The sequence below is a fragment of the Mesorhizobium sp. M6A.T.Ce.TU.016.01.1.1 genome (genome assembly GCF_003997065.1).
Taxonomy (GTDB): Bacteria; Pseudomonadota; Alphaproteobacteria; order Rhizobiales; family Rhizobiaceae; genus Mesorhizobium; species Mesorhizobium mediterraneum.
Window position 1 is genome coordinate 1 of sequence record NZ_RZTJ01000019.1, and the last position, 56,588, is coordinate 56,588.

At 62.5% G+C, this 56,588-nt stretch carries 52 protein-coding genes; 25 read left to right on the plus strand and 27 right to left on the minus strand.

What is annotated here, in order from left to right; all coding sequences use genetic code 11:
* On the minus strand, positions 1-531 hold a 531-nt coding region (locus tag EOC94_RS26180; protein ID WP_148128438.1), incomplete at its 3' end, for a cobalamin biosynthesis protein.
* On the opposite strand from EOC94_RS26180, the gene cobD reads away from it, so the two are divergent.
* On the plus strand, positions 530-1,570 hold the full coding sequence (cobD, locus tag EOC94_RS26185) for a threonine-phosphate decarboxylase CobD (RefSeq protein ID WP_127294332.1): 1,041 nt from the start codon (positions 530-532) through the stop codon (positions 1,568-1,570). The two genes, EOC94_RS26180 and cobD, sit on opposite strands and share 2 nt — an antisense overlap.
* Positions 1,571-1,686: 116 nt before the next feature.
* Complete coding sequence (locus EOC94_RS26190) at positions 1,687-2,196, plus strand: tyrosine phosphatase family protein (protein ID WP_127294334.1); 510 nt, start codon at positions 1,687-1,689, stop codon at positions 2,194-2,196.
* Between the two features lie 58 nt (positions 2,197-2,254).
* Here EOC94_RS26190 and EOC94_RS26195 read toward each other — a convergent pair whose 3' ends face one another.
* From EOC94_RS26195 to EOC94_RS26205, 3 genes are all read right to left on the minus strand, one after another.
* Positions 2,255-2,758, minus strand: coding sequence for a GNAT family N-acetyltransferase (locus EOC94_RS26195; RefSeq protein WP_127294336.1), 504 nt, complete (start codon positions 2,756-2,758; stop codon positions 2,255-2,257).
* A gap of 158 nt (positions 2,759-2,916) precedes the next feature.
* Positions 2,917-3,720, minus strand: coding sequence for a creatininase family protein (locus tag EOC94_RS26200; protein WP_127294338.1), 804 nt, complete (start codon positions 3,718-3,720; stop codon positions 2,917-2,919).
* Positions 3,721-3,803: 83 nt separating this feature from the next.
* Entirely contained in the window at positions 3,804-4,187 is a 384-nt protein-coding gene (locus EOC94_RS26205; protein WP_127294340.1) for a RidA family protein, read from the minus strand.
* A gap of 255 nt (positions 4,188-4,442) precedes the next feature.
* Here EOC94_RS26205 and EOC94_RS26210 point away from each other — a divergent pair, with 255 nt between their 5' ends.
* The 7 genes from EOC94_RS26210 (at position 4,443) to EOC94_RS26245 (ending at position 11,374) form a co-directional block, all read left to right on the plus strand.
* Positions 4,443-5,447 (plus strand): ABC transporter substrate-binding protein, encoded by a 1,005-nt coding sequence (locus tag EOC94_RS26210; protein WP_127294342.1) that lies wholly within the window; start codon positions 4,443-4,445, stop codon positions 5,445-5,447.
* 9 nt (positions 5,448-5,456) lie between these two features.
* Positions 5,457-6,287, plus strand: coding sequence for an ABC transporter ATP-binding protein (locus tag EOC94_RS26215; RefSeq protein ID WP_127294344.1), 831 nt, complete (start codon positions 5,457-5,459; stop codon positions 6,285-6,287).
* Positions 6,274-7,125 carry an ABC transporter permease gene (locus tag EOC94_RS26220; protein WP_095486735.1) on the plus strand — a complete coding sequence of 284 codons (852 nt, stop codon included), beginning with the start codon at positions 6,274-6,276 and terminating at the stop codon, positions 7,123-7,125. Before EOC94_RS26215 ends, EOC94_RS26220 begins: the two co-directional genes overlap by 14 nt.
* Before the next feature lie 175 nt (positions 7,126-7,300).
* Positions 7,301-8,602: a cytosine deaminase gene (locus EOC94_RS26230; protein ID WP_127294348.1), complete on the plus strand. Its 1,302-nt coding sequence runs from the start codon at positions 7,301-7,303 to the stop codon at positions 8,600-8,602.
* Positions 8,602-9,999, plus strand: coding sequence for an FAD-binding oxidoreductase (locus EOC94_RS26235; RefSeq protein ID WP_127294454.1), 1,398 nt, complete (start codon positions 8,602-8,604; stop codon positions 9,997-9,999). The genes EOC94_RS26230 and EOC94_RS26235 overlap by 1 nt, the downstream gene beginning before the upstream one ends.
* A gap of 206 nt (positions 10,000-10,205) precedes the next feature.
* Entirely contained in the window at positions 10,206-10,787 is a 582-nt protein-coding gene (locus EOC94_RS26240) for an NAD(P)H-dependent oxidoreductase (protein ID WP_127294350.1), read from the plus strand.
* Positions 10,787-11,374: an NAD(P)H-dependent oxidoreductase gene (locus EOC94_RS26245; protein ID WP_127294352.1), complete on the plus strand. Its 588-nt coding sequence runs from the start codon at positions 10,787-10,789 to the stop codon at positions 11,372-11,374. Before EOC94_RS26240 ends, EOC94_RS26245 begins: the two co-directional genes overlap by 1 nt.
* A gap of 1 nt (position 11,375) precedes the next feature.
* Here EOC94_RS26245 and EOC94_RS26250 read toward each other — a convergent pair whose 3' ends face one another.
* Genes EOC94_RS26250 through EOC94_RS26265 form a run of 4 tightly spaced genes read right to left on the minus strand, consistent with a single transcriptional unit; the run spans position 11,376 to position 18,074 of the window.
* Positions 11,376-13,835, minus strand: a complete 2,460-nt coding sequence (locus EOC94_RS26250; protein ID WP_164547178.1) for an FAD-dependent oxidoreductase — start codon at positions 13,833-13,835, stop codon at positions 11,376-11,378.
* Positions 13,832-15,013, minus strand: a complete 1,182-nt coding sequence (locus EOC94_RS26255; RefSeq protein WP_127294354.1) for a pyridoxal phosphate-dependent aminotransferase — start codon at positions 15,011-15,013, stop codon at positions 13,832-13,834. Before EOC94_RS26255 ends, EOC94_RS26250 begins: the two co-directional genes overlap by 4 nt.
* Entirely contained in the window at positions 15,013-17,466 is a 2,454-nt protein-coding gene (locus EOC94_RS26260) for an FAD-dependent oxidoreductase (RefSeq protein WP_127294356.1), read from the minus strand. Before EOC94_RS26260 ends, EOC94_RS26255 begins: the two co-directional genes overlap by 1 nt.
* A gap of 20 nt (positions 17,467-17,486) precedes the next feature.
* A complete protein-coding gene (locus EOC94_RS26265) occupies positions 17,487-18,074 on the minus strand; it encodes an XRE family transcriptional regulator (protein WP_245465658.1) in 588 nt (195 codons plus the stop codon).
* 300 nt (positions 18,075-18,374) lie between these two features.
* On the opposite strand from EOC94_RS26265, the gene EOC94_RS26270 reads away from it, so the two are divergent.
* Positions 18,375-19,079: a nitroreductase gene (locus EOC94_RS26270; RefSeq protein ID WP_095486727.1), complete on the plus strand. Its 705-nt coding sequence runs from the start codon at positions 18,375-18,377 to the stop codon at positions 19,077-19,079.
* 52 nt (positions 19,080-19,131) lie between these two features.
* On the opposite strand, the gene soxG is transcribed toward EOC94_RS26270, so the two are convergent.
* The 4 genes from soxG to EOC94_RS26290 are packed head-to-tail and all read right to left on the minus strand — an operon-like array spanning position 19,132 to position 24,284.
* A complete protein-coding gene (gene soxG, locus EOC94_RS26275; RefSeq protein ID WP_127294358.1) occupies positions 19,132-19,734 on the minus strand; it encodes a sarcosine oxidase subunit gamma family protein in 603 nt (200 codons plus the stop codon).
* On the minus strand, positions 19,727-22,720 hold the full coding sequence (locus EOC94_RS26280; protein ID WP_127294360.1) for a sarcosine oxidase subunit alpha: 2,994 nt from the start codon (positions 22,718-22,720) through the stop codon (positions 19,727-19,729). The genes soxG and EOC94_RS26280 overlap by 8 nt, the downstream gene beginning before the upstream one ends.
* On the minus strand, positions 22,717-23,013 hold the full coding sequence (locus EOC94_RS26285) for a sarcosine oxidase subunit delta (RefSeq protein ID WP_095486724.1): 297 nt from the start codon (positions 23,011-23,013) through the stop codon (positions 22,717-22,719). The genes EOC94_RS26280 and EOC94_RS26285 overlap by 4 nt, the downstream gene beginning before the upstream one ends.
* An 11-nt stretch (positions 23,014-23,024) precedes the next feature.
* Complete coding sequence (locus EOC94_RS26290; protein ID WP_095486723.1) at positions 23,025-24,284, minus strand: sarcosine oxidase subunit beta; 1,260 nt, start codon at positions 24,282-24,284, stop codon at positions 23,025-23,027.
* 221 nt (positions 24,285-24,505) lie between these two features.
* On the opposite strand from EOC94_RS26290, the gene EOC94_RS26295 reads away from it, so the two are divergent.
* The 10 genes from EOC94_RS26295 to EOC94_RS26340 all read left to right on the plus strand — a co-directional run bounded on the left by EOC94_RS26295 (position 24,506) and on the right by EOC94_RS26340 (position 38,607).
* Positions 24,506-26,995 carry a mechanosensitive ion channel family protein gene (locus EOC94_RS26295; RefSeq protein WP_127294362.1) on the plus strand — a complete coding sequence of 830 codons (2,490 nt, stop codon included), beginning with the start codon at positions 24,506-24,508 and terminating at the stop codon, positions 26,993-26,995.
* A gap of 168 nt (positions 26,996-27,163) precedes the next feature.
* The gene (locus EOC94_RS26300; RefSeq protein WP_095486721.1) at positions 27,164-27,427 is read left to right on the plus strand and encodes a hypothetical protein; all 264 of its coding nucleotides are present in this window, start codon (positions 27,164-27,166) and stop codon (positions 27,425-27,427) included.
* A 268-nt stretch (positions 27,428-27,695) separates the two neighbouring features.
* Positions 27,696-29,129, plus strand: coding sequence for a UbiA family prenyltransferase (locus tag EOC94_RS26305; protein WP_127294458.1), 1,434 nt, complete (start codon positions 27,696-27,698; stop codon positions 29,127-29,129).
* Between the two features lie 2 nt (positions 29,130-29,131).
* On the plus strand, positions 29,132-30,499 hold the full coding sequence (locus tag EOC94_RS26310; protein ID WP_127294364.1) for an FAD-binding oxidoreductase: 1,368 nt from the start codon (positions 29,132-29,134) through the stop codon (positions 30,497-30,499).
* Positions 30,500-30,605: 106 nt separating this feature from the next.
* Positions 30,606-31,052, plus strand: a complete 447-nt coding sequence (locus EOC94_RS26315) for an EamA family transporter (protein WP_095486719.1) — start codon at positions 30,606-30,608, stop codon at positions 31,050-31,052.
* A complete protein-coding gene (locus tag EOC94_RS26320) occupies positions 31,049-32,056 on the plus strand; it encodes an NAD(P)-dependent oxidoreductase (protein ID WP_127294366.1) in 1,008 nt (335 codons plus the stop codon). The genes EOC94_RS26315 and EOC94_RS26320 overlap by 4 nt, the downstream gene beginning before the upstream one ends.
* A gap of 23 nt (positions 32,057-32,079) precedes the next feature.
* Positions 32,080-33,552, plus strand: coding sequence for an aspartate aminotransferase family protein (locus EOC94_RS26325; RefSeq protein ID WP_127294368.1), 1,473 nt, complete (start codon positions 32,080-32,082; stop codon positions 33,550-33,552).
* Positions 33,553-33,568: 16 nt separating this feature from the next.
* A complete protein-coding gene (locus EOC94_RS26330; RefSeq protein ID WP_127294370.1) occupies positions 33,569-34,798 on the plus strand; it encodes a DUF2029 domain-containing protein in 1,230 nt (409 codons plus the stop codon).
* Between the two features lie 279 nt (positions 34,799-35,077).
* Complete coding sequence (locus EOC94_RS26335; RefSeq protein ID WP_127294372.1) at positions 35,078-37,639, plus strand: FAD-dependent oxidoreductase; 2,562 nt, start codon at positions 35,078-35,080, stop codon at positions 37,637-37,639.
* 119 nt (positions 37,640-37,758) lie between these two features.
* Positions 37,759-38,607 carry a DUF1194 domain-containing protein gene (locus tag EOC94_RS26340; protein WP_127294374.1) on the plus strand — a complete coding sequence of 283 codons (849 nt, stop codon included), beginning with the start codon at positions 37,759-37,761 and terminating at the stop codon, positions 38,605-38,607.
* A 48-nt stretch (positions 38,608-38,655) separates the two neighbouring features.
* On the opposite strand, the gene EOC94_RS26345 is transcribed toward EOC94_RS26340, so the two are convergent.
* From EOC94_RS26345 to EOC94_RS26355, 3 genes are all read right to left on the minus strand, one after another.
* Positions 38,656-39,594: a GlxA family transcriptional regulator gene (locus EOC94_RS26345; protein ID WP_348627380.1), complete on the minus strand. Its 939-nt coding sequence runs from the start codon at positions 39,592-39,594 to the stop codon at positions 38,656-38,658.
* Positions 39,595-39,937: 343 nt separating this feature from the next.
* The gene (locus EOC94_RS35170; RefSeq protein ID WP_013894968.1) at positions 39,938-40,072 is read right to left on the minus strand and encodes a hypothetical protein; all 135 of its coding nucleotides are present in this window, start codon (positions 40,070-40,072) and stop codon (positions 39,938-39,940) included.
* Between the two features lie 335 nt (positions 40,073-40,407).
* Positions 40,408-40,596, minus strand: a complete 189-nt coding sequence (locus tag EOC94_RS26355) for a hypothetical protein (RefSeq protein ID WP_127294378.1) — start codon at positions 40,594-40,596, stop codon at positions 40,408-40,410.
* A gap of 221 nt (positions 40,597-40,817) precedes the next feature.
* On the opposite strand from EOC94_RS26355, the gene EOC94_RS26360 reads away from it, so the two are divergent.
* Complete coding sequence (locus tag EOC94_RS26360; protein ID WP_095486712.1) at positions 40,818-41,717, plus strand: LysR substrate-binding domain-containing protein; 900 nt, start codon at positions 40,818-40,820, stop codon at positions 41,715-41,717.
* A gap of 107 nt (positions 41,718-41,824) precedes the next feature.
* On the opposite strand, the gene EOC94_RS26365 is transcribed toward EOC94_RS26360, so the two are convergent.
* From EOC94_RS26365 to EOC94_RS26410, 10 genes are all read right to left on the minus strand, one after another.
* Positions 41,825-42,808, minus strand: coding sequence for an alpha/beta hydrolase (locus EOC94_RS26365; RefSeq protein ID WP_127294380.1), 984 nt, complete (start codon positions 42,806-42,808; stop codon positions 41,825-41,827).
* A 263-nt stretch (positions 42,809-43,071) separates the two neighbouring features.
* Positions 43,072-43,257, minus strand: a complete 186-nt coding sequence (locus tag EOC94_RS26370) for a hypothetical protein (RefSeq protein ID WP_095486758.1) — start codon at positions 43,255-43,257, stop codon at positions 43,072-43,074.
* 190 nt (positions 43,258-43,447) lie between these two features.
* On the minus strand, positions 43,448-45,577 hold the full coding sequence (locus EOC94_RS26375; protein ID WP_127294460.1) for an ASKHA domain-containing protein: 2,130 nt from the start codon (positions 45,575-45,577) through the stop codon (positions 43,448-43,450).
* Complete coding sequence (locus EOC94_RS26380) at positions 45,528-46,502, minus strand: methyltetrahydrofolate cobalamin methyltransferase (RefSeq protein WP_077383680.1); 975 nt, start codon at positions 46,500-46,502, stop codon at positions 45,528-45,530. Before EOC94_RS26380 ends, EOC94_RS26375 begins: the two co-directional genes overlap by 50 nt.
* 79 nt (positions 46,503-46,581) lie before the next feature.
* Positions 46,582-47,673 (minus strand): methylenetetrahydrofolate reductase, encoded by a 1,092-nt coding sequence (locus tag EOC94_RS26385; protein ID WP_095486708.1) that lies wholly within the window; start codon positions 47,671-47,673, stop codon positions 46,582-46,584.
* The gene (locus EOC94_RS26390; RefSeq protein WP_127294382.1) at positions 47,670-48,269 is read right to left on the minus strand and encodes a methylenetetrahydrofolate reductase C-terminal domain-containing protein; all 600 of its coding nucleotides are present in this window, start codon (positions 48,267-48,269) and stop codon (positions 47,670-47,672) included. The genes EOC94_RS26385 and EOC94_RS26390 overlap by 4 nt, the downstream gene beginning before the upstream one ends.
* Positions 48,262-48,564 carry a virulence factor gene (locus EOC94_RS26395; RefSeq protein ID WP_127294384.1) on the minus strand — a complete coding sequence of 101 codons (303 nt, stop codon included), beginning with the start codon at positions 48,562-48,564 and terminating at the stop codon, positions 48,262-48,264. The genes EOC94_RS26390 and EOC94_RS26395 overlap by 8 nt, the downstream gene beginning before the upstream one ends.
* A 145-nt stretch (positions 48,565-48,709) precedes the next feature.
* Positions 48,710-49,621, minus strand: a complete 912-nt coding sequence (locus EOC94_RS26400) for a fatty acid desaturase family protein (RefSeq protein ID WP_245465659.1) — start codon at positions 49,619-49,621, stop codon at positions 48,710-48,712.
* Positions 49,622-49,667: 46 nt separating this feature from the next.
* Positions 49,668-50,450: a formyl transferase gene (locus tag EOC94_RS26405; RefSeq protein WP_126106106.1), complete on the minus strand. Its 783-nt coding sequence runs from the start codon at positions 50,448-50,450 to the stop codon at positions 49,668-49,670.
* 91 nt (positions 50,451-50,541) lie between these two features.
* On the minus strand, positions 50,542-51,117 hold the full coding sequence (locus EOC94_RS26410; RefSeq protein WP_127294386.1) for a DUF4893 domain-containing protein: 576 nt from the start codon (positions 51,115-51,117) through the stop codon (positions 50,542-50,544).
* Between the two features lie 123 nt (positions 51,118-51,240).
* Here EOC94_RS26410 and EOC94_RS26415 point away from each other — a divergent pair, with 123 nt between their 5' ends.
* The gene (locus EOC94_RS26415; RefSeq protein ID WP_127294388.1) at positions 51,241-52,164 is read left to right on the plus strand and encodes an NAD(P)-dependent oxidoreductase; all 924 of its coding nucleotides are present in this window, start codon (positions 51,241-51,243) and stop codon (positions 52,162-52,164) included.
* Positions 52,165-52,171: 7 nt separating this feature from the next.
* Here the strand turns inward: EOC94_RS26415 and EOC94_RS26420 are convergent, their stop codons facing one another.
* Positions 52,172-52,801, minus strand: coding sequence for a DUF1638 domain-containing protein (locus EOC94_RS26420; RefSeq protein ID WP_126106108.1), 630 nt, complete (start codon positions 52,799-52,801; stop codon positions 52,172-52,174).
* 64 nt (positions 52,802-52,865) lie between these two features.
* Here EOC94_RS26420 and EOC94_RS26425 point away from each other — a divergent pair, with 64 nt between their 5' ends.
* Both EOC94_RS26425 and EOC94_RS26430 read left to right on the plus strand, forming a co-directional pair.
* The gene (locus EOC94_RS26425) at positions 52,866-53,006 is read left to right on the plus strand and encodes an entericidin A/B family lipoprotein (protein ID WP_127294390.1); all 141 of its coding nucleotides are present in this window, start codon (positions 52,866-52,868) and stop codon (positions 53,004-53,006) included.
* A 272-nt stretch (positions 53,007-53,278) separates the two neighbouring features.
* Positions 53,279-53,494 carry a hypothetical protein gene (locus EOC94_RS26430; RefSeq protein WP_127294392.1) on the plus strand — a complete coding sequence of 72 codons (216 nt, stop codon included), beginning with the start codon at positions 53,279-53,281 and terminating at the stop codon, positions 53,492-53,494.
* Between the two features lie 198 nt (positions 53,495-53,692).
* On the opposite strand, the gene EOC94_RS26435 is transcribed toward EOC94_RS26430, so the two are convergent.
* Positions 53,693-54,391 (minus strand): B12-binding domain-containing protein, encoded by a 699-nt coding sequence (locus EOC94_RS26435; protein ID WP_095486700.1) that lies wholly within the window; start codon positions 54,389-54,391, stop codon positions 53,693-53,695.
* Positions 54,392-54,662: 271 nt separating this feature from the next.
* On the opposite strand from EOC94_RS26435, the gene EOC94_RS26440 reads away from it, so the two are divergent.
* Positions 54,663-56,237, plus strand: coding sequence for a trimethylamine methyltransferase family protein (locus EOC94_RS26440; RefSeq protein WP_127294394.1), 1,575 nt, complete (start codon positions 54,663-54,665; stop codon positions 56,235-56,237).
* Positions 56,238-56,588: the final 351 nt, after the last annotated feature.

Consider the following 56,588-nt stretch of genomic DNA (forward strand, 5'->3'; position numbering starts at 1 on the left):
CTTGTAGGCGACGCCGCCGGCCAAGCCGCCGACGCCGACCCAGAAGACGGGCGCGACGACGCCGTCGGAAAAATTCTCGGCCAGGCTTTCGATCGCCGCGCGGCAGACACCTGATCTGTCGAGCTTTTCCGGATCGCGGCCGACGATCCGCGAGACGGCAACACGGCCGATATCGAGTCCGCCATTGTCCAACCCGTCGGCCACCGCCTCGACATGCTCGGCCAGGCTCTTCTGCGACAGCAGCGACGTCGCCAGAATCGCCGTGAGGATCAATCCGGCTGGAATGCCCGAAAGCATGGTTTCAACTGCGAAAGCGATGGCGGCCGGCACCAGCACGATGATCAGCAGCGCATGAACACCGCGCCGGCGACGCAGGGCGTCGGAATCAGTATCGCGGTTGAGCCTGCGGTCGAGAAAGGATATCAGCCTGCCGAACCAGGTGACGGGATGGCCGATGGCGCCGAACAGCCAGGCCGGGTAGCCGACAGCGAATTCAACAACCAGTGACAGGAAAGCGATCAGGATCGACATGAAGTCTCTTGATGGAGCGGCGACAGTGGTGGATCACGGCGGAAGCCTTGGCCGGGCGAGGGCGCTTTTCCCGCACGCGCCACAACCCTTCGTCGACCTCTCGACCGGTATCAATCCGCACTCCTATCCGTTTTTCGAGTTGCCCGCCACCGCCCTGTCGAGATTGCCGGAAGCCGCGCGCGCCCGCGAGTTGGCCGACGTCGCGGCAAGCGCCTATGGCTCGCCATCGGCAGCGAATGTGATGTCAGCGCCGGGCACCCAGATCCTGTTGCCGCGCGTCGCCTCGCTGGTGCGCCCCGGCAAGGCGCTGGTGCTCGGGCCGACCTACGCCGAACATCAGCGGGCGGCGGCGATCGCCGGCCATGCTGTGATGGAGGTCGATGATTTCGAAGCCCTGGCAGGAGCCGACCTTGCCATCGTCGTTAACCCCAACAATCCAGACGGGCGCATCATCGAACGCAAGAAGCTGCTTGCGCTTGCGGGAAAATTGCGCGCCAGAGGCGGGTTGCTGGTCGTCGACGAGGCGTTCATGGATGTCGGCCCACGCGCGGAAAGCCTGGCCGGCGATGTCGAGCAAGGCGGCATCGTCGTATTGCGATCCTTCGGCAAGTTCTTTGGCCTCGCCGGGCTGCGGCTTGGCTTTGCACTGGCCGATACGCTGACGGTCGAGCGGCTGGAAGCGCAGTTCGGGCCATGGGCGGTTGCCGGACCGGCGCTCGAGTATGGTATCCGCGCACTTGCCGATACCGGTTGGCAGGCCGAGATGCGCCGCCGTCTGGCCGAGGATGCGGCGCGGCTCGATGCGCTGTTCGGCCGCTTCGGCGTGCCTGTCGCCGGCGGCACCACGCTGTTCCGCTATATCGGGCTGACGGGCGCCGCCGGCCTGTTTTCGGCACTTGGCGAGCGCGGCATCCTGCTTCGGCATTTCTCCGGCCGGCCGGAGGTGCTGCGCGCCGGGCTGCCGGGTCCGGACGAAGAATGGCAGCGGCTCGAATCGGCTCTTGCCGACTGGGCGCAACAGCGCGACGATAACGCCTAAAGCGCGTCGCATTTGAACGGATTCATGCGACGCGCTTTAAGTTCTTGTTTTTATGCATGTCGTTGTCGCAAAACCGCTGCGCACTTTTGCGCGACATGCATTAGGAGATCCAAGCAATGATCCATGTCTGTTCGCTGTCGAAGGTCGAGGAAACGGTCGCGAAAACCGGCGCCGAGCGGCTGCTTTCCCTGCTGGCTGCCGGTACCGAGGTGACGCGCCCGACCTCGATCATCAGGGAAAACCATCTGCATCTGGTCATGCACGACATTGCGGTGGCGCAGGACGGCATGACCATGCCGGGCGAAATCCATGTCCGTGACTTGCTCGATTTTGCGCGCCGATGGGATCGTGCGAGGCCGCTGGTCGTACATTGCTATGCCGGCATCAGCCGTTCGACGGCCTCGGCCTACATCATCGCGGCCGCATTGGCGCCGAAGCGCGACGAGGTCGAGTTGGCGCAGACGCTGCGTGCGCTATCGCCCTCGGCGACGCCCAATCCGCGGCTGATTGCGGTCGCCGACGCGCTGCTTGATCGCAACGGCCGGATGATCGAAGCAATCCAAGCGATCGGGCGCGGCGCGGAGGCCTTCGAAGGCACGCCGTTCGCGCTGAAGATCGACGGCTGATTCTGGTCAGAACCTGATCCATCCCGATCTGGATGGGCTGCGCTTGTTTTCATCCAAGCTATTTGATGACCCTTTCCATGTACCGCGTAGCTTCCTCCAAGCCCTTCGGTGCCGGTTCGAACGGTTCGCACTCTTGAAAGCCGAACTGGCGGTAAAGGGTGATCGCATTCGTCATGAATGAAACTGTCACTAGGTTCACCTTTTGGCACCTGGACTGCTCGATAGCATCGAGCGCCGTCGCAAGTAGGCGGGCGCCTACGCCTTTTCCTCGTCCTTCCGGACGCACGAAGAGCTTAACGATCTCGGCAACATCTCCATGACTGACGTAGCCGACGCAACCTAAGGCGACAGAGCCAGCCCGAGCGAGGTACATGCCTGTGCTGGGCGAGGTGCATTTTTCCAACAAGCTCGCGGCATCGTCAGAATAGTAGGCGGAAATCACATCTTCGGACGGAAGTCCATGCACGCCGCATTGTGCAACGTCCCATTGGCCCATCTCCGCGATGAGTGCGCCGGCTTCATGGAAGTCAGCAAGGGTCAGTGCCTTTGTGACGACAACCATCGCGCACCCATGGATGTGAGACTAGAAGCAACCGGCGATACTTTACTTTACGCACGGTCTGGAAACTAGCGCCATCAAAAGTGGCTGTCTGCCTTGAACCTCAAGCGCGGCGTGTGCAGAAATCCGCATTTTGGCTCACCTTGACCTGAAACAGACCCCTAGGCCAGCCAATCGACCAGCTTGGCCTTGCGAACGTCCTTCAACAGGCTGATGAAACCGTCGGCCTGATGGATGGCGGTAAGCCTGCCCTTTTCGGCCGTTGCAATGCTGGCATCGCCGACCACGCCGTTCGGGTTGAGATCGGTAGCGATCCAGGCGAAGGCGTGCGTTCCGGTGTGGCGCAGCAGCGAAAATTCCTTTTCGGCGCGGGCGACGTTGGACACGAAATTGTCGGCCTTTGCCATGTCGACCAGATCCGGCCGGAAATGCAGCATCAGCGAGGTCTCGACATCGCCGCCATGAATGCCCTGGCGGTCCTCAAGCGCGGTATACATGCCGGCCGGCCGACCAAAGCGCTGCCAACTCGTCTTCACCGCCAGCATCTTTGCACGCACGCGCAATTCGCGCGTGATGATGCCCATGATCTCCTCGTTGCCGCCATGCGAGTTGACGACGATCAGTTTCCTGATGCCGGCGCGCGCTATCGACAGGCCAAGCTCGGTCCACGCCTCGATCAAGGTCGCCGCCGGCAGAGTGAGGGTCCCCGGCGCATGCAGGTGCTCGTTCGACTTGCCCACGGCCTGGACGGGCAGGATGCGGATGTCGAGATCACCCGGCAGGCGGGCGATCATCGTGTCGAGCATGCCGGTCATGATCGAAGTGTCGGTCGAAACCGGCAGATGCGGCCCGTGCTGTTCGATCGCTGCCACCGGCAGAACGGCGATCGTCGCCTCCGGGTCGATGGTGGCGTATTCGGTGGTCCGGTAATCGCCCCACCACACGCGTTTATTTGGAACGGTCATGTCATGCCTTTTTCGATAGACTGGCCTTTTCGATAGGCTGGCCTCTTCGGTGCAGACCTAGCGCGGGAAGGATCGCCTGTCGATCACCCTGCCGCGATGACCTCGATCTCGACCTTGAATTCCGGCCGCGCGAAACCGGACACGATCATCAGCGTCGAGGCGGGTGCCGGGCTGGCGAACAGGCGGTCGCGGACGTCCATATAGGGCCTGAGGAAAGCGCGGTCGGTGACATAGGCATTGATGCGAACGATGTCGGAGAGTCCAAGCCCGGCCTCGCCGAGAATCGCGGCGATATTCCCGAAACAGAGTTCCGCCTGTGCGCCGGCATCCTCCGGGATCTGATCGTCCGCAGTGATGGCAACCTGGCCAGAACACAGCACCAGCCTCTTGCCGGGCGGCACCTCGACGCCATGGCTGTAGCGGGCGAAAGGCGGCTTGATCGACTTCGGCGTGAGGAATTTGAACATGGCAATCTCCGTTTCGCAACCAGCCTAAGGCCGGATTAGCCGTGTCTTCAAGTTGGTGGTGCATGTTATCAGGGCGATTGTGGACAGGCGTTCAAAAAATAGGCACCATGCCTTCGGTACAGCATGACCAGTCCGGCCTTCGCGCACGACTGTTGCGCAAGCGGGCGGTCCCGGCGATGGCATGTGTCTTGCTTCTTGAATCGATGGTGTCGAGCCCGGCGCGTGACGCGCCCGAGCCAACAAAGGGTGGTGTGGATGGACGGAAAACTTAAGATCTCGGTTGGCGCGATCGTGCTGCTTGCCGCGAGCACGCTGAGCGCGGCAGCAAATGAGAAGGTCACCTTCGGCACCAACTGGCTCGCCCAGGCCGAGCACGGCGGCTACTATCAGGCCGCGGTGGATGGCACCTATGCCGCTTGCGGGCTCGACGTAACGATCATGCAAGGTGGCCCGCAGGTCAGCGGGCGGCCGCTGTTGCTCGCCGGCAAGATCGACTTCTATATGGGCGGCAACATGCTACAGGCCTTCGACGCCGTCCAGCAGGAGATTCCGCTGCGCGTGGTCGCTGCCTCCTTCCAGAAAGAGCCGCAGGTGATCATGGCCCATCCAGGTCAAGGGCTCGATAAATGGGAGGATCTGAAAAACGCGGATCAGTACATCATCGCTGACGAAGGTGCACAGAGCTTCTTCCAATGGATGGTAACGGAATTCGGCTTCGATCCGGCCAAGCGCGTGCCCTACACCTTCAACCCCGCACCTTTCATCGCCAATCCAAAATCGATCCAGCAAGGCTACGTGACCTCGGAACCCCATGCGGTCGCCAAGGAAGGCGGCTTCCAGCCCAATTTGTTCCTGCTCGCAGACTACGGTTTCGACACCTATGCGACGACGATCGAGACCATGCAGGCCACGATCGACAAGCGGCCGGAGGTTGTTCAGTGCTTCGTCGATGGCTCGGCCAAGGGCTGGTACAACTATCTCTACGGCGACAACGCTGCCGCCAATGCGGCGATCAAGAAGGACAATCCCGACATCAGTGACGAACAGATCGCGTTTTCGATCGAGCAGATGAAGAAATTCGGCATCGTCGATTCCGGCGACACGGAAAAACTCGGTATCGGCGCGATGACCGACGCGCGCATCCAGAGCTTCTACGACAAGATGGTCAAGGCCAAGGTCGTGCCGGCCGGTGTCGACATCAAGAAGTCCTACACGCTGGCCTTCGTCAACAAGGGCGTCGGGATCGAGCTGAAGAAATAGCGCCCAGGCATGATGCAGGAAAAAGTGGCGGAAGCGCCGGCGAGCGCATCGGGCAAGGGTCCGATGCTGCTGGCGCTGCGCGGCGTCGACAAGGTATTTTCCAATGGCGTGACAGCGCTCAGCGATGTCGACCTGACGATCCGGGAAGGCGATTTCCTCAGCCTTCTCGGCCCATCTGGCTGCGGCAAGTCGACGGCGTTGCGGCTGATTGCTGGCCTGTCGACGCCGACCTCCGGCGTGCTCGACTGGCGCGGCAGCAGCTCTGTCGACCGTTCGAATATCGGCTTCGTCTTCCAGGAGCCGACGCTGCTGCCCTGGGCCGATGTCTTTGACAATGTCTGGCTGCCGCTGCGGCTGAAGGGCGTGTCGCGGGCCAAGGCTGCGCCTGTCGTGATGGAGATGCTGGCGCGAGTTCACCTGACCGGCTTCGAGAATGCCGTGCCGCGCGAGCTGTCCGGCGGCATGAAGATGCGCGTCTCGATCGCCCGCGCCATGGTGACCAAGCCGCGCGTTCTGCTGATGGACGAGCCGTTCGCGGCACTGGACGAGATCACCCGCTTCAAGCTCAACAACGATCTTCTGGAACTATGGCAGGACGAGCGTTTCACCGTCGTCTTCGTTACCCACAGCGTCTTCGAAAGCGTTTTCCTCTCCAACCGCGTCGTCGTCATGGCGGCGCGACCGGGCCGGGTGTTCAAAGAACTCGCCATCGATGCGCCCTATCCGCGCAACGAAGCTTTCCGTACCTCGCCCGACTATGCCGCGCTCTGCCGCCAGGCATCCGACGTGCTGATCGGCGCCATCAACTCAACTGCCGGACCGCATCATGACGGCCATTGAAGAACACGCGCTGACGCTCGATCCAGAGGAGGCGCGTCGCGTACGCCAGGAGCGGCTCGAGCAGATCGGCCGATGGGTGCTGCCGCTGGCGATCATGATCCTGGCGATCTGGCTGTGGGATCGAATCTGCGTCTGGAACGACATTCCGAAATATATCCTGCCGCGCCCCGGTGTGGTGCTGCAAACGCTGTTCGACGATGCCGGGCTGCTGTTCTCCTCGCTGCTGGTGACGCTCAAGATCACCTTCCTCAGCCTGCTTCTGGCCGTCATCGGCGGTGTCGGGTTGGCGGTGCTGTTCGCGCAATCGAAATGGGTGGAGATGTCGTTCTTCCCGTTCGCCATCGTCCTGCAGGTGACGCCGATCGTCGCGATCTTCCCGCTGATCAACATCTATGTCGACAACCAGACGACGAAGCTTCTGCTGTGTGCCTGGATCGTCGCCTTCTTCCCGATCCTGTCCAACACCACACTCGGCCTCAATTCCGTCGACCGCAATCTGCGCGACATGTTCAAGCTCAACGGCGCGACCCGCTGGCAGCAATTGCGTTATCTCAGGCTGCCGGCGGCGATGCCCTATTTTCTCGGTGGGCTGAAGATCGCCGGTGGCCTGTCGCTGATCGGCGCGGTGGTGGCGGAGTTCGTCGCCGGAGCCACCGGCCAGTCGTCGGGGCTTGCCTCGCGCATCATCGAGGCCGGCTACCGGCTCAACGCACCGCGGCTGTTCGCGGCGCTGATCCTGATCTCGTTCACCGGCATTCTGATCTTCCTGGTGCTGTCGCTGATCTCGCATCTGATCCTGCGGCGCTGGCATGAAAGCGCGCTGAGGCAGGAGCGATGATGGTTGGCGCCGTTACCCCCCTCTGTCCTGCCGGACATCTCCCCCTCAAGGGGGGAGATTGGATGCCATCTAGGATTTCGCCAATCACCAACGTTGCAAGACGAACGCCATGGGCGAAGCTGCTAATCTCCCCCCTTGAGGGGGAGATGTCCGGCAGGACAGAGGGGGGTAAGGCTTGATACCAGCTTCTGGTTCTTACCATCTTGCGAACGTCCGGCTTCATTCATCCCTAACCCCGGGCCTTGCCGCAGCCTTCGACGCCGACGGGTTTGCGCTCGCCAATATCGCCGTCGCCGACGGCAGGATTTCCAGCGTCGTCGCGCATCGCCAGTCCAATACACCGGCAGGCACGATCGACCTCGGCGGCCGCATCGTCATGCCGTGCTTTGTCGACTGCCACACCCATATCGACAAGGGCCATATCTGGCCTCGAAAACCCAATCCCGACGGCACGTTCATGGGCGCGCTGAATGCCACCGGCGCTGACCGCGCTGCCCGTTGGAGCGCGGACGATGTTGCCCGCCGCATGGATTTTTCGCTGCGCTCAGCGTACGCGCACGGCACCAAAGGCCTGCGCACCCATCTCGACAGCGTCGCGCCGCAGGAGGAGATCTCCTGGCCGGTGTTCGAGACGATGCGGGAGCAATGGCGCGGCCGCATCGAGCTGCAGGCGGCCTGTCTGCTCGGCATCGAAGGCGTGCGCGACGGGAAATGGTTCGAAGGATTGGCCAAACGCGTCGCCGCGGCCAAGGGCGTGCTCGGCGTCGTCACCTACATGCTGCCGGACCTGGAAGAGCTTCTCGACCAGGTGTTTGCGCAGGCGATCAAGCATGGCCTCGACCTCGATTTCCATGCCGACGAGACCGACGCCGCCTCGGCGATCTCGCTGAAGAAGATCGCCGAGGCGGCACTATGGAACGGTTTTGAGGGAAACATCCTTGTCGGCCATTGCTGCTCGCTGGCACGCCAGCCCGATCTCGATGTGCTGGACACGCTGGACAAGGTGGCGAAGGCGCGGCTCGCCGTGGTGTCGCTGCCGATGTGCAATCTCTATCTGCAGGACCGGCGGGCTGATAACACCACGCCGCGCTGGCGCGGCGTGACGCTGCTGCACGAGATGAAGGCGCGCGGCATTCCAGTGGCCGTCGCCTCCGACAACACCCGGGACCCGTTCTACGCCTATGGCGATCTCGACATGCTGGAGGTCTACCGCATGGCGACGCGTATCCTGCATTTCGATCACCCGGTCGGCGATTGGCCGCAAGCGGTGACTTCGACGCCGGCCAAGGTGATGCGGCTCGATGGTTTCGGCATGCTTGCCGCAGGCAGCGCGGCCGACTTCGTCGTCTTTAGGGGGCGGAGCTGGACGGAATTGCTGTCGCGGCCCGAATCGGATCGCATCGTGGTGCGCGATGGCCGCGCCATCGAGCGCCACTTGCCCGACTATGCCGAACTCGACGAGCTGATGGTGAAATGATGGACATTTCGGCACTGAAGCGCGACCTCGACGGTCTGAAGATCGACGACCATCCGGCGATCGTCCAGCAGAAGAGCCGCGATTTCTACTGGTACAGCCCGGTGCTGAAGCAGCAGCTCGACCATGTGACCGGCGACCTGATCGTGACGCCGAAGACGGAAGACGAGGTGATCCGCGTGCTCGCCGCCTGTCACCGGCATGGCATTCCGGTGACGCCGCGCGGCAGCGGCACCGGCAATTATGGGCAGGCTATGCCGCTGTCCGGCGGCGTCGTGCTCAACCTTGCCGAGATGAATACGATCAAGACGATTGCGCCGGGCCGCGTCGTGACCGGGCCGGGTGCCGTGCTTGCCGACATCGACAGAGCGACGCGGGCGCATTCCGGACAGGAGCTTCGGATGTCGCCGTCAACCTACAACACGGCGAGTATAGGCGGCTTTGTCGCCGGCGGTTCAGGCGGCATTGGCTCGATCCGCTGGGGCGGGCTGCGCGACCTCGGCAATGTCATCAGGCTCAGGACCGTGACGATGGAGGCGGAGCCTCGCATCATGGATCTTATCGGCGAGGAGGTGCTGAAGGTCATGCATGCCTACGGCACCAACGGCATCATCACCGAGGTCGAGATGCCGCTGACCGCAAGCTACGACTGGATCGATGTCATAGTCGGCTTCGACGATTTCATGGATGCAGCCGGTTTCGGCAATGGTCTTGCCATCCAGGATGGCATTCTGGCGAAACTGATCACGCCGATCGCCGCTCCGATCCCCTATGACTATTTCAAGCGGCACCAGAAATTCTTCCGGCGCGAGCAAAGCATCGTCGTCTGCATGATCGCGTCGCATGCGATGGATGCCTTTGTCGCCCTCACCGCACGCAGCAAGGGCGAGATCGTCTTCCGCGCCGACAAGGAGGCCGATCTCAAAGGCCTGCCGCCGGCCTATGAGCTGACCTGGAACCACACGACGCTGCGTGCCATCAGGGTCGACTCGACGATTACTTATCTGCAGACCCGCTATCCCTCGCCGGATCACCTCGCTTACGTCAAGGCGATGATCGATCGCTTCGGCGACGAGGTGCCGACGCATCTCGAATTCATCCGCTTCGATGGCGCGATCGGCGTGGCCGGACTGCCGCTGGTCCGCTTCACGACAGCGGAGCGGCTCGACGAGATCATCCGCATCCATGAAGACAATGGCTGCTGGGTCTTCAATCCGCACCGCTACACGCTGGAAGAGGGCGGCATGAAGCAGACGGACGAGGTGCAGCTCGCCTTCAAGCGCGAGACCGATCCGCAAGGGCTGCTCAATCCCGGCAAGATGATCGCCTGGGAAAACCCGGACTACGACTATCGCTCGGGCAAGTCGTTCCTGTTCAAGGGGTTGGAGAAGGCGGGTTGAACGATGACGAGCGTGTGGCGCTGTACCCCCCTCTGGCCTGCCGGCCATCTCCCCCTCAAGGGGGGAGATTGGCAGTTTCTACGCCTCGATCCCCTTGCCGCGTTGGTGTTTGGCAAAACCGATGGTGACGGCCAATCTCCCCCCTTGAGGGGGAGATGCCCGGCAGGGCAGAGGGGGGTGCCTCGCGCCAACCTGCGAGCACTTCAATGAAAATCCTCGTGCTCTACGCCCATCCGGTCGAGGCCAGCTTCAATGCCGGTTTGCACAAGGTGATCGTCGAGCGGCTGACGGCCGCTGGCCATGCCGTCGACGATTGCGACCTCTATGCCGAGAATTTCGATCCCAGGCTGACGCGCGCCGAACGGGTCAGATATCACGACGAGCGCGGCGCCGCTGATCCGGCGGCCGCTTATATCGAGAGGCTGCAAAAGGCCGAGGCGCTGGTGCTGTCATTCCCGGTGTGGAACTACGGCTATCCGGCGATCCTGAAGGGGTTCTTCGACCGCGTTTTCCTGCCTGGCGTGTCGTTCAAGCTGGTCGACGGCAAGGTGAAGCCGTCGCTGCACAACATCCGCAAGCTGGCGGCGGTCACCACCTATGGCGGCAGCCGGCTCCATGCAATGCTGATGAGCGACCCGCCGCGAAAGCTGGTCAAGCGTGTGTTGCGCGCCACGGTCAAGCCAGGCGCCTCCGTTTCCTATCTCGCGCATTACTCGATGAACCTGTCGACCGATGAAACGCGGAAAAGATTCATGGCGAAGGTCGCCGCCAGCATGGATGCCTTCTGATGCGGGTCCTGGTGGTTTACTGCCATCCTGTGCCCGAAAGCTTTTGCGCCGCGATCCGGGATAGTGCCATCGAGGTGCTGAAGGCGAGGGGCTGGGAGGTGCGGCTGCTCGACCTCTATGCGGAGAATTTCAATCCGGTCATGGGCTGCGGCGAGCGACGCTCCTACAATGAGCATGCCCCGCAGGACCCGGCGCTCAAGCCGCACATCGACCACCTAAACTGGGCCCAGGCAATCCTCTTCATCTATCCGACATGGTGGTACGGGCTGCCGGCAATGCTGAAGGGGTGGCTAGACCGGGTCTGGGCGACCGACGTCGCCTTTAAGCTACCAGCGGGCAAAGGACGGATTCAGTCGCTGATGAGGCATGTGACGAAGATCGGGGTGATCACGACCTGCGGCGCGCCGACCTGGTGGAGCGTCGTCGTCGGACAGCCGGGACGCAAGACAATCCTGCGCGGCATGCGGGCGCTCTGCGCCACCCGCTGCAAGACGTTCTTTCTGGCCCACTACCTGATGGACGCGTCGACGCCAAAGCCGAGGGCGGCATTTCTGGAGAAAGGAAGAAAGAAGCTGGAGCGCTTCTGAGCTACATCCGCACTCGTTCCGCTTTCGGATCGTACATCGGCTTCAGCGACACTTCGGCGGCGAAGCGCTCGCCGGCGATCTCGATCTCGTAGGACGACGACAGCACATCCGCCTCGCTCTCGCCCTGGCAAGGCACGTAGCCGAGCCCAACGGCGCCGCCGAGATGGTGGCCGTAATTTCCCGAGGTGACCGGGCCGACAATCTTGCCGTCGCGCAGGATCGCCTCATTGTGGAAGAGCAGCGGCTCAGGGTCTCTCAGGCGGAACTGCACCAGGCGCCGGTTCAATCCGGTCTCTTTCTTCCTCAGCACGGCATCGCGGCCGAGAAAATCTCCTTTGCCGGCCTTCACCGCGAAGCCGAGGCCCGCCTCCAGCACATTGTCTTCGTCGGTGATGTCGTGGCCGAAATGCCGGAAGGCCTTTTCGATGCGGCAGGAATCCAGGGTGTGCAGACCGCAGAGTTTTAGGCCGACGTCGGCGCCAGCCTCAGCTATTGCCTCGAAGACATGGGCGGCCTGGTCGGTCGAGACATAAAGCTCCCAGCCGAGCTCGCCGACATAGGTGACGCGGTGAGCACGGGCCAGTCCCATGCCGATTTCAATCTCCTGAAACGTGCCGAATGGATTGGTTTCGTTGGAGAAATCGTTCGGGCTCAGCTTTTGAATCAATTTTCGCGAGTCCGGCCCCATCAGGCAGAGAACGGCTTCTGCAGCGGTCACATCGGTGATGACGACGAATTCATCGGTGAGGTGCTTGCGCAGCCAGGCCAGGTCGCGCTGCAGCGTCGCGCCGGGCACGACGAGGAAGTACGCCGTTTCCGACAGCCGCGAGACGGTGAGGTCGCTCTCGATGCCGCCGCGCTGGTTGAGCATCTGGGTGTAGATGATCTTGCCCGGCGCCACGTCCATGTCGTTGGCGCAAAGCTTCTGCAGCAATGCACAGGCGTCGCGGCCCTCGACACGGATCTTGCCGAACGAGGTCATGTCGAACAGGCCGACGCCGTTTCGGACCGCCAGATGTTCCTCGCGCTGGTTGTCGAACCAGTTCTGCCGCTTCCAGGAATAGCGGTATTCGTGCTCCTGGCCTTCGCGGGCGAACCAGTTGGCGCGTTCCCAGCCGGCGACTTCGCCGAACACCGCGCCGCGCGCCTTCAGATGTTCGTGTAGGGGAGAGCGTCTCACGTTCCGTGAAGTCGCCATCTGGCGGTACGGGAAATGGTCGGCGTAGAGCAGGCCGAGCGTCTCGGAGACGCGCTCTCTGAGGTAACGGCGGTTCTTCTGGAACGGCTGGGCGCGGCGGATATCGACCTCCCACAGATCGAAGGGTGCCTCGCCATCGTTGATCCATTGCGCCAGGGCCATGCCGGCGCCGCCGGAGGAGACGATGCCGATGGAATTATAGCCGGTCGCCATCCAATAGCCGGAAAGCTCCGGCGCCTCGCCGAGATAGTAGCGATCGTCGGGCGTAAAACTCTCGGGACCGTTGAAGAAGGTGTGGATGCCGGCGCTGGCCAGCATCGGCATGCGGTTGACGCCCATTTCGAGGATCGGCTCGAAATGCTCGAAATCCTCGGGCAACTGGTCGAAGCAGAAATCCTCACGGATGCCATCCATGCCCCAAGGCTTGGCTACCGGCTCGAAGGCACCGAGCATCATCTTGCCGGCATCTTCCTTGTAGTAGGCGCATTCGTCCGGCACGCGCAGCACCGGCAGCCGGGTGAGGCCGGGGATCGGCTCGGTGACGAGATAAAAATGCTCGCAGGCATGCAGCGGGATGGTGACGCCGTTCTGGCGCCCGAGCTCGCGCGCCCACATGCCGGCGCAGTTGACGACGACATCGGCCTCGATCATGCCTTGCTCGTCGCCTTGCGCCCAGGAAACGCCGGTGACGCGGCCGGCCCTAGTGTGGACCTTGGTGACCTTCACGTTCTCGACGATGGTCGCACCGCGCTGGCGCGCGCCCTTGGCCAGCGCCATGGCGATGTTGGCGGGATCGCACTGGCCGTCGAGCGGCAGATGCACGGCGCCGACCACGTCGGAAATGTTGAGATGCGGATACATCTCCTTGACTTCACCAGGCGAAATCTCGCGCACGTCGACGTCGAAGGCGCGGGCGAGAGACGCCTGCCTATAGATCTCGTGCTTGCGCTCCTCGGTCAGCGCCACGGTGATCGAGCCGACCTGGCGCATGCCGGTGCCGACATCGGTCTCGGCTTCCAGCTTGACGTAGAGGTCGGCCGAATATTTAGCCAGCCGCGTCATGTTCTGCGAGCCGCGCAACTGGCCGATCAGGCCGGCGGCGTGCCATGTCGTGCCCGATGTCAGCTGCTTTCGTTCGAGCAGCACGATATCGGTCCAGCCGAGCTTGGCCAGATGGTAGGCGACCGAGCAGCCGGAGACACCGCCGCCGATAATGACAGCCCTTGCTTTGGGAGGAATGGTTTTGGCGGGCAGGGCGCTCATGCAGCCTCACGGCGATAGCTGGAAGCAAAACGGCGCAAGCGAAGGGCTGCTTCCAAAAGCACCGCCTCGGGCTGGCAGAGGCTGACGCGAATATGGCCGGCGGCCGCCTCGCCGAAGCTTGAGCCGGGCATCACGCCGACCTTTTCCTTGTCGAGGAGAGCCCAGGCGAACTTCTCGTCGTCGGGCTCGAGAGCCGATATGTCGAGCATGACATACATGCCGCCTTCGGAACCGCGCACGGTGACGTTGTTCATGCCGCGCATGGCATCGAGGACGACGCTGCGCCTTGCAGCATAGCGTTCGGCAATCTCCGTGACGCCGTAGCCGTTTTCCAGCGCCTCGGCGCACGCGAGGCTGATGAAGGCCGGCAGGCCGTAGGTCGTCACCAGATTGAGGCTGGTCAGCAGCGAGATCATCTCTTCGGGTCCGGTCAGCCAGCCCATGCGCCAGCCGGTCATGCCGTGGCTCTTCGACATGGAATTGATGACCAGTGTGCGGTCCGCCATGCCGGGCAGAGAGCGCGGCGAGATGTGCTCGCCGCCGCCCAGCGTCCAGTAGACCTCGTCCGACAGCAGCCAGAGGTCATGTTCCCGGCATATCTGCGCCAGCTCTTCCAGCCGCTGGCGCGAATAGACAGCACCCGTGGGGTTGTTGGGCGTGTTGATGAGGATGGCCCGCGTGTTCGGCCGAAGCGCTGCACGAATGTCGGCAGCCCGCGGTTGAAAACCATCCTCGGCGGGTGTCTCGACCACGGTGAAATCGGCGCCCGCCGCGCTGAAGGTGTTGGGATAGGTCGCGTAATAGGGCGCGACCACAATGGCATGGTCGCCCTGGTCGAGAACGGCCTGCACTGCCGCATACAGCGCTGCCTGCCCACCCGGCGTGGCGATGACCTGGTCGGGGTTGGTCGCAACGCCGGTGCAGAGGGTCGAGGCCGCCGCCATTGCCTTGCGCAGGCGCGGAATGCCGGGAAGCGGGGTGTAGTGGTGGTTGCTGGCGCGAACCGCTGTCACGCAGGCTTCGATGGTTTGGCCCGGCGCATCGAAATCATGGTCGCCGACCGACAGCATGATGATGTCCTCGCCGGCCTCCTTGCGTGCCCAGGCAGCGGAATGAACCTCCCAGCCATCCTTGCCCGAAGGCACGATGCCGGAAATACGCGATGATGGTCTGGGCATTATGCTCTTAGCCTCTCGTTCTTCGGATCCCACAGCGGCTCGTCGTTCTGTATGACCGCCTTGAAGCGCTCGCCAAAGATTTCAACCTCGACCGTGGTTCCCGGCTCGGTGAGGTCGGCGCGCAGCATGCCGAGCGCGATCGATTTGTGGATGCGATGACCCCAGCCGCCGGATGTTGTCTCGCCGACGATCTCGCCGTCATGCCACAGCGTCGACATGGTGGGCGCATCGCAGTCGCCGGGGTTTTCGACGACCAGCGTGACGAAGCGTTTCTTCACGCCCTGCTGCTTCTCGTTCTGCAACGCCGCCTTGCCGCGAAAATCCGGCTTGTCCCATTTGACGAAGCGCTCCAGCCCGCCCTGCAGGATCGAGTAGTCGGTCGACAGATCGCCCTTCCAGGCGCGGTAGCCTTTTTCGAGCCGAAGCGAATCCAGCGCGTACATGCCGAACGGCTTCAGGCCATGCTTCTGCCCGGCCGCCCAGACGGCATCGAAGATCGCGGCGGTGTCGTCGATCTTGGTGTGGATTTCCCAGCCGAGTTCGCCGGCGAAGGACACACGCACCAGCCTCGCCCAGCGGCCTGCGATTGTCGTTTCCTGATGCGTCAGCCAGGGCAGAGCAAGGTCGGCGGCGCAGATATCGGCGAGGATTTTTCGCGAGTTGGGTCCGGCGAGGATCTGCGTGAAATATTCCTCTGTGCGATCGATCAGCTTGAATGTCGCATGCTTCGGCATGCGTGATTTCAGCCACTCGAAATCGTGCCACTGCGCCACCGCGGCGGTTATCAGCGTCATCAGATTCTCGTCGTGGCGCACCACCGACATTTCGGTGACGATGCGGCCCTTGTCGTCGGCAAAATAGACAAGGCCGATGCGGCCGGGTTTCGGCACGATGCCGGTGACCTGCTGGCTCAGCCATTCGGCAGCGCCTGGACCGTCGAGGTTGAAGCGGGAAAAACCAGGCAGGTCCAAAATGCCGGCGGCGTCGCGCACAGCGAGGCATTCTTCGCGGACGCGATGCTGCCAAGGCCCGTCGCGGCGGAAGGTCAGCGTCGCGGCTTCCGAGACGTCGTCGCCGGCTTGCGCGTACCAAGTGGCGCGCTCCCAGCCATTATAGGCGTCAAAGCAGGCGCCGAGCGCCTTGATGCGATCGTGGATCGGCGACAGTTTACGGTCGCGTCCAGCCGGCCAGGCATGGCGCGGGAATTGGATGGCGTATTCGTTGCCGTAGATCTCCATGCCCTTGGCGATGCAGTAATCCGGGGCCGAGGCAAAGCTGGTGAAGCGGCGCGGATCGCAGGACCACATGTCCCATTCGGTCTGACCCTCCGTCACCCATTCGGCCAGCACCTTGCCGGCGCCGCCGCCCTGAGCGATGCCGAAGGTGAAGACGCAGGCCTCGAAGGCGTTGGGCACGCCGGGCATCGGGCCGATCAGCGGGTTGCCGTCCGGCGCGTAAGGGATCGGGCCGTTGATGACTTTTGACAGGCCGGCGGTGCCGAGGATAGGCACGCGGGCGACGGCATCGGCCAGATAGTCCTCCAGCCGGTCGAGATCGTCGGGGAACAGCTGGAACGAAAAATCATCGGGCATGGGGTCGTTGTGGCCGACCCAATGCGCACGGCAATTGCGCTCATAGGGGCCGAGATTCATGCCGTTCTTTTCCTGGCGCAGATAATAGGAGGTGTCGACATCGCGCAGCAGCGGCAGTTTCTTGCCTTGCTCCTTCGACCATGCGGCCAGTTCGGGGATTTCCTCGAACAGGATATATTGATGGCTCATCACCATCATCGGCACGTCGCGGCCGAACATCCTGCCGACTTCGGCCGCGCGGTAGCCGGCGGCGTTGACGACGATCTCGCAGCGGATCTCGCCCTGCGCTGTTACAACCACCCACTCGTCCTTCTCGCGGCGCACGCCGGTGACCGGACAGAAGCGGAAGATCTTCGCTCCCATGTCGCGGGCGCCCTTGGCCAGCGCCTGGGTCAGCTGCGCCGGATCGATGTCGCCGTCGCTCGGATCGTAGAGCGCGCCCTTCAGCTCATGCGTTTCGATGAATGGATAGCGGCGCTTGATTTCGTCGAGCCCGACCACGTCGATGTCCATGCCCTGATAGCGGCCCATGCCCTTGGCGCGCTGGAACTCCTGCATGCGTTCGACCGTATGAGCCAGCCTGAGCGAGCCGGTGACGTGGTAGTTCATGGGATAGCCGACCGCATCGGCCAGCCCGCGATAAAGCTCCGTCGAATAGCGCTGCATGTTCATCAGCGACCACGACGAGGAGAAGGTCGGCACATTGCCGGCCGCATGCCAGGTCGAGCCGGAGGTGAGCTCGTTCTTCTCCAGGAGCACGCAGTCGGTCCAGCCCGCCTTGGCGAGATGGTAGAGCGAGGAGGCGCCGACGACACCGCCTCCGATGATCACCACACGTGCCGTGGTCGGCAAACCCGCCATGTTTTTCTCCAGACCTATATTCAGTAGACAGGTGGCGAAACCACCCAGATGACGACAGCCGGCTCCGCTCCAGGATTGCGCCAGCGGAACGGCTTGCCGTCGAAGCGAAAGGAGTCGCCCTCACCAAGCCGGTGCCAGACGCCTGATATCTCGATGTCGAAGCTGCCGGAAGCGACATATCCGGCTTCCTCCGTCGGCCGGCGCGCCTCGGTCTTCAGCTCCGCACCCGGCGCGAAGACCGAACGCAGCATCTCGAAGCTACCGCCGAGATCGGGCGACAGAAGCTCCTCCACAAGGCCGGAATCGCTTGTGCCAAGCGTGCGGCGGCTGCCGGCGCGCACGATGACACCGCGCTCGTTCTCGACAGGCACGTCGTGGCTGAAGAACAGGCTGACCGGCACCCCGAAAACTTCCGCGAAGGCCCTGAGATCGCCGAGCGACGGGATCGACAGGCCGCGCTCGACCTGACTGACCCAGCCGACGGAGCGGCCGAGCTTCAGACCGATCTCGGCAAGTGTCAGCCTGCGCGCCTTACGCAGCGCCCTGATATCGCCGGCCAGCAGCCGTTCGCGGTTTTCCTGCTCCGATCTGATGGCGGTTGAGGTCAAGCCATTTCTCTTACGGAAAAATTCCCCATGATGAAAAATTGGGGGCAAATTTCATGAGAGGTCAAGTTCGTGAAAAAATCAATAGGATTTTCATGAGGCCACAAGATTTGCTTGCGCCATTTTGACGGTTCAGGCAAAGGCTCGGCCACGAACGGCGAGTGAGGGCGTCCGGTCGAGACCCACGATAGCGCGCCGCGCGTCCAATTGGACGCGCAAAGGACGCTCTATCATTTTCTAGACTGCGCATGATTCTTCCGGACACCGATTCCGATTTCCGGGGTCATGCGCTAAGGACGGCCCATGCTGGAAAACAACACCCGGATCGCTAAGGATGCGGCGATCGTCGACGAGGCGATCACGTCACGCCGTTCTGTGCGGGCCTTCCTGCCCGAGATGGTCGATGACGAGACGATCCGCGCCATTCTCTCTGTCGCCGCGCGTGCACCTTCGGGCACCAACATGCAGCCCTGGCGGGTCTACGTCACCAAGGGCGAGGTCAAGCAGCGGATCACCGACGCCATCCTCAATTCCGGCATCCGCGCCGAAAAGGCCGACTGGGACGAATATCGCTATTACCCCGACCAGTTCTTCGAACCGTATCTCACCCGGCGGCGCGCGAATGGCTTCGGCCTCTACGGCGCGCTCGGCATCGGCCGGCGCGAGGTGGACAGGATGCGTGCGCAGCACGACCGCAACTTCGTCTTCTTCGACGCACCGGTCGGCATGATTTTCACGGTCGACCGGCGGCTGAACAAGGGCTCGTGGATCGATTACGGCATGTTCCTGCAGAACATCATGGTGGCGGCGCGGGGCAGGGGCCTGCACACCTGTCCGCAGGCGGCCTTTGCACCGTATCACAAGCAGATCAGGCCGGTGCTTAATATCCCCGACGAGGAGATCGTCGTCTGCGGCATGGCGCTCGGCCATGAGGACAGATCCAAGCCCGAAAACGAGTTCCGCACCGACCGCGCGCCGCTGGAAGAGTGGGTGACATTCGCCAAATGAGGTGGCGCCAAATGAGGTGGCGCCAAGTGAGGTGACGACGCGCCGCCTCGGTCTACTGCACTTCGTAACCGACTTCCTCGCTGGCGTGGCAGAGCGCCTTCCAGAACGAGCGCGCAAACGAGCGGAACACATAGATGTCGAACTGGTCGGCGCCAGTGCGCTGGATCTGCGCGAACACGTCATGATGCATGGTCGAGCGGCCGGCACCGACCGGGAAGGCCGGCAGCGCGAAGTCGATGGCGAAGAGTTTTGCCAGCACCCATTCGGCCTTTGGTCCGGCGATGCGGATCGCGGTGCGGCCGTGCGACAGGTCGGTCACCGTGCCGATCGCCGGGGTGACGACATTGGCAAAGGCTGATGCCAGGCCTTCGGCCTCGTCGACCACTGTGAATTTTCCCGGCGCGAAGCCGAACACCGACCTCACGCCGTCGGTGCTGCCGGCGCCGGCGCCATCGGGCAGAGCAAGGCCGGTAACGGTGCGGATGCCTGATATCAACTTCTTCTCCTGGCCCGGCCAGGCAGCGAGCTGCAGGATCGATCCCGACCTGGTTTCGGAGAGGATGACATCGATGCCGTGTTCGAAATCGCCGTGCGAGCCGGTGCGCAGTTCCGGCTCAAGCGGTGCCAGCTCAAGCGGTGATTGGCGCTCAACCATGCATGCGGCTCCCGTCCGGATCAAAGAAGTGGTTGGAGACGATCTCGACCGGGCCGAACCGGTTGCGCAGGGGATCGGAGATATGGGCGCGCGTGCCGCGCCGTGCTTTGCCGTCCTTGACCAAAGCGAGCGCGATGTATTTGCCGAGCGCCGGCGAATAACAGCAAGCGGTGATGTGGCCGATGGAATCGTGCGGATTGGCTTCGTCAAGCGCCTCGACGATGTGCGCGCCGCCGTTGAGCGGCTGGTTGTCCAGCGAAATCAGACCGACGAGTTCCAGCCGGCCGGGAGCGATCAGCCCCTCGCGATCCATCATCGCCGAGCCGATGAAGGGCTTTTTCTTGGACAGCATCCAGTCGAGATGCAGGTCGCGCGCCGTGGTTCGGCCGTCGATCTCGGCGCCGGTGACGTGGCCTTTCTCGATGCGCATCGTGCCCAGCGCCTCGAGCCCGTAAGTCACCAGTCCGAACGGCTTGCCGGCTTCGATCAACGCTTCCCAGACATGGGTGCCGTACCCCGCGCCGGAGTAAACTTCGAAGGCCATTTCGCCGGAGAAAGACAGCCGGCAGATCATCACCGGCACGCCTGATATCTTGCCGTGCACGATGCCCATGAAAGGCAGCGTGGCGTTGTCGACGGCGGTGCCAGTGATGCAAGCGGCAAGAATGGCTCGCGCCTTTGGTCCGCCGATGGCGGCACCCGCCCATTCGTCGGTCACCGAGGTGACGTGGACCTTCAGCTCCGGCCAGATAACGTCAAGGAAATACTCCAGATGCTGCATCACCTTGCCGGCATTGGCCGTGGTGGTGGTCATCAGGAAGTCCTGATCGCCGAGCCGCCACGTCGTGCCGTCGTCGAAAGCGAGGCCGTCCTCGCGCAGCATCAGCCCGTAGCGGGCCTTGCCGACAGCCAGCGTCGAGAACATGTTGGTGTAGACCCGATCGAGGAATTCCGCTGCGTCCGGACCCTGCACGGCGATCTTGCCCAGTGTCGAGACATCGACGATGCCGGCGCTCTCGCGCGTCGCCCTGGCTTCGCGCACATAGGCCTGCTCGATCGTCTCGCCGGGATGGCCATAAATCATCGGGCGATACCAGAGGCCGGCCGAATACATGGTTGCGCCATTGGCGACGTGCCAGTCATGCATCGGCGTCAGCCGCTCTGGCCTCAGGTCGCCGAAGCGTTCTGCGGCGAGCGAGCCGATAGACACCGCGGAAAAGGGCGGGCGGAAGCGTGTCGTGCCGACTTCGGGGATCGGCTTGCCCAGCGCTTCGGCCATGATGGCGAGGCCGGGTATGTTGGAGTTCTTGCCCTGGTCGGTCGCCATGCCGAGCGTGGTGTAGCGTTTCAGGTGCTCGACCGAGACAAAGCCTTCGCGATGCGCCAGCCGCACATCCTCCGCGGTCACGTCGTGCTGGAAATCGACGAAGCTTTTTCCATCGGCCTTGATCTCGAACACAGGCGCCGGGTCGGGATCGCCGGGTGCTGCTTCGACGACCGGCAAGGCCGTTGGTGCGCCGGTCCCGCCGGCCGCCGAAAGCCCGGCGGCGCGACCTTCGGCGATGGCCTCGGCGGTGGAGAAGCTGCCGGTGAAAGCGCCGGCGCCGATCCATTTTTGCGTCGGGCTGGGCGGCAGGAAGGCCTGTCGGGCGGCATTCCATTCCGCCTTGGCGCCGGCCTGGCTGGCCAGATGGATGGTCGGCGACCAGCCTCCCGACATCAGCAGGCAGTCGGCTTGAATGCTGCGCGGATCGCCGGCAAGCGCGCCGTTGACCATGTCGAAGCGCTGCACCTTGATGCCGGACAGCGCCTTGCCGCCTTCGGTGGCGACCACGGCGTGACCGGAAAGAATCTTGGCTTCCGCTTCATCGGCGATCTCGCGCATCTCGCTCGAAAGCTCCGGCCGCACGTCGACGATGGCGACGATGGCCGCGCCGGCATTCTTCAGCGCAAGAGCGGAGCGATAGGCGCTGTCATTGTTGGTGAAGAGCGCGATCCTGCTGCCCGGCAGCACGCCGTACTCGTTGGCGTAGCGCTCGGCGGCATGCGCCAGCATCACACCCGGCCGGTCGTTGCCCGGAAACACCAGCGGCCGCTCGAAGGAGCCGGTGGCCAGCACCACCGATTTGGCGCGAATGGTCCAGTAGCGATGGCGCGGTTCGCCCTTCCCGGGCCTCTCCTTATGGTCAGTGACCCGTTCGAGCGCAGCGAGCGTGTTGCCGTCGTAATAGCCCCAGACCGTGGTGCGCGGCAGCAGGCGGACATTGTCATAGCCTTCGAGCTGGCCGGCGGCTCGCGCTGCCCAGTCCGCCCCGGGCATGCCGTCGATCGTCTCGCCGGACCAGTTGGCCGAGCCGCCGAAATGCGGTTCGAGCTCGCTGAGGATGACACGCGCGCCCTGATCGGCGGCGGCCCTGGCGGCCATCAGCCCGGCCGGACCTGAGCCGACCACCAGCACATCGCAGAAAGCGTTCATGCGCTCGTAGCGCGCCGTGTCGGGAGCAGTCCCGGCGCGGCCGAGACCGGCGGCCCGGCGGATGAAATGCTCGCAGAACATCCAGAAACGCGTGCTCTTCAGCGGGCCGATCGCGGGTCCCATGAAGGTCTTGTAATAGAAGCCGGCGGACAGAAGCTTGCCGCCGAGCTGATTGACGGCGCTGACATCCCAGGACAGCGATGGAAAGCGGTTCTGGCTGACAGCGGTCAGCCCGTCATAGATCTCGACCATGGTCGAGGCAATATTGGGCTCGCGAACCTCGCCCCGCAGCACCGTCACCAGGGCGTTCGGCTCCTCGACGCCTGATGTCAGCACGCCGCGCGGGCGGTGATATTTGAACGAGCGCCCGAACAAGGTGACGCCGTTGGCCAGCAGCGCCGAGGCAAGCGTGTCGCCGGCATGGCCGGTGTAGGGCGCGCCATCGAAGGTGAACCGGATGGTTCGCAGCCGGTCGATCCGACCACCGGCATCCGTGCGGCGTGGGCTCATGCCTTGCCCTCCGCCTTGTGGCGCGCAGCGGCTTTGTGGTCGCCGCGCGCGAAGGCGACGCTGGAGATATCGTGTGTCAGCGTGTTGCGCACGACCTTGAGATGGGCGCGGCAGCCGCCGGAATGCTGCCAGATCTCGTTGTGGTCACCCGCCGGATTCAACCGATCGTAGACATAGGCGTTCCAGGCGTCGAGATTCTGCGACGCGGGCTGAGGGCGCTCGCGGTTACCGTCGCCCTGGTAGGTGAACTCGATGACATCGCGCGGGCCGCAATAGGGGCAAGTGATCAGCATTTTCGTCTTACCTAATGCAGCCGCGGCGTCGCGCCCTGGCCCTTGTCGTCGATCACCATGCCGCGATGGAAGCGGTCGAGCGTGAAGGGCGCGTTGAAGTCGTGCGGCTCGTCCTTGGCGATGGTCCAGGCAAAGCACCAGCCAGACGCCGGCGTCGCCTTGAAGCCGCCGTAGCACCAGCCGCAGTTGAGATACATGCCCGGCAGCGGGCCGGTGGTGATGATCGGCGAGCCGTCCATCGACATGTCGCAGACGCCGCCCCAGGAGCGCAGCATGCGCACGCGCGCAAGCCCCGGAAACAGCGCCAGCATCTCGCTCATCACCTCGTCGACAATAGGCAAACTGCCGCGCTGGGCATAGCTGTTGTAGCCGTCGAGATCGCCGCCATAGACAAGGCCGCCCTTGTCCGATTGGGACATGTAGAAATGGCCCATGCCGAAGGTGAGGACGGTATTGACGAATGGCTTCAGCGATTCCGTCACGAAGGCCTGCAGCACATGGCTCTCGATCGGCATCGTCTCGATGCCGGCAAGCTGCATGACCCGTCCGGTGCTGCCGGCCACCGCGACCGCCACCTTCTTGGCGCGGATCTCACCACGCGAGGTCGAGACGCCGGTGACGCGGTCGCCATCACGCAGGAAACCGGTGACCTCGCAATTTTCGATGATGTCGACGCCGCGACGGTCGGCGCCGCGCGCATAGCCCCAGGCGACGGCATCGTGGCGGGCGGTGCCGGCGCGCGGTTGCATCAGCCCGCCGACGACCGGGAAGCGAGCCGCGCCCGAGACGTCCAGCGCCGGTATCAGGCGTGCGATCTCCGCCGTGGTCATCAGTTCGGCGTCGACGCCGAGATGGCGCATGGCGTTGCCGCGGCGCGCAAGATCGTCAAGCTGGGCAGGCGTGTGCGCCAGGTTCAGGCAGCCGCGCTGCGAGAACATGACGTTGTAGTTGAGGTCATGCGAGAGGTTCTCCCACAGCTTCATCGAATGTTCGTAGAAGCGGGTGTTGGCAGGCAGCAAGTAGTTGGAGCGAACGGCCGTCGTGTTGCGGCCGACATTGCCGGATCCGAGCCAGCCCTTCTCCAGCACCGCGACATTGGTGATGCCGTGCTCCTTGGCGAGATAATAGGCGGTCGACAGGCCATGGCCGCCGCCGCCGATGACGATCACGTCATAAGATGCCTTCGGGTCCGGTTTGCGCCAGGCCGGCTTCCAGTCTTTGTTGCCGGTCAGCGCGTTTTTGAGAAGCGAGAAGGCCGAATATTCCGCCATTCTTTTTGTTTATCCGTTCTGGCTTTTCGTCATCCGTTTCGGGCGATGCGGCACACTATAGAGCAGGCCGCTGCCGCAAAGCCAATATTGCGCCATCGCTTTTCGACTGGCCGACTCCGAAAACGAGCCGCCCGCGACGGCTTGCTCCTTGATATGAGCGTCTTTATCAAGGACGGGCTTTTGAAACCGCCTTTTGCCGTCCGCGAGTCGCCGGAAACATCATGTTCTTTCGTTTGCTCCGCCTGGTTCTGATCCTTGCGCTTTTCGTCTTGGCGCCGCCGTCTTCCGACGCGATGGCGCAGGCCATCGGCCAAGGCGCCGCCGCGCTGATCGCAGAGCAGATGAAGGCGATCCAGGACCTGACCGCCAAAACCGACGATCTCGAGAAAAAGATACCGCAGGAGGCCCAGGAGGACGCGGGCCTCGTCGATATCCGGCTGCAACTGGAGGATATTTCGCGGGCAGCGTTGACCAGTGCGCTGGCATTTCGTTCGCGTCTTGCCGACATCAACAACCGTATCGAGGTGCTGGGCGCGCCGCCGGCCGAGGGTCAGCCACAGGAACCCGAGATCGTCACCAGCGAGCGCGGGGCACTGGCCGCCGAAAAGGCGGAGATCAATGCCGTCATCGCCAGCGCGCAGAACTTGTCGATCCGCATCAGCGGACTGATCGACAAGATTAGCACCATGCGCAGCGAGCTGTTTCGGAATGTGCTCACCAAACGTTATGTGGTGTCCGATGCACTGAGCCCGGAGGTCTTCTCCGATGCGCAGGACGAATACGCCAATTTTTACAAGGCGGTATCGTCCTGGCTGACCTTCGCCTTCAAGTTCAAATTCCAGGCCGTGCTGGCTGCGACCTTGATGGCGCTTTCGCTGGCTGCAGTGCTTTTTGTCGGTGGGCGGCGTCTGTTCGGGCGTATCTTCGAAGCGGACCCTTCCGTTGAGGACCCCTCCTATCTCAGCCGGCTGTCGGTGGCGTTCTGGTCGACATTGCTGCCGACGCTGGCGGTCGGCGTCTTCCTGGTCTCGACCGTGTTCTTTTTCAACTACTACAACGTGTTGCGCGGCGATATCGGTGTATTCCTGAATGCGCTGGTCGCCGTCATAGCGGTGGTGTTCTGCGTCAACCGGCTGACCAATGCGGCGCTGGAGCCGCGGCTGCCGAACTGGCGGCTCATACCCGTTGAAACCGGCCCGGCACGCTGGCTGGTGCGGCTGACGACGGCCATGGCGGTGGTGATCGGCATCAATAATTTCCTGTCGGTCGTCAATGACAAGATGGGCTCGCCGCTGTCGCTGACCATCGCCAGAAGTTTTGTCGCCACCATCATCGTTGGCGTCATCCTGATCCTGATGGGGCTGCTGAAACCGTTCAAGGCCACCGACGGACGCTGGCGGCCCTGGCCGGCGTGGCTGCGGTACACCGCCTTCGCGCTAGGCCTTTTCACCATCGCCGCGGCGCTGCTCGGCTATATCGGCCTTGCCATCTTCGTCTCGCTGCAGGTCGTGGTCACCGGCACCATACTGGTCACCGCCTATATCGGCTTCCTGTCGGCGCGGGCGATCAGCGAGGAAGGCGGCTTTGCCAACACGTCGATCGGGCGCTGGCTGTCGGTCAATTCCAGCTATGAGGAGTCCGCGCTCGACCAGCTCGGCCTGGTCGTCAGCGTCGCCATCAATGTCATGATCGTGCTGGTATTCCTGCCGCTGATCCTGCTGATGTGGGGCTTCCAGCCCGGCGACATCCAGGCCTGGGGCTACAAGCTGGCGACGGGCCTGACCATCGGCTCGGTGACGATCTCGTTGACCGGCATCCTGAGCGGCATCGTTGTCTTCATCATCGGCTATTTCCTGACGCGCTGGTTCCAGGGCTGGCTCGACGGCTCGGTGATGGCGCGCGGCAAGGTCGATACCGGCGTGCGCAACTCGATCCGGTTGGCGGTCGGCTATGCCGGCGTCGCGCTCGCAGCGCTCGTCGGCGTCTCGGCGGCTGGCATCGATCTCTCCAACCTGGCGCTTGTCGCCGGCGCCCTGTCCCTCGGTATCGGCTTTGGCCTGCAGAACGTCGTCTCCAACTTCGTCTCCGGCCTGATCCTTTTGGCGGAGCGGCCATTCAAGGTCGGTGACTGGATCGTCGCCGGTGACATCAGCGGCACGGTCAAGAAGATCAGCGTGCGCGCTACCGAGATCGAGACGTTCCAGCGGCAGTCGGTGATCCTGCCCAATTCAAACCTGATCAACAATGCCGTCGGCAACTGGACGCACCGGAACAAGCTCGGTCGCATCGACATCAAGGTCGGCGTCGCCTACGGCAGCGACGTAAAACAGGCCCATGCTGCGCTTTTGGAGATCGCGCGTGGCCATCCGCTGGTGCTGAAGAATCCCGAACCCTTCGTGCTGTTCACCAATTTCGGGCCGGCCGCTCTCGAATTCGAAATCCGCGTGTTCCTGGCGGACGTGATGAACGGCAACGTCGTGCAGAACGACATCCGGTTTGCCGTCCTCGATGTGTTCGCCGACCAACATATCGAAATTCCATCGGCGCCGCGCGCCGTCGTCGAGACCAAGAAGCATGAGGCGTGGCCGATCGACGACGACAAGATCGAAGTCGATTTTGCCGAACAGGAGCAAGCGAAGGCGGAAGCCGTGGCCGAGGCGAAACGCCTGGCCAAATCCGGGCGCAAGATCCGCAAGCCGGATCCCGACTAGGATCTATCAAGATTCAGCTGATGCCAGCTCTCGGCGCAGCGAGAACCAAATGCGGCATGAATGCGGCATTCAGTTGCCGTTCAGCTTGCATCTCATATAAGCTCACATGCAAAGGGCGAGAATGCCTTGCGAAATGCAACAGAGGCGGTGGAAACACCGATATTGCAAATGTGGAAGTCTCTCGTCGCCGCCATCGCTTTTCTTGCCGTGGGCGGTTCAGCCTTCGCCGCCAGCGCGACCAACAAGGACGCCGAGACCCGCACGCTGGTCGTGACCGAAGGCGGTGGCAAAACGGAGCTGGCGCTGGCCGCCGGCGAAACCGCGGAATTCTGCCCGAGCGGGTGTTTCGTTACCATGCCGAATGGCGACCTCGAGGCGCTGACCGGCTCGGAAACGATCGAAATCTCAGGCGGGGTCGCCCGTATCAAGTAACCCGCATGAAGTAACGTTGACTGCTTGCTTTCGAAGGCCGGGAAAATGCCCGGCCTTTTTATCGTTTCGGGTCATCGATGCTTAACGATGAAGAGCGAAATTCCGTCATGCAAGCCAAGCCAGGCTGGGCGTTTTAACGTTCGCTGCGCTGTTCCCCGCTATATCGAGCCGAAGACGCCGAAGCACGGCGCTGGTTTTGGATCGGCGCATGATCCTTTCCGAAAAAATCGGTTTTCGGGGTCATGCGCTTTCAGGCAGGGCAACGAAAATGGATGCGCGGTCGGACAGGAACGCAATTCCGCTTGCGGTCGATCTCGACGGCACGCTGATCGCGACGGACCTGTTGTGGGAAGGGCTGTTCATCCTTCTCAAGAAGAATCCGCTCTATATCTTCCTCGTGCCGTTTTGGCTTGCCGGCGGGCCGGCGCAGTTGAAGCAGGCCATCGCTCAACGCGTCGAGATCGACCCTGCATCGCTGCCTTATCGCGAGACGCTGCTTCAGCGCCTTCGCATTGAACATGGCGAGGGCCGCCAGATCGTGCTGGCGACCGGCACGCCACGCAAATTCGCCGAGGCGATCGCCGCGCATCTCGGGATATTCGACCGCGTCCTGGCGACCGATGGCCCCTACAACATGACTGCAGGCAGAAAGCGCGCTTCGCTTGTCGCCGCCTATGGCGACGGCGGCTTCGACTATGCCGGAAACAGCCGGCACGACCTTAGCGTATTCGACGCCGCGCGCACGGCAATCGTCGTCGCGCCCGACCGCCATGCTGCGCGCTGGCAGGCCGCGCACAGTGCCGAAATGATGCCGGCGCCGAAGCCGACATTCAGGACCATCGTCAAGATGCTGCGTGTTCATCAGTGGCTGAAGAACTCGCTGATCGCGGTGCCGATGGTGCTGTCGCACGAATACTTCAACGCCGACATGATCTGGGAATGCTTGCTGGCATTCGTCTCGTTCAGCGCGGTCGCTTCCGCCATCTACATCCTCAATGATTTCTTCGATCTCGCGCTCGACCGAAAACATCTGACCAAGCGCAACCGGCCATTCGCCAGCGGCGCGCTGTCGATCCCGTTCGGCCTCGGTTCGATGGCGGTGCTGCTTGCAATAGGTGTTGGAGCAGGGCTTCTGCTGCCGATCGAATTCCTCGGCGTTCTCGGCGGCTACATCATTGTCACCACCGCCTATTCGTTGTCGTTCAAGCGCATGCTCCTGATCGACGTGCTGACGCTTGCCGGTCTCTATACGATCCGCGTTCTGGCGGGCGCCGCGGCGACCGGCGTCGAGGTCTCGTTCTGGCTGCTTGCCTTCTCGATCTTCTTTTTCCTGTCGCTGGCGCTGGTGAAGCGTTTCGTTGAGCTGCGCACGACCGCTATTCCAGCCGGCGAGCGCATTGCCGGCCGCGGCTACCGCACCGAAGACCAGGAGATCGTCGCCCAGGCGGGCATGGCCTCGGCCTTTTCCTCGGCACTGGTGCTGGCCCTCTATATGGACAGCGTCGCGGTGCGCGAACTCTATCCGCATCCCTGGCTGGTCTGGCCGCTGGCCCCGATCGTGCTCTACCTGACCATGCGCGTCTGGATACTCGCCCGCCGCGACGAGATGCACGACGATCCGGTCGTCTTCATCATTCGCGACTGGCGCAGCCAGATCGTCGTGCTCATCGGCGCCGTGTTTCTGGTCGCCGGAGGCTGGTAGGCGTGGCGAAGCAGCGTTTTCAGAGCTTCGGCCTTGCCACGCCGCCGGCACTCGATGTGATCCCGGCGGACGACGCTGTTGCGTTGCTGAAGGGCGGCAAGGCGACAAGAAACGCCTTGCTCGCCTATGGCAACGGCCGCTCCTATGGCGATTCCTGCCAGAACGAGGCTGGCAAGGTCGTCGACATGCGGCCGCTGAATCGCATCCGCGCCTTTAATGCCGAGACCGGCGTGATGGAGGCCGAGGCCGGCATGCTTCTGCCCGACATCATCGCCCATGCAGCGCCATACGGCTTCTTTCCGGCCGTCGTTCCTGGCACGCAGTTCGTCACGCTCGGCGGCGCCATCGCCAATGATGTTCACGGCAAGAACCATCACCGGCGCGGCACCTTCGGCTGCCATGTCGAATCCTTCACGCTGCTCAGATCGGATGGACGGACCTACTACTGCTCGGCCACCGACAACGCACGCCTGTTTGCCGCAACGATCGGCGGCATGGGGCTGACCGGACTGATCCTGTCGGCATCTATCCGGCTGATGCGGGTGCCATCGCTCGACATCGTCGAGACGGCGACCCCGTTCCGCGACCTCGGCGAGTTCTTCGAGCTTGCCCAAGCGGCCGACCAGGCCAACGAATACGTCGTGGCCTGGATCGACCAGCTTGCCGGCGGCCACGGCCGTGGGCGCGGGCTGCTGTTCACCGGCAATCACGCCGAGCATGGCTCCCATGTGGCCTTGCGTGCATGCGGGAATCTTTCGGTGCCGTTCCAACCGCCGTTCAACGTGCTCAACCGGCCGTTCCTGACTGCCTTCAACGCTGCCTACCGGTGGAAGAAAGGCCGGTCTACAGCGCCGCGCCGGGTGGGCTACCAGGGTTTTTTCTTTCCGCTCGACGGCGTCGGCAACTGGAACCGGCTCTACGGACCGAACGGGCTTTTCCAGCATCAGAGCGTGGTCCCGGAAGACGTCGCGCGCCGGGCGGTGCCGGCGCTGCTTGCGGCGGCAAAAAGGGCCAGGCAGGGCTCGTTTCTCACGGTCTTGAAGCGCTTCGGCTCGATCCGCTCGCCGGCACTGCTGTCGTTCCCGCGACCGGGTTTCACGCTGACGCTGGATTTTCCCAACCGTGGCCGGGCGACGCTGGCGCTGCTGAAGGAGCTCGACCAAATCACCGTCGAGGCCGGTGGCGCGGTCAATCCTTACAAGGACGCCCGAATGGGTGCCGACGTTTTCGCCGCGTCCTTTCCGGAATGGCAGCGCCTCGAAGCCATCCGCGACCCCGCCTTCATGTCGAGCTTCTGGGCGCGAACGGCGAAAAAGCTCGACGCGCGACGCGACCCCGCCGAAGCCGAGGATTCGATAAGATTCGAATAGTTCATGGTTAATGGAACGATAAGGTAAAGCTTTCTTCGAGTTTTCCTGTGCTTCACGAAATGTTTGCAGGTTTTTAATAGAACGAGGAAGGGTCTCTGGAAAAGACATGAAATACATCGTCTTCATTCTGTTCACGGTCATGACCAACGCCGCTGCGCAGCTCATGCTGAAGCAGGGCATGATGTCGCTCGGCCAGATTTCCTTCGAGGGCACCAATCCATTGCTGAAGCTGTTGCAGATCGTCTTCAGCCCGTGGGTTTTCCTCGGCCTGTGCACCTTCGTCATCTCGATGGCGTCGCACCTCTATGTGCTGTCCAAGGTCGAGCTCAGTTTCGCATACCCATTCCTCAGCCTCGCCTATGTCGCCGTTGCGATCTTCGCCTATTTCGTCTTCCGCGAGGACCTCAATGGCTGGCGTATCGCCGGCATCGCTTTCATCTGCGTCGGCACGGTGCTGATCGCCCAAAGTGGCCGGGATCTGGGTGGGCGAGGCCATGACGAGGAAACGGCCTCCCTTTCGTCCGACAAGATTCACAGTGGGATCGTTCGATGAGACATGTGATCTTCGGCGGTGACGGTTTCGTCGGCCGCCACCTTGCCCCGAAACTTCTGGCCGACGGCGAGGAGGTGGTTGTCGCCGATATCGCTAAAAGCGATCTGCCGCATTACCGCTCGGTCCGCACTATCAGCTGCGACGTCACCGATCCGGCCTCGGTCGCTTCGGTCGGGCTGAAGGCCGACGACATGGTCTACAATTTGTCGGCGAAAATGCTGTCGCCGATCCAGGTGCGCGCCAAACGCCACGAGTTCTTCTTCCCGGTGAATTTCCACGGCACCGAGCACATCCTGCAGGCGATGGACAAGGCCGGTGCTCCGAGGCTCGTCCACTACACGACCGATATGATCTACGGCCACACGGTCACACAGCCGATGACGGAGGACCATCCGGTCGCGCCGCTCGGCGAATATGGCTGGTCGAAGCAGAAGACCGAGGAACTGGCCGCCGAATGGCGCAAGCGCGGCATGTCGATCTCGCTGTTTCGGCCGCGCCTCATCATCGGCCCCGGCCGCCTCGGCATCCTCGAGAAACTGTTCAAGCTGATCGACTGGAGCCTTCCGGTGCCGATGATCGGCTCGGGCAAGAACCCCTATCAGTTCATCTCGGTGTTCGACTGCGCCGAGGCCGCGCGCGCCGCCTGGAAGGCGGGCGTGCCTGATGAGGCCTATAATCTCGGCTCGCTCAATCCGCCGCCGGTCAGGAAACTGCTCGGCGATCTGATCAGGCATGCCGGTTCGAAGTCGATCCTGATTCCGACACCGGGCTGGGCGGTCAAGCGCACGCTCGACCTGCTCGACCTCTTGAACATGCCGATCATGGATCCGGAGCAGTATCTGATCGCCGACGAGGACTGCGTGCTCGACGTGTCCAAGGCCGAGCGCCAACTCGGCTGGGTGCCGCAATATCGCGACGAGGACATGCTGATCGCCGCCTACAGCGAATACCGCGCCAAGAAAGACGGCCATGCCGTCGCCGCCAAACATGTGCCCGCCGAGTGAAGGGCCAGCAGGAGACTATCGAGATGACCGTCATGACCAAGCCAGACCACACGACTGCGCGCGCCACGGTCAGCGCGCCGGCGCTTTCGCCCGCCACCACCGCCAAGCCTGATTTGATCAGCGTCGAGCAGGCCAAGGCGATGGACGTCGCGCGCATGACCGACCTGTTCAAGGCGCACCTCAACCCCGGCCAGCTGCATTTCATGAAGCTGCTCGGCTTCCACAAGATCAAGATCGAGCGTGCCGAAGGCATGTTCTACATCGATCAGAACGGCCGCAGAATCCTGGATTTCTTCGGTGGTTTCGGCTCGCTGGCCTTCGGCCACAATCATCCGCGCCTTCTCGAAGCGCGCAAGAAATTCCAGGAGGAGAAGCGGCAGGAAATCGCCATCGCGTTCATGTCGCAATATGCGGCGGCCCTGGCGCACAATCTCGCCAAATGCTCGCCCGGCGATCTCGACATGGTGTTTCTGGGCTCGTCCGGCTCAGAAGCCATGGAAGCGGCCGTGAAGCTCGCCGAGCGAGCCGCCGGCCCGAAGCGGCCGAAGGTCGTCTATGCCGAGAATTCCTTCCACGGCAAGACCAAGGGTGTGCTGGCGATTACCGACGGCTCGCTCTACCGGGCCGACTTCAAGGTCGCCGACAATGTCGTGCGCATCCCGTTCGCCGACATCGAGGCGGTCGAGCGCACCTTCCGCTCCGATCCCGAGGTCGGCGTCATCGTGCTGGAAACCATCCAGGGCGGCGGCGGGATCATCCAGGCGTCTGCCGAATACTGGCAGAAGTTGCGCGCGCTCTGCGATCAGTATGGCGTGCTGTGGGTCGCCGACGAGGTGCAGTGCGGCTATGGACGCTCCGGCCGTTTCTATGCCTTCGAGCATTACGGCGTCGTTCCTGATGTGACGGCGCTGGCGAAGTCGCTCGGCGGCGGCAAGGCCGCAGTCGGCGCGATGATCGCCAGGCGCGAGGTCTACATGAAGGCCTATGGCACGCCGAAGACGGCGATGATCCACGCCATGGCCACCTTCGGCGGCATGGGCGAGGCCTGCGTCACCTCGATCGAGGCGCTCAACGTGCTTTACGACGAGGGACTGATCGACAACGCCGCGATGACCGGCGACTACCTCCTGCAACGGCTGCAAGCGCTCAAGGAGAAATATCCCAAGATCATCAAGGACGTGCGGGGCAAGGGGCTTATGGTCGGGCTGGAATTCCACGACTTTTCGCAGACCTTGCCGATGGTGCTGCGGCCTGTGGTCAGCGTGCTTGACGACAAGCTGAAGGGGTCCTTGTCCGGCTTCGTCGGAGCGCTGCTGCTGCGCGACTACGACGTGCTCGTCGCCTTCACCGAATACAACCGCAACGTCATCCGCCTCGAACCACCGCTGATCTGCCAGCGCGAACATGTCGACCGCTTTGTCGAGGCGCTCGACAGCCTGCTGTCGCGCGGCATCGTGTCGATCGTGAAGGATTTCGTCAAAAGCCAGGTCCGCTAGGCTACTGAGCGAAACCATGCTGACCAAATCTCCCGTTCCGACAAACCTGCTCGACCGGCTCACTGAGGCCGGTCTGGCATGGGGCGAGGGCGCCTATGCGCGTCTTGCCGCACCGATCGGGGCGGCGGCCTTTGCCCTCTACATCCTTCTGACTGCCGTGACGGCATGGTTCATGCCCGACGCCAATTGGGACATGCTGCCCTATCTGGCGATCGCCGAGGAGGGCACCTATCCCGATGTGCAGGCGCTGCACGACTATGCCTATGGCACGGTCAAGGACGGTGTGTCGGCTGGCGAATACAAGACACTGACGGACGACAGCGGCGGCTTCCGCAGCCATATGGCCGGCAACGCGGCCGACTTCCATTCGCTGCTCGGCATGTACCGGGTCAAGTTCCTCTACGCCGAGATCCTTTCGATAACCAGTTCGGTGATGTCGCCGGTCGAGGCGATGCGGCTGTTACAGGTATTGTCAGTGCTGCTGTTCGGTGCGATCGCGCTGCTCTGGCTGCGGTCCGAAGGCGCGCTGCCGCTGGCGCCGGTCGCCGGCGCGGTGCTGATCATGGCCGAATTCGGCGACGTGGCACGCGCAGCGACACCGGATCTCCTGTGCTCGGCCCTGTTCCTCGGCGGACTTTTTGCCTATGTGCGCGGCCGCGAGGTGGCCACCGCAATCCTGCTCTTCCTCGCCTTCATGGCGCGACCCGACAACATCGTCTTCCTTGCAATCTTCGCCGTGTTGCTGGTCGCCTTCCGGCAGAAGGCGTGGGGCGCGTTGGCCGGCTTTGCCGCCTCCCTGGTCGCCTATTTCGCCATCTCGCATTGGGCGCAGCATCCCGGCTGGTGGCCGCATCTGTGGTTCTCCAGCATCCAGCAGCACTACAATATGGACGGTTTCGATCCACCGTTCTCGGTTGTCGCCTATCTCCGGGCCTTTGCCGCCTCGCTGGTTCGCGCCGTCAGCCTGAACAGTTGGGTTGGCGTTTCGGTGCTGGCTCTGGCGGGGTGGTATGCGGCCAGCCGCGCCGGCTTCAAGCTCGACCGCCGCGCCGGCATCCTGTTCGCGGCATTGGTGCTCGGCGTTCTGGCCAAGTTCACCGTCTTCCCGATCCACGACACCCGCATCTACTTTCCCAACCTGATCCCACCGTTCCTGCTGCTCGCCGGCCCATACACCGCGCTGTGGGCGAGCATCAAAGGACGTCGCGCCGCAGTGTTGCACGTCGTTGCGGGAGATAAACCCTGAGTTCCATCTCCAGCCTGGCACGCATCATTTTCGCTTGAAGCCGCTGATCTCACCTGCAGTGCCACGCGTCCTTTTGGACGCGCAACGGACGCCGTAGAACTTCTTTCTGCGCATGATCCCAGAGAAAATCGATTCCGATTTTTCAGCGTTACGCGCCGGGGTCGCGCCGCACCTGCGGCGTGTCGCAAACAGGCGGTAGCACGATGGCCGTCGCCTGCATATTGTGCGCCGGTCAAGCGGGCGCCGGCGCCTGCAACAGCACTTTTGGAGACGCGGGCAATGGCAGGATTTCCGGAAAAGGCGAAGGTCGTCATCGTCGGGCTGGGCGGCATTGTCGGCGCATCGGTCGCCCATCACCTGATCGAGCGCGGATGGGACGATATCGTCGGCATCGACAAATCAGGCATCCCGACCGACATCGGCTCGACAGCGCACGCCTCCGACTTCTGCTACACGACCAGCCATGATTTCCTGTCCTGCTGGACGACGCTCTACTCCATCGATTTCTACGAGAAGATGGGCCATTACGCCCGCATCGGCGGCCTCGAGGTCGCCCGCGTCGGCGACGACGATCGCATGGCGGAGATCAAGCGCAAGATCGCCTCGGCAAAGGCGTTCGGCACGCGCGCCCGCCTGATCGAGCCGGCCGAGATCAAGCAGAAATTCCCGCTGATCGAAGAAGAGATGGTGCAGGGCGGCCTGTGGGATCCCGATGCCGGTCTCGTCATCCCGCGCTCGCAAACAGTCGCCGGCAAGCTGGTCGACCAGGCGGAAGCCTCCGGCAAGCTCAGATCCTTCGCGAACACACCGGCCAAGTCGCTTATCGTCGAGAATGGGCGCATCAAAGGCGTGGTCACCGATCGCGGCACAATCGAAGCCGACTACGTGATTGTTTGCGCGGGGATCTGGGGCCGGTTGATCGCGGAAATGGTGGGCGAGGACCTGCCGGTGATGCCGATCGATCATCCGCTCACCTTCTTCGGGCCGTATACCGAGTTCGCCGGCACCGGCAAAGAGATCGGCTGGCCGCTGCTGCGCGACCAGGGCAACTCGGCTTACATGCGCGACACCGGCGATCCCAAGACCGCCGAAGGCGGGCAGATCGAGTGGGGCTATTACGAAGAGACCAATCCGCGCCTTTGCCATCCGCGCGACCTTCTGGAGAAGAACCAGGCCCGTCTTTCGCCCTCGCAGCGCGACCTCGACATGGAACAGATCCTGGCGCCGCTCGAGCGCGCCATGGAACTGACGCCGATCCTGGGCGAACTGGGCTACAATGAGAGCCATTCCTTCAACGGGCTGCTGCAGGTGACGGCAGATGGCGGCCCCTCCATGGGCGAGAGCCAGAAGGTGCGGGGCCTCTGGTATGCCGTTGCAATCTGGGTCAAGGACGGCCCCGGCATGGGCAAGCTCATCGCCGATTGGATGACGGACGGCCGGACGTCGATCGACCACCACGCCATCGACTATGCGCGCTTCTATCCGCACCAGACGAAAGAGCAGTTCATCTGGGACCGCTGCACCGAAACGGCGATGAAGGTCTACAATCCGGCGGTCCATCCGCGCGAGCCCTTCTCTAAGGCTCGCGACGTGCGCCGCTCGCCCTTCTGGGCGCGCGAGAAGGAACTCGGCGGCTATTTCATGGAACTGGGCGGCTGGGAGCGCGCCCATGGCTATGCCGCCAACGAGCACCTGCTCGAGAAATACGGCAACCGGGTGCCAGTGCGTGAAAACGAGTGGGACAACCGCCATTTCTGGCGCGTCTCAAATGCCGAGCATCTCGCCATGAGCGAGGATTGCGGCATCGTCAACCTATCGCATTTCGCGATGTACGACGTGGAAGGCCCGGATCACGTCGCGCTGATGGAGTGGCTATGCGCGGCCAAGATCGGCGGCGATACCAACATCGGCAAGGGCATCTATACCCATTTCCTCGACGACGAGGGCATGGTGCGCGCCGACCTGACCGTCATCCGCATGGCCGACCGCTGCCGCGTCATCGACGGCGCCGATGCCGGTCCGCGCGACTTCCAGTACATGCGGCGGACGGCAAAAGACAAAGGCTTCGATGTCACCGTCACGGACGTGACTGAAAAATACGTGACCATCGGCATCTGGGGTCCGAACGCGCGGTCGACCTTGCAGAAGGTCGTCGAGAACCCGGACGGGCTGACGCCGGAGAATTTTGCCTTCGCAGCGATCAAGCCTGTCAGGATTGCCGGAAAGGACGTGACCGCTTTCCGCATCTCCTATGTCGGCGAGCAGGGCTGGGAACTGCATATGCGATACGAAGACGGCCTGGCCGTCTGGGACGCGTTGCGTTCGACCGGCGTGATGGCTTTTGGCGTCGAGACCTATGCCAACAGCCGCCGCATGGAGAAGAGCCTGCGCCTGCAGAACGCGGATCTTCTGACCGAGTACAATCTGCTGGAGGCCGATCTTGCCCGCCCGAAGGTCAAGGAGGCCGATTTCAGCGGCAAGGCAAAGCATCTGGAATATCGCGCCCGAGCGCATCAGCCGGCCATGCTTTGCACACTCGTCATGACGGACAATGTCGATTCCAAGGGGGTTGCCCGCTATCCGGTCGGCACGATGCCGGTGATGGACCCGGAAACGGGCGAGACGCTGGTCGACGAACTCGGCCGCCGGTCCTTCACGACCTCGATCGCCTATGGTCCGACCATCGGCAAGAACATTGCGCTCGCCTATCTGCCCTGGGCGTATTGCCAGGAGGGCCGCAAGCTGAATGTCGAATATTTCGGCGAGACTTATCCGGTCGAGGTGGCCGCTGTCGGCTACAAGCCGCTTTACGATCCGGAGAATCTCAATCCGCGCAACTAAGCGTTGATGACTTGCCGGCCGCTACAATGGGGTGGCCTCGCAAAAACGTGAACGCTAGGGCCCAGCCCAGCGTCGGGCTTTTCGCTTTGTGACGCGACGATTCTCGCTTACCTTGCGGCATGTCTGCTTTTCCCCGCGCAGGACATTTCCTCTCTGCTGCCGCCGCGCTGGCGCTGGTCCCCTGGCTGACGCCGCAATCCCGCGCCGCTGAGCCGGTCGACATCGAGCTGGTTCTTGCCGTCGACGTTTCGCTCTCGATGTCGCCGGCCGAACTCGAAATCCAGCGTCGCGGCTATGTGGCGGCGCTGACGCATGACACTGTGCTGCAGGCTATCGCCGATGGCGCCTATGGCAAGATTGCCGTCACCTATGTCGAATGGGCCGGCACGACCTGGCAGCATGTCATCGTGCCGTGGACGGTGATCGCCAATCGTGCCGACGCCGAGCGGGTGGTTGAACAGCTCTCCGCCCACGCGCCCAACAGCGCCCGGCGCACCTCGATTTCCGGTGCCTTGCAATTCGGCAGCGATCTTTTCGCCGAAAGCGGCTTTCAGGGCGTCAAGCGCGTCATCGACATTTCAGGCGACGGCCCCAACAATCAAGGTGCTCCTGTCGACGTGGTTCGTGACGGGCTGGTCAAGCAAGGCATCACCATCAATGGCCTGCCGCTGATGACCCGGAGCGGCTTCACCAGCGTTTACGACGTCAACTATCTCGACCGCTACTACACCGACTGCGTCATCGGTGGGCCCGGCGCGTTCATGATCCCGGTCAATGAGTGGACGCAGTTTCCCGAAGCGATCCGCCGCAAGCTGGTGCTCGAGCTTGCCGGGCCTGCGTCACCGCAATGGGCGGCGGACGAAGCGGCGCATCCGCCGGTGGTGCTGGCGCAAGACAAGCCGGCCACCGACTGCCAGGTCGGCGAGAAAATGTGGCGTGACCGAAGCTGGATGTACGACAGCCGCTAGATTTCAAGCGTTCCCCGCCAGAGGCTACGCGCGCAAGATGTTGGCTGTTTACGCGGCCAGCAACTGCTTGCGATCGACGCGCTCCTGCTGCGGCGAGCGCGCATAGAGCTCGCGGTAGCATTTGGAGAAATGGGAGGCAGAGACAAAGCCGCAAGCGACCGCCACCTCGACCACCGGCATCGATGACTGGATCAGCAAGTGCCGGGCCCGATCGAGCCGGATTTCCAGATAGTAGCGGGCAGGGGATCTGCCCATCTCGGTGCGGAACAGGCGCTCGATCTGCCGACGCGACAGGTCGACATGATCGGCGATCTCGATCAGCGACAGCGGCTCGGACAGGTTTGCTTCCATCAATTCGATGATGGTCAGCACTTTGGAGTTCTGCACGCCAAGGCGCGCGCGCAAAGGCAGGCGCTGACGATCGGTCGGGCTGCGCACGCGGTCGGTCAACACTTGCTCGCACACCCGGTTGACGAGATTGTCGTCGAAATCGTCGCCGATCAGCTTCAGCATCATGTCGAGCGCTGCAGTGCCGCCGGCGCAGGTGTAGATGTTCTGGTCGATCTCGAAGAGGTCGGCAAAGACATTGGCCTTCGGGAATGCCTCGGAAAAGCCCGGCAGGTTCTCCCAATGAATGGCGCAGCGCTTGTTGGACAACAGGCCGGCGGCGGCCAATATATGTGCGCCGGTGCATAGGCCGCCGAGGGCGACGCCGCGGTTGTATTCCTCGCGCAGCCAGGCAAAGGCCGATTTGTTCTGGTAACGCTCGACATTGATGCCGCTGCAGACCACCGCCATGTTCGGCCGCTCCGGTCCGGACATCTTCTTGCGTTCATCCTCCAGCGAGGTGTTGACGGCGCATTCGACCCCGTTCGAGGCGCGCACCGGCTTGCCGTCGATGCTGGCGAGCCGCCAGCGGTAGGCCTCGTAGCCGAGCATCCGGTTGGCCGAACGCAACGGATCGAGTGCCGTCGCAAAGGCGATCATGGTGAAATCGGGGACCAGGAAGAATACAAACGACCGCCTGATCGGATGATTTACGACGTTCACAGGGTAACCCTCACGCTGCAATGGCGCGAACAGGATGTCGCGATCAGCATAGCGACATCAGGAAAAACCTTTCCTGTCAATTGGCTAGGCGGCAACGGAAAGACTTTATTTGCGACATGGGTCGCAAATGGGCAATCGCTATGCGGTGACGGACCCAACATGCTGCCGGATTCAGCAAAACATGCCGCATGTGGTCGGCGCATGACAAAACGCCGCCTCGGCAAAACCGAAGCGGCGTTGTTACTGGTCCCTGCGCAGCGGCTACCGGGAAGTCGTTATATTAGGCGACGAAACCGAGGCGCGCGGCGGCCATGGCGCCGGTCTGGCCGGGCATGGTGTTGGCAAGGCGCTGGCGCTCGAGCGCGGTCGTAAGGTTCATTTCACGGCGAGCGAAAAGGCGGGCAAAAAGCTTCATGGTCATCTCCATTCGGTTGCTCAGACGGGTCGCCTTCGCTTGATGGAGTGGGGCAGCTCGTTTGCTGGCGCTGATATAGGCTTACGTGAGGGGAAACTAAATCGCAAAAGCGAAGCACTTGATATGAAAAGCGACACGGAATGCGACATATTTGGGCATTCCGCCCAAGATTTATGATCACTTACAAGGCGTTAGTTCGAAATGTCGGCTGCTATGCAGCCCGTTCATATGCGCCATGCAGCGGCGACATGGCTCGGAAAGTCATTTGACCACAAATAAAAAGGCCTGCCGGGCAGCGTCTGCGCGGCAGGCCTTCAGCTTTGAATACACACGATCTATTTTGCTCCACCAGCCCAGGATCCGACGCCATAGCGCGTGCTGGTCTTGGTGTCGGCGGCTTCGGGCCAGCCGATATCCTTCTGCAGTTCGATCGGCAGAGAGCGGATGGCGCGTTCGGTCTGGTAGCGGGCGCGGGCCGCGCTGAATTCGGTCGCGATGCGGCCGATGGATGACAGGATGGACATTTCATTCTCCTTTGCGTTGGGCCGGAAGTTTGCCCCGTATGAGAGCTACTTCAGGTTTGTTTCAGCTTCATTTCGTGTCGATTGCAGATCAATGTCACAGTCGTTTCAAGGCGGCCTTCGGTACGTCTGCCTTCGATGGAGTTGACTATCCTCCCAAAGTGATGTTCAATCAAACGAAATGGAATGATGGTTTGCATCAGAAAAATTGAAGGTCGATCCCGATGAACGCCCCACTCAATCATCCGTTGCCGCTGCTCGATCTCGACGTTTTGCGCACCTTCGTAGCGATCGCCGAGACCGGCAGTTTCACCACGGCGGCCAATGCCGTCTTCCGCACGCCATCGGCTGTTTCCATGCAGATCAAGAAGCTTGAGGACATTCTTGGTCGCTCCGTGTTCGCGCGCGACGCGCGCTCGGTGACGCTGACCACTGATGGCGAGATGCTGCTCGGCTACGCCCGCCGGCTGTTGTCGATCAACCGCGAGGTGGTGTCCAAGTTCATCATCCCCGATATTGTCGGGGTGGTGCGGCTCGGCTCGCCGGATGACTATGGCGAGCGCGTGCTGCCGCATGTGCTGAAGCGTTTTGCGCAGTCGCACCCCTCGATCGCGGTCGACGTCACCATCGACCAGAGTATCAATCTGCGCCGCCGCATGGACGACCGGGCGCTCGACATCACGCTACTCACCAATTCCTATAAGACCAGCGCGCTCGGCGCCGAGGTGCTGCTCACCGAACCGATCGTGTGGGCCGGCGCCAAGGGCGGTTGCGCGCATCTGCGCGAGCCGTTGCCGGTGTCATTGTGGGAAGAGGGTTGCGCCTGGCGGGCCGGGGCACTCGAAGCGCTCGGCCGTGAGGGCCGCAACTATCGCGTCGCCTATATGAGCGCGCATACGGCCGGCCAGCGCGCTGCGATCATGTCCGATCTCGCGGTGGCACCGCTGCCGAAATCGTTCCTCGGCAGCGAGATGGTTGAGCTTTGCCCGAAGGACGGCATGCCGGATATCGGCACTTACAATCTCGCCATGGTCGTGGCGCCGGACGCCAGCGCGCCGGTGAAGGCGGTCGCCGACCACATCCGTGCGACCTTCGAGGTGTTCAGGGAAACCGGCAAGTTCTGACTTAGAGCGCTTTGCGTTTTGGTGGAACCAAAACCGCGCTCCAAGTCTTTGTTTTAACGCATTTTGTCGGACGCCAAACGAAGACGTTTGGCTGCAAAATGCTCTAGCTACGACCTCAACGGCGCAGCCAAGTCGTGAGCGGCCACGTCTTTACCTGCTGCTTGCAGTGCCAATTCGCCGGCTTTGGCGTGATAGCTTTCGGTGTCGCTGGTCAGGAACGTCACGATGCTGTCCCGCGCGCGCCGCGCTTCTGGCATGTCGATCAGTGGCCAGACATGGAACATGCCTTGCTCGTGCACGACCTCTATCTCGACACCGGCGGCACGGGCCTTTTGCGCGAAGATCAGATTGTCGGGGGTTAGCATATCGCGTGAACCGGTCAGAAGCAGCGTTTTCGGCAACACCGAGAGGTCGCCGTAAAGCGGGCTGATGCGCCAGTCACTAGGATTTATGCCGGCACTGTAGAGCCGGACCGCCTCCAGCCCGCCCGGAATTCCCAGCCATGGATCGTAGCGTTCCGCCTCGAACACTTCGGGGTTGGCGAGCGACAAGTCGAGGCCGGGCGAAATCAGCACATGGCGCGACGGTAAGGCCTGGGCGTCTTCCGCGGCCATCATGGTCAGCACCACGGCCATGTTGCCGCCGGCGGAATCACCCATGAAGACGATATCCTGCGCTTCCGTTTCGTCGAGCATCTGACGGTAGACCTCGCCGACCATGCCGAACATGGCGTGGAAATCGTGTTCGGGAGCAATGGGATAGATCGGCACGGTAATGCCGAAGCCCAGCCGGTCGGCCATATCGGCGATCAGCCCCCAATGATAGGACGTGATTTGAAAGACATAGGCGCCGCCATGCAGGTAGAGGATCCGCTTTCGCACACCGGCCTTCGGCGCGATCTCGTAGACGGGAAAGCCGTCCACGCTGCGCGTCGTGATCTCGAAACGCTGATGCAGCGATACGGGCGGCTGATGATTCTCCGTCTTGCGTGCATACGCGATCCAGCGCTGCAGGTTTTCCGGGCTGGAAAAGGCCTGCTTGCGGCTATGCCTGAGCACGAAGGACACGACGTGGCTTTTGAGACTTGGCATGCGGACACACGGACTTCGGCTGAGCCGACTAAGAGAACCCCTCGCTATCGAAGATCGTGCCTTCGCCCAAAATGTCAAGATTTGCGCAGTCTTAACACGGCGGTGTGATCTGGCTGGCAATCAAGGCCAGCGTTCAGTCGTGGCTCGCTGCAATGCTCAGCGCTGGGGCAGCAGTGCGGCGCGCAGTCGACGGTCGCTTGCCGCCGGAGCCGCATGACGGCTCCGGCGCTTGGCCAGCAGCTTGCATTTGTCGGCGAAGGTCATCAGCGCGCCGAACCCAGAAGCAGAGCCGAGAAGGTGACCTGCGGGTCTTCGCGCGGCGACACGGGCCAGCCGATGTCCCTCTGAATTTCGGGCGGCAGGCTGTTCAGCGCCCGGACGGACCTGTTTCTTTTGTGTGCATTCCTGATGGCCATACCATAGCGGCCGAGGCTTTCGAACATCGACATCTTCATCTCCTTTGGAGTGCTGCGGCGGCCGAAAGTTATTTCCTGCCTGCCGTTCGATGCCGGTTAAATGCGCCGCACATGTATCTGGTGGATTACACGAAAACAGCGCCTTGTTTCAGTTTGGGCTGATCCGGAAACAGTTGCATGCAAACGAGAATGAGGGCGAAAAGCAGCTTTCGCCGGCGGGATGTTATCCCCGGCCGCGCCGCGCCGCGTGGCCTTCGCGCGAACGCCGCCGCGGGGCGGCATCGCCGGCAATGCCGTCCTCGCTGACCGTCTTGCGCGGCGGCAGTTTCACTGCGGCCGACAGTTTCGGGAACGGGTCGACCTTGTTCGGCAACGCCATGGCGTAGACGAAATGCTCCTGGAATTTCGGTTCCAGCGCGGTCTCGATCTTCTCGATCCGGCTCACCGTTTCCTCGATCTCGCGGCGATAACCGCGATTGAGCAGCGCCATGCGCGCACCGGCGCCGGCGGCGTTGCCGACGGCCGAGACCTTGTCGAGATCGCAATCGGGGATCAGTCCCAGCACCATGGCGTATTTCGGATCGATGAAGGAGCCGAAGGCGCCGGCGAAATGGATGCGGTCGACATGATCGGTGTGCTGCTTTTCCATCAACAGCTTGGTGCCGGCATAAAGCGCGGCCTTGGCGAGCTGGATGGCGCGCACATCGGTCTGGGTGATGGTGATCCTCGGCTCGCCTTCCTTCAGCACATAGGAGAAGGTGCGGCCACTGGCAGTGACGCGCGGCGAGCGGGCGGAGAGGCTGCCGTCGACGACGCCGTCCTCGGAGATGATGCCGGCCAGATACATCTCGGCGACCACCTCGATGATGCCGGAGCCGCATATGCCGGTGACGCCGGTCGCCTGCACGCTGTCGAGGAAGCCGGGCTCGTCGGACCACAGTTCCGAGCCGATGACGCGGTATTTCGGCTCCAGCGTGTCGGGATCGATGCGGACGCGCTCGATGGCGCCGGGCGCCGCGCGTTGGCCGCCGGAGATTTCCGCCCCCTCAAAGGCCGGGCCGGTGGGCGAGGAGGCCGCCACGACCCGCTGGCGATTGCCGAGCACGATCTCGGCATTGGTGCCGACGTCGACGATCAGCATCATCTCATCCTGCCGGTGCGGACCCTCCGACAGCGTCACCGCAGCCGCGTCGGCGCCGACATGGCCGGCGATGCAAGGCAGCATATAGAGCCTGGCGCCCTGATTGAGCTTCAGGCCGATATCCGACGCCTTGATGTGCACGGCGCCCGAGACGGCCAGCGCGAAGGGCGCGCCGCCGAGTTCGGTCGGGTCGATGCCGAGGAACAGGTGATGCATGATCGGATTGCCGACGAACACGGAATCCAGGATGTCGTTGCGCTGGACGTTGCCCTCCGCGCAGACCTTGTCGACGAGACCCGAGATCGCCTCGCGCACAGCGACCGTCATGCCCTCGCGGCCGTCCGGGTTCATCATCACATAGGAGACCCGGCTCATCAGATCCTCGCCGAAGCGGATCTGCGGGTTCGACGTGCCCGACGAGGCGGCGACGCGGCCCGACAGCAGCGACACCAGATGCATGGCGATGGTGGTCGAGCCGATATCGCAGGCAAGCCCGTAGGCCTCGTTCTTGAGACCGGGCCACAAAGAGATGACCCGCGCGGTCTCGCTGTCGGCATCCTTGTGGATCGCGGCGGTCGCGGTCCAGTTGCCCTTGCGCAAGATGCCTTGGACCTGCGGCAACAGATGGAAGTCGAAATCGAGGCTCTTGAGCCCCCAGTCCTTCATCAGCGCGATCTTCAGGCGATCGAGATCGCCTGATGGATTGTGCATGTCGGGCTCTTCGATCTCGACATAGCACATGTGGATTGCCGAATCGCGGGCGATGACCCTGGTGTCGGCGTCTTTGCGGATGGTCTGCGCGTTGATGACCGTGTCCTGTGGCACGTCGACGACGAGATCGCCGAGGATCTGCGCCGAGCAGGACAGGCGTCGCCGTTCGGGAAGGCCGCGCACGCGTTCGTAGCGCTCTTCCTTGGCGCCCTTGGGCGAGATGTGGTCATTGGAAGAGACGATCTTGTGCTTGGCGAAGTTGCCTTCCTGCACCTCGACCTGACAGCGCCCGCAAGTGGCGCGTCCGCCGCACACGCTCTCGACATAGACGCCGAGTTGGCGCGCGGCATCGAGCACCGGCGTGCCGACCGGAAACCGTCCGCGCTTGCCGGACGGCATGAACAGCACGAGCGGGTCGGTGATGTTGGCAGGAGAGTTCACGATTGCGCGCTTATCCTCGGGCCATACGGGCTTCACGGCCACCGCGCCGGCGGCCACCATTGCCATTGCCTTCGCCCGGCGCATTGACTTGCGTGGGCGCCGCGATCGCCTGGCCGCCTTCGGCCGGCTTGTAGTCCTTGTAGGTCCTGATCCAGTTGGTGCAGTTCTCGTCGGTGCCGTTCAGCACGTTGGCGCCGCGCACGGCTTCCATCTCCTGCGGACGCACCGGGTTCATGATCGCCGAGGTCATGCCGGCGCCGATCACCATCGGGATGAAGGCGGCGTTGATGCCGTGGCGGTGCGGCAGGCCGAACGAAATGTTGGAGAGGCCGCAGGTTGTGTTGACCTTGAGCTCTTCACGCAGCCGGCGCAGGAGGGCAAAGACCTGGCGGCCGGCGTCGCCCAGCGCGCCGATCGGCATGACCAGCGGGTCGACGACAACATCGTGCGCCGGAATGCCGAAATCGGCGCAGCGCTCGACGATCTTCTTGGCGACGGCGAAGCGCACGTCCGGATCCATCGAAATGCCGGTCTCGTCGTTGGAGATGGCGACCACCGGAACGTTGTATTTCTTGACCAGCGGCAAGATGGCTTCGAGCTTTTCTTCCTCGCCGGTGACGGAGTTGACCAGCGGCCGGCCCTTGGCGACCTTGAGCGCCGCCTCGATCGCGGCGGTCACCGAACTGTCGATCGACAGCGGCAGGTCGACCAGTCCCTGCACGATCTCCAGCGTCTGCACCAGCAGGCCTGGTTCGGTCTCGTTCGGATTGACCGAGGTCACGCCTGCATTGACGTCGAGCATGGTCGCGCCGCAGGCGGCCTGTTCCAGCGCGTCCCTGATGACAGTGTCGAAATTGCCCGCGATCATCTCGGCGGCGAGCTTCTTGCGCCCGGTCGGATTGATGCGTTCGCCGATCACGCAGAAGGGCTGGTCGAAGCCGATAATGATTTCTCGTGTCGCCGAGGCGACGATCGTCCGGGTCATGAAATCTCTCCGTCGTGATATAAAGACTTCTTTATATCGTTTCTGATTTCGATCAAGCGAATGGTAACCGTCCGCGCTATCAATGCGCGGTCTTGACCATGTCGACCTGCGTTTCGGTGATCTCGTCGTGCAATATGTGGTCTAGACGGTCGGCGACGAGCTGGTCGTCGCGGCGGATTTCGCGTTTCCAGGGCTGGCGACCCTTCAGCACACCCGATTCATCGACGATCTCGGCGACATATTCCTCCTGGCGGTAGGCCATCACATGGACGCCGGAGACGCCGGGAATTTCCTTCACCTCGTTGATGATGTCGATGCAGAGCTGCTTGCCTTCCTTCTTCTGATCCTGGGCGCCTTCCAGTCGCTTGACGATCTGATCGGGGATATGAATGCCCGGCACGTTGGAGCGGATCCATTTTGCGGTCTTGGCCGAGGCCAGCGGCCCAACCCCGCACAGGATGAAGCATTTTTCCGTAAAACCGAGGTCCCGGATCTGCTGCATGTAGGTGCGAAACATCGGCACGTCGAAACAGTATTGGCTTTGCACGAATTGGGCACCGGCGGCGATCTTCTTGCCCAGCCGGTAGGGGCGGAAATCGATCGGCGGCGCGAAAGGGTTGATCGCCGCACCGAGGAAAAGCTGAGGCGGCGTCGTCAGCTTGCGGCCGGACAGGAACTTGCCGTTGTCGCGCATGATGCGGCAGGTTTCCAGGAGCGACATGCAATCGAGATCGAACACCGGCTTGGCGCCTGGCTGGTCGCCGGCCTGCACGCCGTCGCCGGTCAGGCACAGCATGTTGGCGACGCCCATCGCCGCGCCGCCCAGCACGTCGCCCTGGATGGCGATGCGATTCCTGTCGCGGCAGGCGATCTGCATGATCGGGGCATAACCCATGCGGGTCAGCAGCGCACAGATGCCAACCGAGGACATGTGGCAGTTGGCGCCCGACGCGTCGACGGCGTTGATGGCGTCGACCCAGCCGTCGAAGATTTTGGCGCGGTTGTAGACATCTTCCGGATCGGCGCTGTCGGGCGGGTTGAGCTCGGTCGTCACCGCGAACTCGCCGCGCCGAAGCACGCGCTCCAGGCGTCCGCGCGACGTGTGGCCGGGCAGGGGCTCAAGCGGCAGATGAATGCCGGCCGGGTTCTCGTCGCGCTGGCGGCCGATCATGTCGATGCCTCGGTATTCGGAGCGTTGCGGGTGGCTTCGCGCGCGGCTGCGGCCTGCGCTGTCACCCGCAGCCATGCCGAGGTTTCGCGCAGCGACTGGTCGACCGGCTTCTGCACGTCGAGGATCTTGTCGCCATGCTTCATGTTGCGTGAGCCTTCCCAGGCCTTGACCCAGACGCAGGGCATATCAGGCTCGACCTCGCAATTGCCGTTGGCACGCACGCCGCCGCAAGGGCCGTTGCGCAATTGCTTGGGGCAATTCATCGGGCACGACATGCCAGTGGAGGAAAGGATGCACTGGCCGCACATGCGGCAATCGAACATAAAACCCTTGACGCGTTTTTCGACGAATTTGATCGGGGCTTCGACGCGGCCGTAACCGATGCCCTTCCACAGCGGGTGGAGAGTCAAGAACATGTCGGCGAACCTGGCGTAGAACCATTCGAGCAATCGCGAATGCCGCACGGACCACAGCCTGACCGCGAACGAGCGCTGCACGCGCCGCTGCGGCGACACGTCGGCCGGCTTGTAGTCGGATTTCGGCGCCGCCTTCTTGACCAAAGTGGCCTGGGTAACCGCCGGGGTTGGTTCAGGCATCTTCTTTTCCGCCCGCCTTGACCAGAGCGACCAGCCGCTCGCGGTCGAATTTCGCGTCGATATCCTGAAAGGCTTTTTCAGCCTCGCCTTCAAGATCGTCGCTGACCGGCACGGGGTCGGCCTTGCGCCATTCGGCTAGGTAGTCGTCGGTACCGCCGGCGCCGGTGCGCATCGCACACATGTCGATCGCCTCGGTGAAGCGCAGCGGCAGTTCGCGCTTAGCGTTCTGCCGGCCCTTCTTGACGATGACCTGCGCGGGGATGTCGCGCCAGTAGACGACGATCAGATCGGCCATGAACTTCTTACTCCTCGTGTTCCGAGCATTGCCGGAAGCGCTGTTGGGCTGCTTGTTATGGGACGACGCGCGCGCATTCAAAAGCGACGCAATCGCAGGGCGCAAAAGGAAAGCTGGAAATTTTCGATGCTTGGCTTGGTTTGGATCAGCCGCCGCGACGATCGAAGCTGCCGACGAGCTTCCTGTGGAAGCGAACGTAGCCTCGCTCGGTCGTGCGCAGATGCTCGGCGACGATCTGGTGGAAACGCGGCAGGCGGTGAAAGGGAACGGCCGGATAGGAGTGATGCTCGGAATGGTAAGGCATGTTCCACGCGACGAAGCGCACAAGCCTTGTAGTAAAGGTGGTGCGGGTGTTTTCGAGCATGTTGGCGACATGCGGGCATAGTGCGTGCTCGGCCAGCAGATAGGCCCGTAATAAGGGTTGGCCAACGAGCACCGGCACAATCCAGACCCACAGCAGCAGCGCCGACTGCGCGACCAGCGAGGCCACCAGCAGCACCGCATAGGCGATCAGGAACCAACGTGCTTCCGAAATCACCTTGTCGCGGCCCTTTTCCGGCACGAAGCCGTCGCGGTTGCGGCCGGCGGCGTTGACGACAGTCACGCGCGCCATGCCGATCCAATAGGGGAGGCCGGAGAGATAGCGCAAATACTGGGCGATGGTCTCCGGTTTCGGGCTCATGAGTTCGGGATCATTGTCCGGATCGTGCGTGTGTCGGTGGTGCGCGAAATGGAAATAGCGGAACCAGACCGGCGGCAGCAGGATCAGGAAGCCGGTCACGGTGGCGATGGCGCGATTGAGCCACGCTGTCCTGAAAGCGGTTTCGTGGATGGTCTCGTGCAACAGCGTGAAGAAGAAGACGATCAGGATCCCCTGCGGCAGCATAATAATGGGCCAGAATGGGATGCGGGCGGTGATCAGCGCGCCCAGCACGACAACCAGTCCGCCATGGACAGCCAGCCGGACAATGCCGGGCCTATCCAGCTTGGCGGTGAGGTCGCGACGATCCTCGACCGACAGACCGGCGATAATGGTGCGGTGGTCGATTTCGCTCATGCCTGCAAGCTTATCGCCGAGGCGCTGTCCGGTAAATCGGCGCTCCTTACCAGACGCCGGTTTTTACGCCGGTCCAGAGGTAGAACCAGATCGTCGGATGATACCATTGTTTGGAAGGCAGGCCGGGATCTGAGGTGGCAAGCTTGTCGGCCAGCGCATCCCTGACCGCCTCGACGCAGATGTCGCGTGAGAATGCCGCCTGCCGCAGCGCATAGCTTGAAATCGTATCGCCTGCCTCAGGCTTGCCGCGCACCTGCCGCAGCACGCCGCCGGTGTCGACGCCGGCGTCGACCAAATGAACGGTGGTGCCGAAGTTCTCCGCATCGCCGGAGGCCAACGCCCAGTAGCCGCCATTCATGCCGCGATACTTCGGAGCGATGCCGGCATGGTAATTGAGGACCGGGCAAGGGATTTTCGCCAGCGTCTGCCTCGACAGCAGGCGGCAGCCGGCGAGCAGCACGACGCCGGGCTGGATTTCCCTGATCGCCTGCAGGCACTCCGGCGCATTGGCCGAGGGAACGTGGATGATCGCCTGTCCGGGCCCGGCTTCGGTTTGCAGCTTCTGTTCGGCGATGATGCGGGCTGCATGCCCGGCGAAAAACCGCTTGCCGAGCCGCGTCAGCACCATCGTGCCGAGCTGCCCGATGGCCTGTAGCCAGCCTTGGCGCCGCGCGCGCCCGAGCAGCAATTGCTTTTTGGATTCAGGGCTTTCGAGGATGACGCTCACCGGCCCGAGTCGGTCAGAGATGGCGTTGACGATGGCCCAGATATGCGGTCCGCCTTCGGTGACGACGACGATCGGCCGCGGATTTGATTTCAACGGTTCCATGTTTGTGCCGCCCCGAAAAGACCTGCTCTCAGCGGGCGGGATGCTAGGCCGGTCGGGTTAATCGTTGGTGATCGGAACCAGGGCCGCAGGCTCAGCGCTTGAATTCAAGGATGTCGAGCTTCGATTCGTGATAGGGCGTCGGGAACTCGATGCGCCATTCGTTGACGCTGTTGCGAAAGGCGTAGCCGACCTGATCGCTTTGTGGGCCGCTGCCATAGGGTTTCGCGGGATCGTTGTTGACGGAGAAGGAGCCGAGATAGATCGAGCGCTTTTCGCCGTCGTCGAAGAAACGGCCCTTGGTGCGCTGTGAGCCGGTGATTTTTTCCAGCATCCAGCCCGAACCATCGTCGCTCACCTTGCACTTGAACCAGCCATAGATGACGAGCGGGCTTAGTCCGCCCGCCTTGATGGTGCGGCATTGCCAGTTGCCGGTCAGGTCCTTGTCGGAAAACGAGACCAGCGGCTTTGCCAGCAAGGCGTCGAGCTGCTTGATCTCGGCGGCGTCGCCGGCCTTGGCTTCATCAAGGGCGGCCTTACGCGTCTCATCATATTTGTCGAGCCGCACCTTGTCGGCGGGCGTGATCAGCTTCTGCACCTCGCCATCGGCGAGCGCGGGCAGGGCGAAACAGACAACGCCTGCTGCGGCAATCAAGAGGCGAGCGATCATCGGTGCGTTTCCTAGTCGATAGCTGGAACAGCCTGTTTTCTCGTTTGGCACATAACTTACCCGTTCGCGGAGGCCTGTCATCCGTGCTTAACAGCGGCCAGGTTAAAATTCGTGGTTTCGCCGATGCGGATCTTGCTTACGGGATCGTCAGGCTGGCTGGGCAGCGCGCTGGCGCCGCGCCTGCGGGCCCTTGGCCATGACCTCGTCGGCCTCGATCCCGTCCCGTCGGTGCAAACGCAGGTGATCGGCTCGGTCGCCGACCGTGATCTGGTCATGCAGACGGTCAGCAAAAATCACATCGAGGCGATCATCCACAGCGGCGCGCTGCACAAGCCTGACATCGAACACAACCGCAATGAGGATTTCATCGAGACGAATGTGCGCGGCACGCTCAACCTGCTCGATGCGGCGGTGGCATCAGGCATTCAGCGCTTCGTCTTCACGTCGACGACCTCGCTGATGATCTCGAAAGCCATACGCGCCGGCTTGACCGGCGGTGCGCGCAAGGCCGCCTGGCTGACGGAAGACATGTCGCCCGAGCCGCGCAACATCTACGGCGTCACCAAGCTTTCGGCCGAACATCTTTGCCGCCTCTATCACATTCAGTCCGGACTGCCGGTGATCGTGCTGCGCACCGCACGGTTTTTTCCCGAGGCAGACGATATGGCGCATGCGATCGAGCAGTCGGACGCCAACACCAAGGCCAATGAGCTGTTGTTTCGCCGGCTGACCGTGGAAGATGCCGCCGAGGCTCATATCGCGGCGCTGGAGAAGGCGCCACAGCTGGGCTTCGACATCTTCATCGTCTCGGCGCCGACGCCGTTCCGGCCCGACGATTGCGCGGCATTGATCGCCGACGCACGATCCGTCGTCGCGCGTTATTTTCCGGAGTTTCCGGCGCTCTATGCGCGGAAAGGCTGGACGATGTTTTCCTCGATCGACCGTGTCTACGACGCCTCGCGGGCGCGGGACAGGCTGGGCTTCGTCTGCAAGACGAGCTTTGCCGATGTGCTCGCCGCGCTCGCGGCGGAAGAAGGGGCCGCCTGATCGAACGTCAGGCGTGTGCCGCAGCGCTGGCCAGTTCCGTCGTCAGGTCGCCATAGCCGGTCGAGCGGCGCTCATAGGCGAGGCCGAGCATTTTTGCGGCCTGCTCGGCGACCTTGTCGAGTTCCGGGTCGTCGGTCTGGGCGATATAGACCAGCTTCTCGTAATTGCCGAAATAGTCCTTGATCAGCTCCGGATGCCTGTCGAGGCCGAGCGGCTTCATGAAGAAGGCGTCGAACTGGCGGCACAGGAAGTCGGTCATGTAGAACGACATCATGTCATCGTCGGCGACCTTCGCGTAGGCATCCATGCCCTGATAGAAGGCAAAGCAATGCGGCCCGACTATGCGCTCGACGCCATGCTTTTCGCAGACGCGGTCAAGCAGGCCGCCGGTGCCGCAATCGGCGTAGCCGACGAAGATGTTTCTGTAGCCGTCCGCCTTGGCCTTCCCGATTGCCTTGTCCATGGCCGGTGCGATGCGGTCCGGGTAGAAATGGAACTCCGCCGGCAGGCAGGTCAGGTCGAGATGGTCGAGCCCCAGCTGCTCCTTGACGGCCAGAATTTCGCGCGCAATCATCCCACAGGCGATGACGAGCAGCCTGTCGCCTTGATCGGCTTGTGGTTTTCGCACGGCGCTCATGGAACCAGTCTAACCGATTTTCGTTGCTGTCCCACGAATCTATCTGTTGAGGGAGATACAATTCATGAAACCGCTACGCATTGCGCCGATCGCCATTCTCGCTTGCGCCCTGGCTCTTTCGGCCTGCGCCAACACCGTCCGCGGCGTCGGCAAGGATGTCAAATCGACCGCAAACGCGGTTGAGGACACGGTCGAGAATCCCTGATCCGCAACCTGACCAAAGCGCATCGCTATCAAGATAGTTGAAGCGATACGCGTTAAGTCTTTGTAAACATCTGGGAACAACAGAGTCGCGCTGCAAGGCGCGGCTCGATTTATTGTGCATGCCGAATTCGCCGAGATCAGGCCGAAGCGCGGACGTCGTGTCCCTGTTGCAATTGTTTTCTTCGGGGCGGGCACGAAAAGTTGACTTTTCGAGCAGGGGATATGCCGTTACCCTTTTCTAGTACCCTCAACAACGAAGCTAGGAGCCATAGGATGAAGACCGCTCTCTTAGTTGTCGCCGCTCTGGGCCTCTCGGTGTCCGGCGCCGCAGCGGAATGTGTTGGCCACAATAAAACGACGGCCTCCGTGGATCAGCAAACCAAAGCGGCAAGCGTAGATCAGCAAACCAAAGTCGCAAGCGTCGCGAATACGCCGACAACTGCCGACACGCCGATCCTGAAAAAGGAAGAGGCGAAAAAGTCAGAATAGGCGCTTCAACTCGCCCGAACGCTCCGAGCAAGGCTTGCCGCGCTCAACTTCCCGTTCAAAGGTTATCGGGTATGTTCGCTACGCGGATCGCTGTCGCTTGCTGATGTCTTGACATGCCAGCGTTACGCGCCGCATCGGCCTGTATCATAGCATAAGTACGGGCTTCCGTACTTATGCTCCTGTCTTCTCCTCGTCAGCTCAGGCCGAAGCGCGGACGTTGTGCTTGCGCTTCATGAAGTCCTTGGCGGTCTCGACCGCCACGGCGGCGTCGCGGCAATAGGCGTCGGCGCCGACGGCCTTGCCGAACTCCTCGTTGAGCGGCGCGCCGCCGACCAGCACGACATAGTCGTCGCGGATGCCCTTTTCCTTCATCGTGTCGATGACGACCTTCATGTAGGGCATGGTCGTCGTCAGCAGCGCTGACATGCCGATGATGTCGGGCTGGTGCTGCTCGATGGCGTCGAGATATTTTTCCACCGCATTGTTGATGCCGAGGTCGATGACGTCGAAGCCGGCGCCCTCCATCATCATGCCGACAAGGTTCTTGCCGATGTCGTGGATGTCGCCCTTGACGGTGCCGATCACCATCTTGCCCTGCTTAGGCGCGCCGGTGGCGGCGAGCAGCGGACGCAGGATGAACATGCCGGCCTTCATCGCGTTGGCGGACAACAGCACTTCCGGCACGAACAGGATGCCGTCGCGAAAATCCTCGCCGACGATGCGCATGCCTTCGACCAGTGCCTCGGTCAGCACCTTGTAAGGCGCCCAGCCGCGCTCGAGAAGGATATTGGTGCCTTCCTCGATCTCTTCCTTCAGCCCGTCATAAAGGTCGTCGTGCATCTGCTGCACGAGCTCGTCGTCGGAAAGCTCGGAAAGGATGATCTCGTCGTCGGCCATTTTTAATCCAGCTCCTTGCCGCACGGATACAGTTGCGGGGCCTCAAATATCACGTCAATACCTAACCCGCTACAGCCTTGCGTCCATAGCTGATTTGCGACTTCCCGCAAAAGGAAAGCGACCGCAAATCTATTGGAATTCTTGTCGATTTTGCGACAGGCGTTGGCGCTGGCGGGCCGTTTCGAATAGGGTGCATGGCTACGATCCGGCCAGAAGGCGCAATATGCGGCCGTAATAATTATGCCAGAACAAAAGTCAGGGAAGAACGATCATGAGTGAGAACGCGCCGGTCGACCAGGAAGCGTCAAACGCGCGGCGCGGACGTGCCGCCAGCGGTGGTGCCGCTGCCCGGCGGGCAGCGCGCTCGGGTGGCGGCCCCGGCACCCAGCTCACCTACATCAAGCGCAAGATCAACGTCTATGAGGTGCTGGACGAGGAAGGGCTGGCGCTGATCGAGAAAAACACCGACACGGTGCTCGAAGAGATCGGCATCATCTTTCGCGACGACGCCGAGGCGCTGCAGCTGTGGAAAGAGGCCGGCGCCGACGTCAAGGGCGAGCGCGTGCATTTCCCGAAAGGCCTCTGCCGCTCGCTGTTGAAGACAGCGCCGTCCACCTATACCCAGCACGCCCGCAATGCCGAGCGCTCAGTGCAGATCGGCGGCAACGCCACCGTCTTCGCGCCGGTCTACGGACCACCCTTCGTGCGCGACCTCGGCGGCGTCAGGCGCTATGCAACGATCGAGGATTTCCGCAATTTCGTGAAGCTCGCCTATATGGCGCCGTCGATCCACCATTCGGGCGGCACGGTATGCGAGCCGGTCGACGTGCCGGTCAACAAGCGCCATCTCGACATGATCTACAGTCATATCAAATATTCGGACAAGCCGTTCATGGGCTCGGTCACCGCGCCGGAGCGCGCCGAGGACACGGTGGCGATGGCAAAAATCGTGTTCGGCGACGATTTCGTCGAGAACAACACGGTGCTGACCAGCCTGATCAACGCCAATTCGCCGATGGTGTTCGACGAGACCATGCTGGGGGCGCTGAAGGTCTATTCGCGCCACAACCAGGCCTGCATTGTCACGCCGTTCATCCTCGCCGGCGCGATGAGCCCGGTGACGGTCGCCGGCACGCTGACCCAGGTTCTGGCCGAAGTGCTGGCCGGCGCGTCGTTCACGCAGCTGATCCGGCCGGGCGCACCGGTGCTGTTCGGCACCTTCGCCTCGTCGATCTCGATGCAGTCGGGCGCGCCGACCTTCGGCACGCCGGAGCCGTCGCTGGTTTCCTATGGCGCGGCGCAGCTCGCGCGCCGGCTTGGCCTGCCGTTCCGCACCGGCGGCTCGCTCTGCGCCTCGAAAATCCCGGACGCGCAGGCGGCCTATGAGAGCGCCAACACGCTGAACTCGACGATCCTCGCCGGCACCAATTTCGTGCTGCATTCGGCTGGCTGGCTCGAGGGCGGGCTCGCCTCCTGCTACGAAAAGTTCATGATGGACATCGACCAGCTCGGCATGACGCAGAAGTTCTCCGAAGGCGTCGACCTGTCGGAGAACGGCCAGGCGATGGACGCCATCCGCCAGGTCGGTCCAGGCAGCCATTATCTCGGCTGTGACCACACCCAGGCCAATTTCCAGACCGCCTTCTACCGTTCCAACATCGCCGACAACAATTCCTACGAGCAGTGGTTGGCCGAAGGCGAAAAGACCGCGCCGCAGCGCGCCAACGAACTCGCCCGCCGCTGGTTGGAAAGCTACGAGGCGCCGCATCTCGATCAGGGTATCGACGACGGGCTGAAGGACTTCATCGGCAGGAAGAAGGCGTCGATGGCCGACGCCTTCACCTGAAAGGAGCCCGAGTCAGGCGGGGCTAAAGTCGCCAACATCATCCACAAGGAAGTCTGGCGGAGCGCCTTCTCCGATTCGGACAAGAAGGGGTGATTTGCGTCTGCCCGTCCGATGCCTTCGGACATCGCTTGCCCGGAGACCGATATGGCTCGAAGGAAGGTTTTCAAGGGTGTTGCGATCGATATCGCCAGATCGTTCGTGAGCCGTAACAACGACGTTGATGGCTACTGGGGCGTAGGCAAACTCCATTCATTGGCACAAGAAAATTCGACATCTAAAATTCGAATAGACCTGTCAAAAGAGTCTTCCGCGACATTGCCAACCTTCGCTTCGATGATAGGACGGTATCGT

Excerpts from the sequence above, each read along its gene's own strand:
- EOC94_RS26340 (WP_127294374.1), top strand. The coding sequence starts at position 37,759 with ATGTCTGCTTTTCCCCGCGCAGGACATTTCCTCTCTGCTGCCGCCGCG.
- EOC94_RS26260 (WP_127294356.1), bottom strand. The coding sequence starts at position 17,466 with ATGGCGGGTTTGCCGACCACGGCACGTGTGGTGATCATCGGAGGCGGT.
- EOC94_RS26400 (WP_245465659.1), bottom strand. The coding sequence starts at position 49,621 with ATGAGCGAAATCGACCACCGCACCATTATCGCCGGTCTGTCGGTCGAG.
- soxG (WP_127294358.1), bottom strand. The coding sequence starts at position 19,734 with ATGGTTGAGCGCCAATCACCGCTTGAGCTGGCACCGCTTGAGCCGGAA.
- EOC94_RS26325 (WP_127294368.1), top strand. The coding sequence starts at position 32,080 with ATGACCGTCATGACCAAGCCAGACCACACGACTGCGCGCGCCACGGTC.
- EOC94_RS26415 (WP_127294388.1), top strand. The coding sequence starts at position 51,241 with ATGCGGATCTTGCTTACGGGATCGTCAGGCTGGCTGGGCAGCGCGCTG.
- EOC94_RS26210 (WP_127294342.1), top strand. The coding sequence starts at position 4,443 with ATGGACGGAAAACTTAAGATCTCGGTTGGCGCGATCGTGCTGCTTGCC.
- EOC94_RS26380 (WP_077383680.1), bottom strand. The coding sequence starts at position 46,502 with ATGACCCGGACGATCGTCGCCTCGGCGACACGAGAAATCATTATCGGC.
- EOC94_RS26320 (WP_127294366.1), top strand. The coding sequence starts at position 31,049 with ATGAGACATGTGATCTTCGGCGGTGACGGTTTCGTCGGCCGCCACCTT.
- EOC94_RS26280 (WP_127294360.1), bottom strand. The coding sequence starts at position 22,720 with ATGAGCCCACGCCGCACGGATGCCGGTGGTCGGATCGACCGGCTGCGA.
- EOC94_RS26195 (WP_127294336.1), bottom strand. The coding sequence starts at position 2,758 with ATGGTTGTCGTCACAAAGGCACTGACCCTTGCTGACTTCCATGAAGCC.
- EOC94_RS26285 (WP_095486724.1), bottom strand. The coding sequence starts at position 23,013 with ATGCTGATCACTTGCCCCTATTGCGGCCCGCGCGATGTCATCGAGTTC.
- EOC94_RS26250 (WP_164547178.1), bottom strand. The coding sequence starts at position 13,835 with ATGAGCGCCCTGCCCGCCAAAACCATTCCTCCCAAAGCAAGGGCTGTC.
- EOC94_RS26430 (WP_127294392.1), top strand. The coding sequence starts at position 53,279 with ATGAAGACCGCTCTCTTAGTTGTCGCCGCTCTGGGCCTCTCGGTGTCC.
- EOC94_RS26305 (WP_127294458.1), top strand. The coding sequence starts at position 27,696 with ATGGATGCGCGGTCGGACAGGAACGCAATTCCGCTTGCGGTCGATCTC.
- cobD (WP_127294332.1), top strand. The coding sequence starts at position 530 with ATGAAGTCTCTTGATGGAGCGGCGACAGTGGTGGATCACGGCGGAAGC.
- EOC94_RS26270 (WP_095486727.1), top strand. The coding sequence starts at position 18,375 with ATGCTGGAAAACAACACCCGGATCGCTAAGGATGCGGCGATCGTCGAC.
- EOC94_RS26375 (WP_127294460.1), bottom strand. The coding sequence starts at position 45,577 with ATGGTGGCCGCCGGCGCGGTGGCCGTGAAGCCCGTATGGCCCGAGGAT.
- EOC94_RS35170 (WP_013894968.1), bottom strand. The coding sequence starts at position 40,072 with ATGAAGCTTTTTGCCCGCCTTTTCGCTCGCCGTGAAATGAACCTTACG.
- EOC94_RS26355 (WP_127294378.1), bottom strand. The coding sequence starts at position 40,596 with ATGTCCATCCTGTCATCCATCGGCCGCATCGCGACCGAATTCAGCGCG.
- EOC94_RS26295 (WP_127294362.1), top strand. The coding sequence starts at position 24,506 with ATGTTCTTTCGTTTGCTCCGCCTGGTTCTGATCCTTGCGCTTTTCGTC.
- EOC94_RS26200 (WP_127294338.1), bottom strand. The coding sequence starts at position 3,720 with ATGACCGTTCCAAATAAACGCGTGTGGTGGGGCGATTACCGGACCACC.
- EOC94_RS26335 (WP_127294372.1), top strand. The coding sequence starts at position 35,078 with ATGGCAGGATTTCCGGAAAAGGCGAAGGTCGTCATCGTCGGGCTGGGC.
- EOC94_RS26255 (WP_127294354.1), bottom strand. The coding sequence starts at position 15,013 with ATGCCCAGACCATCATCGCGTATTTCCGGCATCGTGCCTTCGGGCAAG.
- EOC94_RS26410 (WP_127294386.1), bottom strand. The coding sequence starts at position 51,117 with ATGATCGCTCGCCTCTTGATTGCCGCAGCAGGCGTTGTCTGTTTCGCC.
- EOC94_RS26300 (WP_095486721.1), top strand. The coding sequence starts at position 27,164 with ATGTGGAAGTCTCTCGTCGCCGCCATCGCTTTTCTTGCCGTGGGCGGT.
- EOC94_RS26440 (WP_127294394.1), top strand. The coding sequence starts at position 54,663 with ATGAGTGAGAACGCGCCGGTCGACCAGGAAGCGTCAAACGCGCGGCGC.
- EOC94_RS26205 (WP_127294340.1), bottom strand. The coding sequence starts at position 4,187 with ATGTTCAAATTCCTCACGCCGAAGTCGATCAAGCCGCCTTTCGCCCGC.
- EOC94_RS26220 (WP_095486735.1), top strand. The coding sequence starts at position 6,274 with ATGACGGCCATTGAAGAACACGCGCTGACGCTCGATCCAGAGGAGGCG.
- EOC94_RS26405 (WP_126106106.1), bottom strand. The coding sequence starts at position 50,450 with ATGGAACCGTTGAAATCAAATCCGCGGCCGATCGTCGTCGTCACCGAA.
- EOC94_RS26370 (WP_095486758.1), bottom strand. The coding sequence starts at position 43,257 with ATGTCGATGTTCGAAAGCCTCGGCCGCTATGGTATGGCCATCAGGAAT.
- EOC94_RS26245 (WP_127294352.1), top strand. The coding sequence starts at position 10,787 with ATGCGGGTCCTGGTGGTTTACTGCCATCCTGTGCCCGAAAGCTTTTGC.
- EOC94_RS26360 (WP_095486712.1), top strand. The coding sequence starts at position 40,818 with ATGAACGCCCCACTCAATCATCCGTTGCCGCTGCTCGATCTCGACGTT.
- EOC94_RS26390 (WP_127294382.1), bottom strand. The coding sequence starts at position 48,269 with ATGCCTGAACCAACCCCGGCGGTTACCCAGGCCACTTTGGTCAAGAAG.
- EOC94_RS26345 (WP_348627380.1), bottom strand. The coding sequence starts at position 39,594 with ATGATCGCCTTTGCGACGGCACTCGATCCGTTGCGTTCGGCCAACCGG.
- EOC94_RS26215 (WP_127294344.1), top strand. The coding sequence starts at position 5,457 with ATGATGCAGGAAAAAGTGGCGGAAGCGCCGGCGAGCGCATCGGGCAAG.
- EOC94_RS26420 (WP_126106108.1), bottom strand. The coding sequence starts at position 52,801 with ATGAGCGCCGTGCGAAAACCACAAGCCGATCAAGGCGACAGGCTGCTC.
- EOC94_RS26330 (WP_127294370.1), top strand. The coding sequence starts at position 33,569 with ATGCTGACCAAATCTCCCGTTCCGACAAACCTGCTCGACCGGCTCACT.
- EOC94_RS26435 (WP_095486700.1), bottom strand. The coding sequence starts at position 54,391 with ATGGCCGACGACGAGATCATCCTTTCCGAGCTTTCCGACGACGAGCTC.
- EOC94_RS26385 (WP_095486708.1), bottom strand. The coding sequence starts at position 47,673 with ATGATCGGCCGCCAGCGCGACGAGAACCCGGCCGGCATTCATCTGCCG.
- EOC94_RS26235 (WP_127294454.1), top strand. The coding sequence starts at position 8,602 with ATGGACATTTCGGCACTGAAGCGCGACCTCGACGGTCTGAAGATCGAC.
- EOC94_RS26190 (WP_127294334.1), top strand. The coding sequence starts at position 1,687 with ATGATCCATGTCTGTTCGCTGTCGAAGGTCGAGGAAACGGTCGCGAAA.
- EOC94_RS26425 (WP_127294390.1), top strand. The coding sequence starts at position 52,866 with ATGAAACCGCTACGCATTGCGCCGATCGCCATTCTCGCTTGCGCCCTG.
- EOC94_RS26240 (WP_127294350.1), top strand. The coding sequence starts at position 10,206 with ATGAAAATCCTCGTGCTCTACGCCCATCCGGTCGAGGCCAGCTTCAAT.
- EOC94_RS26365 (WP_127294380.1), bottom strand. The coding sequence starts at position 42,808 with ATGCCAAGTCTCAAAAGCCACGTCGTGTCCTTCGTGCTCAGGCATAGC.
- EOC94_RS26290 (WP_095486723.1), bottom strand. The coding sequence starts at position 24,284 with ATGGCGGAATATTCGGCCTTCTCGCTTCTCAAAAACGCGCTGACCGGC.
- EOC94_RS26395 (WP_127294384.1), bottom strand. The coding sequence starts at position 48,564 with ATGGCCGATCTGATCGTCGTCTACTGGCGCGACATCCCCGCGCAGGTC.
- EOC94_RS26315 (WP_095486719.1), top strand. The coding sequence starts at position 30,606 with ATGAAATACATCGTCTTCATTCTGTTCACGGTCATGACCAACGCCGCT.